The 54007-nt window shown below is 43.6% G+C and carries 55 protein-coding genes, 10 tRNA genes and 1 rRNA gene; 12 read left to right on the top strand and 54 right to left on the bottom strand.

Annotated elements, in window-relative coordinates; genetic code table 11:
- From H532_RS0108255 to H532_RS0108200, 12 genes are all read right to left on the bottom strand, one after another.
- Nucleotides 1-249: ribosomal RNA gene (locus H532_RS0108255) — 16S ribosomal RNA — on the bottom strand; the annotation flags it as partial.
- 244 nt (nt 250-493) lie between these two features.
- Nucleotides 494-570: transfer RNA gene (locus H532_RS0108250), tRNA-Ile, on the bottom strand.
- An 11-nt stretch (nt 571-581) separates the two neighbouring features.
- Nucleotides 582-655 (bottom strand) — tRNA-Gly (locus tag H532_RS0108245).
- Nucleotides 656-669: 14 nt separating this feature from the next.
- Nucleotides 670-746: transfer RNA gene (locus tag H532_RS0108240), tRNA-Arg, on the bottom strand.
- A 3-nt stretch (nt 747-749) separates the two neighbouring features.
- Nucleotides 750-835 (bottom strand) — tRNA-Leu (locus tag H532_RS0108235).
- 27 nt (nt 836-862) lie between these two features.
- Nucleotides 863-938 (bottom strand) — tRNA-Lys (locus H532_RS0108230).
- A gap of 225 nt (nt 939-1163) precedes the next feature.
- Nucleotides 1164-1238, bottom strand: a tRNA-Gln gene (locus H532_RS0108225).
- A gap of 5 nt (nt 1239-1243) precedes the next feature.
- A tRNA-Asp gene (locus H532_RS0108220) sits at nt 1244-1319 on the bottom strand.
- 4 nt (nt 1320-1323) lie between these two features.
- A tRNA-Glu gene (locus H532_RS0108215) sits at nt 1324-1398 on the bottom strand.
- Nucleotides 1399-1423: 25 nt separating this feature from the next.
- A tRNA-Ser gene (locus tag H532_RS0108210) sits at nt 1424-1516 on the bottom strand.
- Nucleotides 1517-1522: 6 nt separating this feature from the next.
- A tRNA-Asn gene (locus H532_RS0108205) sits at nt 1523-1597 on the bottom strand.
- Between the two features lie 406 nt (nt 1598-2003).
- Nucleotides 2004-2474: a SprT family protein gene (locus H532_RS0108200; RefSeq protein ID WP_027725090.1), complete on the bottom strand. Its 471-nt coding sequence runs from the start codon at nt 2472-2474 to the stop codon at nt 2004-2006.
- 116 nt (nt 2475-2590) lie between these two features.
- On the opposite strand from H532_RS0108200, the gene cmpA reads away from it, so the two are divergent.
- Complete coding sequence (gene cmpA, locus H532_RS20300) at nt 2591-2713, top strand: cortex morphogenetic protein CmpA (protein WP_155995011.1); 123 nt, start codon at nt 2591-2593, stop codon at nt 2711-2713.
- A gap of 380 nt (nt 2714-3093) precedes the next feature.
- Here cmpA and H532_RS0108190 read toward each other — a convergent pair whose 3' ends face one another.
- From H532_RS0108190 to acpS, 6 genes are all read right to left on the bottom strand, one after another.
- Nucleotides 3094-5283, bottom strand: a complete 2190-nt coding sequence (locus H532_RS0108190) for a Tex family protein (RefSeq protein WP_038111857.1) — start codon at nt 5281-5283, stop codon at nt 3094-3096.
- A gap of 187 nt (nt 5284-5470) precedes the next feature.
- Nucleotides 5471-5821, bottom strand: coding sequence for a type II toxin-antitoxin system PemK/MazF family toxin (locus tag H532_RS0108185; protein WP_027725088.1), 351 nt, complete (start codon nt 5819-5821; stop codon nt 5471-5473).
- Between the two features lie 4 nt (nt 5822-5825).
- On the bottom strand, nt 5826-6104 hold the full coding sequence (locus tag H532_RS0108180; RefSeq protein WP_027725087.1) for a CopG family ribbon-helix-helix protein: 279 nt from the start codon (nt 6102-6104) through the stop codon (nt 5826-5828).
- Nucleotides 6105-6193: 89 nt separating this feature from the next.
- Nucleotides 6194-7363, bottom strand: a complete 1170-nt coding sequence (gene alr, locus H532_RS0108175) for an alanine racemase (RefSeq protein WP_027725086.1) — start codon at nt 7361-7363, stop codon at nt 6194-6196.
- A gap of 134 nt (nt 7364-7497) precedes the next feature.
- Nucleotides 7498-8511, bottom strand: coding sequence for a LolA family protein (locus H532_RS0108170; RefSeq protein WP_027725085.1), 1014 nt, complete (start codon nt 8509-8511; stop codon nt 7498-7500).
- A 368-nt stretch (nt 8512-8879) separates the two neighbouring features.
- Nucleotides 8880-9245 carry a holo-ACP synthase gene (gene acpS / locus H532_RS0108165; protein ID WP_027725084.1) on the bottom strand — a complete coding sequence of 122 codons (366 nt, stop codon included), beginning with the start codon at nt 9243-9245 and terminating at the stop codon, nt 8880-8882.
- 79 nt (nt 9246-9324) lie between these two features.
- Between acpS and H532_RS0108160 the strand changes: the two genes are divergently transcribed.
- Nucleotides 9325-9954, top strand: coding sequence for a rhomboid family intramembrane serine protease (locus H532_RS0108160; RefSeq protein WP_027725083.1), 630 nt, complete (start codon nt 9325-9327; stop codon nt 9952-9954).
- 104 nt (nt 9955-10058) lie between these two features.
- On the opposite strand, the gene H532_RS0108155 is transcribed toward H532_RS0108160, so the two are convergent.
- A complete protein-coding gene (locus H532_RS0108155; protein ID WP_027725082.1) occupies nt 10059-11147 on the bottom strand; it encodes a citrate synthase/methylcitrate synthase in 1089 nt (362 codons plus the stop codon).
- Between the two features lie 174 nt (nt 11148-11321).
- On the opposite strand from H532_RS0108155, the gene H532_RS0108150 reads away from it, so the two are divergent.
- The gene (locus H532_RS0108150; RefSeq protein ID WP_027725081.1) at nt 11322-12197 is read left to right on the top strand and encodes a LysR family transcriptional regulator; all 876 of its coding nucleotides are present in this window, start codon (nt 11322-11324) and stop codon (nt 12195-12197) included.
- 14 nt (nt 12198-12211) lie between these two features.
- On the opposite strand, the gene H532_RS0108145 is transcribed toward H532_RS0108150, so the two are convergent.
- The 3 genes from H532_RS0108145 to H532_RS0108135 all read right to left on the bottom strand — a co-directional run bounded on the left by H532_RS0108145 (nt 12212) and on the right by H532_RS0108135 (nt 15062).
- On the bottom strand, nt 12212-12781 hold the full coding sequence (locus H532_RS0108145; RefSeq protein ID WP_027725080.1) for an isoprenylcysteine carboxyl methyltransferase family protein: 570 nt from the start codon (nt 12779-12781) through the stop codon (nt 12212-12214).
- Nucleotides 12778-13875: a type III polyketide synthase gene (locus H532_RS0108140; protein WP_027725079.1), complete on the bottom strand. Its 1098-nt coding sequence runs from the start codon at nt 13873-13875 to the stop codon at nt 12778-12780. Before H532_RS0108140 ends, H532_RS0108145 begins: the two co-directional genes overlap by 4 nt.
- Nucleotides 13876-14123: 248 nt before the next feature.
- Nucleotides 14124-15062, bottom strand: coding sequence for a hypothetical protein (locus H532_RS0108135; protein ID WP_027725078.1), 939 nt, complete (start codon nt 15060-15062; stop codon nt 14124-14126).
- Nucleotides 15063-15356: 294 nt separating this feature from the next.
- Between H532_RS0108135 and H532_RS0108130 the strand changes: the two genes are divergently transcribed.
- Entirely contained in the window at nt 15357-16631 is a 1275-nt protein-coding gene (locus H532_RS0108130; protein WP_027725077.1) for a helix-turn-helix transcriptional regulator, read from the top strand.
- Nucleotides 16632-16854: 223 nt separating this feature from the next.
- Nucleotides 16855-17088: a ferredoxin family protein gene (locus H532_RS0108125; RefSeq protein ID WP_027725076.1), complete on the top strand. Its 234-nt coding sequence runs from the start codon at nt 16855-16857 to the stop codon at nt 17086-17088.
- A gap of 196 nt (nt 17089-17284) precedes the next feature.
- Here H532_RS0108125 and H532_RS0108120 read toward each other — a convergent pair whose 3' ends face one another.
- From H532_RS0108120 to H532_RS0108085, 8 genes are all read right to left on the bottom strand, one after another.
- Nucleotides 17285-17515, bottom strand: a complete 231-nt coding sequence (locus tag H532_RS0108120) for a hypothetical protein (protein WP_027725075.1) — start codon at nt 17513-17515, stop codon at nt 17285-17287.
- Nucleotides 17516-17564: 49 nt separating this feature from the next.
- Nucleotides 17565-17888 (bottom strand): ArsR/SmtB family transcription factor, encoded by a 324-nt coding sequence (locus H532_RS0108115; protein ID WP_027725074.1) that lies wholly within the window; start codon nt 17886-17888, stop codon nt 17565-17567.
- A 290-nt stretch (nt 17889-18178) separates the two neighbouring features.
- Nucleotides 18179-18667 carry a helical membrane plugin domain-containing protein gene (locus H532_RS0108110; protein ID WP_027725073.1) on the bottom strand — a complete coding sequence of 163 codons (489 nt, stop codon included), beginning with the start codon at nt 18665-18667 and terminating at the stop codon, nt 18179-18181.
- Complete coding sequence (gene fdhF / locus H532_RS0108105; protein WP_027725072.1) at nt 18660-21623, bottom strand: formate dehydrogenase subunit alpha; 2964 nt, start codon at nt 21621-21623, stop codon at nt 18660-18662. The genes H532_RS0108110 and fdhF overlap by 8 nt, the downstream gene beginning before the upstream one ends.
- 206 nt (nt 21624-21829) lie before the next feature.
- On the bottom strand, nt 21830-23005 hold the full coding sequence (locus tag H532_RS0108100; RefSeq protein ID WP_027725071.1) for a site-2 protease family protein: 1176 nt from the start codon (nt 23003-23005) through the stop codon (nt 21830-21832).
- A gap of 528 nt (nt 23006-23533) precedes the next feature.
- Nucleotides 23534-24427 (bottom strand): peptidoglycan-binding protein, encoded by an 894-nt coding sequence (locus tag H532_RS0108095; RefSeq protein ID WP_027725070.1) that lies wholly within the window; start codon nt 24425-24427, stop codon nt 23534-23536.
- A 163-nt stretch (nt 24428-24590) separates the two neighbouring features.
- Entirely contained in the window at nt 24591-25529 is a 939-nt protein-coding gene (locus tag H532_RS0108090; protein ID WP_027725069.1) for a glycosyltransferase, read from the bottom strand.
- Between the two features lie 193 nt (nt 25530-25722).
- Complete coding sequence (locus H532_RS0108085; protein WP_027725068.1) at nt 25723-26010, bottom strand: hypothetical protein; 288 nt, start codon at nt 26008-26010, stop codon at nt 25723-25725.
- Nucleotides 26011-26211: 201 nt separating this feature from the next.
- Here H532_RS0108085 and H532_RS0108080 point away from each other — a divergent pair, with 201 nt between their 5' ends.
- Nucleotides 26212-27555 (top strand): TrkH family potassium uptake protein, encoded by a 1344-nt coding sequence (locus tag H532_RS0108080; RefSeq protein WP_027725067.1) that lies wholly within the window; start codon nt 26212-26214, stop codon nt 27553-27555.
- Nucleotides 27556-27663: 108 nt separating this feature from the next.
- A complete protein-coding gene (locus H532_RS0108075; protein ID WP_027725066.1) occupies nt 27664-28383 on the top strand; it encodes a DsbA family protein in 720 nt (239 codons plus the stop codon).
- 60 nt (nt 28384-28443) lie between these two features.
- On the opposite strand, the gene H532_RS0108070 is transcribed toward H532_RS0108075, so the two are convergent.
- The 3 genes from H532_RS0108070 to H532_RS0108060 are packed head-to-tail and all read right to left on the bottom strand — an operon-like array spanning nt 28444 to nt 30209.
- On the bottom strand, nt 28444-29037 hold the full coding sequence (locus H532_RS0108070) for a hypothetical protein (protein ID WP_027725065.1): 594 nt from the start codon (nt 29035-29037) through the stop codon (nt 28444-28446).
- Between the two features lies 1 nt (nt 29038).
- A complete protein-coding gene (locus tag H532_RS0108065; protein WP_027725064.1) occupies nt 29039-29449 on the bottom strand; it encodes a disulfide oxidoreductase in 411 nt (136 codons plus the stop codon).
- Complete coding sequence (locus tag H532_RS0108060; RefSeq protein WP_027725063.1) at nt 29439-30209, bottom strand: DsbA family protein; 771 nt, start codon at nt 30207-30209, stop codon at nt 29439-29441. The genes H532_RS0108065 and H532_RS0108060 overlap by 11 nt, the downstream gene beginning before the upstream one ends.
- A gap of 117 nt (nt 30210-30326) precedes the next feature.
- Between H532_RS0108060 and H532_RS18285 the strand changes: the two genes are divergently transcribed.
- Nucleotides 30327-31235: a DMT family transporter gene (locus H532_RS18285; RefSeq protein WP_211231960.1), complete on the top strand. Its 909-nt coding sequence runs from the start codon at nt 30327-30329 to the stop codon at nt 31233-31235.
- Here H532_RS18285 and H532_RS18280 read toward each other — a convergent pair.
- Nucleotides 31230-31976: a polysaccharide deacetylase family protein gene (locus H532_RS18280; RefSeq protein WP_038111854.1), complete on the bottom strand. Its 747-nt coding sequence runs from the start codon at nt 31974-31976 to the stop codon at nt 31230-31232. The two genes, H532_RS18285 and H532_RS18280, sit on opposite strands and share 6 nt — an antisense overlap.
- Before the next feature lie 145 nt (nt 31977-32121).
- Here H532_RS18280 and H532_RS0108045 point away from each other — a divergent pair, with 145 nt between their 5' ends.
- The gene (locus tag H532_RS0108045; protein WP_038111851.1) at nt 32122-32724 is read left to right on the top strand and encodes a DedA family protein; all 603 of its coding nucleotides are present in this window, start codon (nt 32122-32124) and stop codon (nt 32722-32724) included.
- 56 nt (nt 32725-32780) lie between these two features.
- Here H532_RS0108045 and H532_RS18275 read toward each other — a convergent pair whose 3' ends face one another.
- On the bottom strand, nt 32781-33992 hold the full coding sequence (locus H532_RS18275) for an MGDG synthase family glycosyltransferase (RefSeq protein ID WP_081412388.1): 1212 nt from the start codon (nt 33990-33992) through the stop codon (nt 32781-32783).
- Nucleotides 33993-34444: 452 nt separating this feature from the next.
- On the opposite strand from H532_RS18275, the gene H532_RS0108035 reads away from it, so the two are divergent.
- Entirely contained in the window at nt 34445-36331 is a 1887-nt protein-coding gene (locus H532_RS0108035) for an LTA synthase family protein (RefSeq protein ID WP_027725061.1), read from the top strand.
- Nucleotides 36332-36364: 33 nt separating this feature from the next.
- Here H532_RS0108035 and H532_RS19885 read toward each other — a convergent pair whose 3' ends face one another.
- From H532_RS19885 to H532_RS0107985, 10 genes are all read right to left on the bottom strand, one after another.
- The gene (locus H532_RS19885; RefSeq protein ID WP_081412387.1) at nt 36365-36517 is read right to left on the bottom strand and encodes a DUF1540 domain-containing protein; all 153 of its coding nucleotides are present in this window, start codon (nt 36515-36517) and stop codon (nt 36365-36367) included.
- Nucleotides 36518-36782: 265 nt separating this feature from the next.
- Entirely contained in the window at nt 36783-36956 is a 174-nt protein-coding gene (locus tag H532_RS19880; RefSeq protein WP_162142919.1) for an aspartyl-phosphate phosphatase Spo0E family protein, read from the bottom strand.
- Between the two features lie 477 nt (nt 36957-37433).
- Nucleotides 37434-37673 carry a small acid-soluble spore protein Tlp gene (tlp, locus tag H532_RS0108020; protein WP_027725060.1) on the bottom strand — a complete coding sequence of 80 codons (240 nt, stop codon included), beginning with the start codon at nt 37671-37673 and terminating at the stop codon, nt 37434-37436.
- A gap of 73 nt (nt 37674-37746) precedes the next feature.
- Nucleotides 37747-38871, bottom strand: coding sequence for a dTDP-4-amino-4,6-dideoxygalactose transaminase (rffA, locus tag H532_RS0108015; protein WP_027725059.1), 1125 nt, complete (start codon nt 38869-38871; stop codon nt 37747-37749).
- Between the two features lie 12 nt (nt 38872-38883).
- A complete protein-coding gene (locus tag H532_RS0108010) occupies nt 38884-39279 on the bottom strand; it encodes an EamA family transporter (protein ID WP_245566435.1) in 396 nt (131 codons plus the stop codon).
- Entirely contained in the window at nt 39263-39937 is a 675-nt protein-coding gene (locus tag H532_RS0108005; protein WP_027725057.1) for a GNAT family N-acetyltransferase, read from the bottom strand. The genes H532_RS0108010 and H532_RS0108005 overlap by 17 nt, the downstream gene beginning before the upstream one ends.
- A 4-nt stretch (nt 39938-39941) precedes the next feature.
- Nucleotides 39942-40967: a glycosyltransferase family 2 protein gene (locus H532_RS18270; RefSeq protein WP_081412384.1), complete on the bottom strand. Its 1026-nt coding sequence runs from the start codon at nt 40965-40967 to the stop codon at nt 39942-39944.
- A gap of 23 nt (nt 40968-40990) precedes the next feature.
- Nucleotides 40991-42034 carry a dTDP-glucose 4,6-dehydratase gene (gene rfbB, locus H532_RS18265; RefSeq protein ID WP_051263218.1) on the bottom strand — a complete coding sequence of 348 codons (1044 nt, stop codon included), beginning with the start codon at nt 42032-42034 and terminating at the stop codon, nt 40991-40993.
- Nucleotides 42024-42956, bottom strand: coding sequence for a glucose-1-phosphate thymidylyltransferase RfbA (rfbA, locus tag H532_RS0107990; RefSeq protein WP_027725056.1), 933 nt, complete (start codon nt 42954-42956; stop codon nt 42024-42026). The genes rfbB and rfbA overlap by 11 nt, the downstream gene beginning before the upstream one ends.
- A 334-nt stretch (nt 42957-43290) precedes the next feature.
- Nucleotides 43291-44589 carry a VTT domain-containing protein gene (locus tag H532_RS0107985; RefSeq protein WP_027725055.1) on the bottom strand — a complete coding sequence of 433 codons (1299 nt, stop codon included), beginning with the start codon at nt 44587-44589 and terminating at the stop codon, nt 43291-43293.
- A gap of 159 nt (nt 44590-44748) precedes the next feature.
- Here H532_RS0107985 and H532_RS0107980 point away from each other — a divergent pair, with 159 nt between their 5' ends.
- Nucleotides 44749-45528 (top strand): undecaprenyl-diphosphate phosphatase, encoded by a 780-nt coding sequence (locus H532_RS0107980; protein WP_027725054.1) that lies wholly within the window; start codon nt 44749-44751, stop codon nt 45526-45528.
- 43 nt (nt 45529-45571) lie between these two features.
- On the top strand, nt 45572-46615 hold the full coding sequence (locus H532_RS0107975; RefSeq protein WP_027725053.1) for a YkvI family membrane protein: 1044 nt from the start codon (nt 45572-45574) through the stop codon (nt 46613-46615).
- A 25-nt stretch (nt 46616-46640) separates the two neighbouring features.
- On the opposite strand, the gene H532_RS0107970 is transcribed toward H532_RS0107975, so the two are convergent.
- The 9 genes from H532_RS0107970 to H532_RS0107930 all read right to left on the bottom strand — a co-directional run bounded on the left by H532_RS0107970 (nt 46641) and on the right by H532_RS0107930 (nt 53306).
- Nucleotides 46641-48122, bottom strand: a complete 1482-nt coding sequence (locus H532_RS0107970) for an aldehyde dehydrogenase family protein (protein ID WP_027725052.1) — start codon at nt 48120-48122, stop codon at nt 46641-46643.
- Nucleotides 48123-48459: 337 nt separating this feature from the next.
- Nucleotides 48460-48984, bottom strand: a complete 525-nt coding sequence (gene resA, locus H532_RS0107965; protein ID WP_027725051.1) for a thiol-disulfide oxidoreductase ResA — start codon at nt 48982-48984, stop codon at nt 48460-48462.
- Nucleotides 48985-49209: 225 nt separating this feature from the next.
- Nucleotides 49210-49335 (bottom strand): hypothetical protein, encoded by a 126-nt coding sequence (locus tag H532_RS20955; RefSeq protein WP_281169034.1) that lies wholly within the window; start codon nt 49333-49335, stop codon nt 49210-49212.
- Nucleotides 49336-49658: 323 nt separating this feature from the next.
- On the bottom strand, nt 49659-50372 hold the full coding sequence (locus H532_RS0107955) for a cytochrome c biogenesis CcdA family protein (protein ID WP_027725050.1): 714 nt from the start codon (nt 50370-50372) through the stop codon (nt 49659-49661).
- Between the two features lie 13 nt (nt 50373-50385).
- Nucleotides 50386-50925, bottom strand: a complete 540-nt coding sequence (gene resA, locus H532_RS0107950) for a thiol-disulfide oxidoreductase ResA (RefSeq protein ID WP_038111850.1) — start codon at nt 50923-50925, stop codon at nt 50386-50388.
- Nucleotides 50926-51042: 117 nt separating this feature from the next.
- The gene (locus H532_RS0107945) at nt 51043-51981 is read right to left on the bottom strand and encodes an alpha/beta hydrolase (RefSeq protein WP_027725048.1); all 939 of its coding nucleotides are present in this window, start codon (nt 51979-51981) and stop codon (nt 51043-51045) included.
- A gap of 88 nt (nt 51982-52069) precedes the next feature.
- Nucleotides 52070-52453: a VOC family protein gene (locus H532_RS0107940; protein ID WP_027725047.1), complete on the bottom strand. Its 384-nt coding sequence runs from the start codon at nt 52451-52453 to the stop codon at nt 52070-52072.
- Nucleotides 52454-52520: 67 nt separating this feature from the next.
- Nucleotides 52521-52883, bottom strand: coding sequence for an ArsR/SmtB family transcription factor (locus H532_RS18260; protein WP_051263217.1), 363 nt, complete (start codon nt 52881-52883; stop codon nt 52521-52523).
- Complete coding sequence (locus H532_RS0107930) at nt 52884-53306, bottom strand: SRPBCC family protein (RefSeq protein WP_027725046.1); 423 nt, start codon at nt 53304-53306, stop codon at nt 52884-52886.
- Nucleotides 53307-54007: the final 701 nt, after the last annotated feature.

The following is a 54007-nucleotide window of genomic DNA, read 5'->3' as shown; positions in this document are numbered from 1 at the left end:
CATCCGTAAGTGATGCCAGAAGCACCTTTCCCTTTCGCACCATGCGGTGCGAAAGCCTATCCGGTATTAGCTTCGGTTTCCCGAAGTTATCCCAGTCTTACGGGCAGGTTGCCCACGTGTTACTCACCCGTCCGCCGCTCGATCCATCCGCATCACTCCGAAGAGATCCACGAATTTCACGCGCTCGACTTGCATGTATTAGGCACGCCGCCAGCGTTCGTCCTGAGCCAGGATCAAACTCTCCGTAAAAGTAATGTTTATCAAAAGCTGAAAACTTAAAGATCTTACGTTTGTTTAAATCCTTGGCGTCTTGTAAAAGGTTGCCCTTTTTACAGTTTGCGCTTGGCTTTTGTTCAGTTTTCAAGGAGCAATACATCTTGAGATCGCTACGACTTGCGAGAAACATCCTTTTGATTAAAGATGTTTAAGCAAGATTTCAAAGCGACTCTATTATATTACTACATAGAGTCTAGCAAAATCAATTGGTAAATTATGGTGGGCCTGAGTGGACTCGAACCACCGACCTCACGCTTATCAGGCGTGCGCTCTAACCGGCTGAGCTACAGGCCCATTAAATACAATGGAGCGGGTGATGGGAATCGAACCCACGACCAGAGCTTGGAAGGCTCTTGTTTTACCACTAAACTACACCCGCAACAGGTATTTAAATGGCGCGCCCTAGAGGATTCGAACCCCTAACCTTCTGATCCGTAGTCAGACGATCTATCCAGTTGATCTAAGGGCGCAAATGGTGCGGTCGAGAGGACTCGAACCTCCACGGGAGAACTCCCACTAGCCCCTCAAGCTAGCGCGTCTGCCATTCCGCCACGACCGCATGTTATTTTATTGTAAGAGGTCAAAATGGTGAGCCATGAAGGACTCGAACCTTCGACCCTCTGATTAAAAGTCAGATGCTCTACCAACTGAGCTAATGGCTCATGCTTGATTATTTTGTGCATTCGCTTGGTATTTGAATGAAGCTTACTCAGAGATTCGGAACACTTGATTACGGTGTGTTCCTCAGCGCCGCTCACTCAAGATGCGTAGGCTAGAGTGCTCTACCAACTGAGCTAATGGCTCATGCTTGATTATTTTGTGCATTCGCTTATTAGTTGAACGAAGCTTATTCAAAGCCAATTCCGTAAAAGAAAATGTTTTAAAAGTGGCTGGCCCACCAGGATTCGAACCTGGGCATCGCGGAACCAAAATCCGCTGCCTTACCGCTTGGCTATGGGCCAAAGAATGGCGGATCCGACCGGGATCGAACCGGCGATCTCCTGCGTGACAGGCAGGCATGTTAACCGCTACACCACGGATCCAAAATGGTGACCCCTACGGGATTCGAACCCGTGTTACCACCGTGAAAGGGTGGTGTCTTAACCACTTGACCAAGGGGCCAATAGAGATTGATTTAATTTTTCGATGGCGGAGAAGGAGGGATTCGAACCCTCGCGCCGGTTTACCCGACCTACACCCTTAGCAGGGGCGCCCCTTCAGCCAACTTGGGTACTTCTCCATCGCTTGGCTCCGCAGGCCGGATTCGAACCAGCGACCGATCGGTTAACAGCCGATTGCTCTACCACTGAGCTACTGCGGAATGATTTGTTTTACAGTATCATTCTCGATCATTGGCACTCAGTGCAATTATTCGGAATGCCTTCGCATTCCTCAGCGCCGCTTACTCACGATGCAGACGCTAGAGTGCTCTGCCACTGAGCTACTGCGGAATGATTTAATATATTGATCATTCTCGATTTTCAAATCTCAGTGCAATCCAGCTGGAATGCCTTCGCATTCCTCAGCGCCGCTTGCACATGTTGTTCACGCTAACGACGACATCCAATATAATATCTCATTTACAAACAGAAGTCAACAGTTATTTTTATTTTTTTATCATGAGTCATTGAACGGATTAAGTAGACAAGAACAATCGCTTTATAAATTTAGCATAGAACAGGTGGGTTCGTCAATACCAGAAAAGAGGGTTTCATCACGTACGCCTTTTATCTAGGTTTAACTAATTTGGATGTTAATGAAAGGCGGCCGTGGCATATTCCGCACACATATTTTTTTATATCCACTTTTCTTTTACGCTGATATTCCCTTCCGCAATCTTTGCATGTGTATAAATAGATTGTTCGAGTGCGGTTACTTAAACCAGGGATGGATTGACAAAATCTTGTTCCGCCCGTCGTTTTTAAAAGCTCTTTGAAATCCCGATCACCGTGACGATAGCCTTTGCCTTCCAAATGTAGATGATAATGACAGAGTTCATGAATAATGATTCTTTTGAATTCCTCTAGACCATATGTGGTGAGTTGCAAAGGATTAAATTCGAGATGATGTGTCTTCAACATATACCTGCCGCCGGTCGTTCGCAACCGATGATTGAAGGTGGCCTTATGCCGGAAAGCTTTACCGAATTTTTCAAGAGATATAGCTTCCACTAATGCCTGAAGTTCTTGTTGATCCAACGCTTTCTCCCCCATATCGTGGGCACCTACCCAAGCCGCCGTGCATAAGTATATAAAAAGCTATCGCAGTTATGCACTGTTAATCCATTCTACGGCATTAAGGAGGTTTGCTGCTAATGCCCGCTTGGTTTAAAAAACAACTTAGGAGTGCTTATCTTAACAAAGACCGTTATCAAATTAAACTGCTGAATCAATGTTGGTTCTTTTATAAAAATCGATATGAAAGGGCCGAACCATAATAAGGAAAACTAAGTTCTGCTAAAAACTCGACTCTGCTAAAGGAAACTTGGCTCTGCCAAGCCCTCTAGATGAAGGCAGAGCCTTAGTTGATCTTATGCTGGACTCGTTAACTAGCCAGTGCAAGCCTTTTATGCGAAGGCAGAGTCTTAGATGATCTTTAACCACCTGGTTAATAAGCCGGTGCATGCTATTATAGCGAAGGTGTAGCCTTAGTTCTCTTTATTACGGCCTGAATGATGAGATCCTTTCTGACCTGCATGAAAAAGGCGGGTGCCTCTCTACAGGCACACTCGCCACTAATCATCTGGCATACATCGAAAATATAGCCGATCCATTAAAAAGTGTGTAAAAATGCTGCTTTTCCACAGCCGAATAGCATTTATTCTGAAGTCGTTTTGGGAGGGATCATGGACAGGGAAATCCTTCCCTTTTGAACATCAACGCCTTCCACCCATACTTTGACGATCTGCCCTGTATGAACGACATCCAGAGGGTGTTTGACGTAGCCTTCTTTTAACTTGGAGATATGGACGAGGCCGTCCTGTTTCACACCAATATCGACAAAAGCGCCAAAATCGACCACATTTCTGACTGTACCTTCCAAAACCATGCCGACTTTTAGGTCTTGGATGTCTAAAACATCTGTTCTAAGGAGCGGTTTCGGCAGTTCATCACGCGGATCTCGGCCTGGTCTGAGCAGCGCATCAATGATATCCCGAAGCGTTGGTTCGCCGATATTGATCTCTCGCGCCATATGGGAAACGCGGACCGATCGTAGCTTTTCCTTTAAGGTTTCGGTGCCAATGTCATCAAGAGAGGCGCCAATATGTTCTAAAAGCGCGACAGCTGCTGGATAGCTTTCGGGATGAATCGGCGTGCGGTCTAATATGTTTTCGCTATCGGGGACTTGCAAAAACCCGGCGCATTGTTGGTACGACTTCTCTCCAAGTCGGGGCACGCTTTTCAGTTCCTCACGGCTTTGATACGGGCCAAGTTCCTCACGGCGTTTAACAATATTTTTTGCCGTTGTTTTGGTTAAGCCAGCAACGTATTGCAATAACGCAACGGATGCGGTATTGACATTCACGCCGACCCGGTTGACGACGGTTTCCACGACAAACCTCAGCGATTCGCCTAAAGCTTTTTGAGAGACATCATGTTGATATTGCCCGACGCCAACAGATTTTGGATCGATTTTGACGAGTTCGGCCAGCGGGTCTTGCAGTCTCCTCGCGATCGAAACGGCACTTCTTTCTTCAGTTTGTAAATCGGGAAATTCCTCACGGGCAAGTTCTGACGCGGAATAGACGCTTGCGCCTGCTTCATTGACGATGAGGTAATAGACGTTTCGGTCCTTCACTTCCTTGATGGTTTCCGCAATAAATTGTTCTGTTTCCCGGGAAGCTGTGCCATTGCCGATCGCAATCATTTCAATATGATATTGGTCAATTAACGATAAAACGGTTTTACGGCTACCTTCAATATCTGATTTTGGCGGAGTCGGATAAATGACCCCTATGTGCAAGACTTTTCCTGTAGCATCCACGACGGCCAGTTTACAACCGGTGCGGTAGGCTGGGTCGACACCTAAGACGATTTTGTTCTTGATCGGCGGCTGCATCAGCAACTGCCTAAGGTTTTCCGAAAAAACATGAATGGCTTGTGTTTCAGCTGCCTCCGTTAAGCTTTGGCGTATTTCCCTTTCAATGGCCGGAGCCACGAGACGCTTATAGGCATCCTTAGCCGCTGCCGATAATTCCGCACGTGCCGTCGTCTCGGTCTTTCCTTGTAACAATCTCCGTTCGATCCAAGCAATGATGTCTTCTTCTGGCGCAGCAATAGCTACTTTCAAAACCTCTTCTTTTTCACCGCGGTTAATGGCCAAAACTCGATGAGGAACGATTTGGTTAACCTTTTCTTCATAGTCATAATACATTTCATAAACGAAGCGCGGGTCCTCAGCCTTTTTCTTTTTCTCCGTCTTGATGATGCCTTTTCTGAAGGTGATGTCGCGGACATATTTGCGCACATCAGCATCGTCGGAAATTTTCTCGGCGATGATATCCCGCGCGCCTTCAAGCGCATCCTCGATCGTTTTAACCCCTAATTCGTCCGAAAGATACTTGGCCGCTTCAGCTTCGACCGACGTCTCCGGCTTAGTCAACAGCCATTCAGAGAGCGGTTCCAGACCTTTTTCTTTAGCGATGGTCGCTCGCGTCCGTCGCTTCTGCTTGTACGGTAAATAAAGGTCTTCCACCTCCTGCAATTTTTCAGCGGCTTCAATCTCTGCTCGAAGCGCATCGGTCAATTTGCCCTGTTCGTCAATGAGGCGGATGATTTCTTCTTTCCGCTGCTGTAGATGAAGGGCGTATTGCCATTTTTCGTGAATGGCATTAATTTCGACTTCATTTAAGCCACCTGTTAATTCCTTTCGGTAACGGGCAATAAAAGGAATGGTATTATCCTCGGCTAATAAACGAATGACTTGTTGAACTTGCTTCGTTTTTAAACCGAGGTCTTTTCCAATTTGCGTTAAAATACGGTCTTGCTCTTCCTGTCTTAAAGTCATCTTCAGCCTCCCGATTGATCAAACATCTCTTATTATCTTAACGCACAAAAAGAAGCAGCACCAAATCTTATTTACGGAGCGATTGATTCAAACAACTTCTTGGCCAACCGTCCATTGCCCCTCATGCAACGAATATGCAAGCTAAAAAATAAAAAAGTTGTCTCAATTCTCTCGAGACAACTTTTAATTAAAAATCCACGAGTCCTAAACTGATTTGGATCGCCTCATTAACGCTATTCATCATATCTTCATCCAAATGAGTGATTTTATCCGTTAAACGCTGCTTATCAATCGTTCGAATTTGCTCCAACAGGATTACCGAATCACGGTCAAAACCATATTTCTTGGCATCAATCTCAACGTGGGTAGGCAGTTTCGCTTTTTGGATTTGAGCCGTGATCGCTGCAACCACGACTGTCGGACTGAAACGATTGCCGATATCGTTTTGAATTATCAATACCGGTCTTACACCGCCTTGTTCGGAGCCGACCACTGGCGACAGGTCGGCAAAATAAACGTCGCCGCGTTTTACAATCACTCTTTTACACCCCGCTGACCAAGCGCCCTAAGGTGTTTTCTGCCTCCTCTTCCGCCATAAATGCCTCGGAAGCGATATTCAGATTGATTTTGGCCATTTCCATATACCCTTGACGCATCGTTTCACGAATGTGCTTTTTATTACGCTCACGCAAATACAAGCTGACGGCACGATGTAAAAATTCGCTTCGATTAATGTTATCCATTCGGGCGATGCCGTCCATTTCTTGAACTAGATGTTGCGGCAACGAAACGACGATCTCCTTGGAATTTGACTCAGGCATGGTACACCTCCGCAAAGACTACGTTCAATTATAGTTCCAACAAACATCTTACCATTTTCTCGGGCGCTTTGTAAAACACTAATAAATATTTAAAGTTGGCCTAACACAGGATTACTGGTATGGATGATTTCTCCATTTTTTAAGTATAACCTCGGAACCCGTTTGCTAATCATACAGGTGACTTCATAATTTATTGTATTAAGGTACCCTGCGATTTCATCACAAGAAATGTGTGCGTTTTGATCGCGACCAATTAATGTGACCTTCTCACCAGGAGAATAACAGCGGTCAAGACGGACCATCATTTGATCCATACAAATCCTTCCGATGACCGGAAAACGTTTGCCCTGTATCAACACGGAATCTTTCCCGCTTAATGCTCTAAGCCATCCGTCTGCATAGCCGATGGGGATCGTTCCAACCCAAGTCGCCTCTTCAGCTGTATAGGTTGCCCCATAGCCGACGGATTCCGCCGCTTCAATTTGTTTGACATGGATTAAGCGGCTGTATAATGAAAAGGCTTCTTTCAGCGGAAAGGGCAGTTGCGGTTTCATTTCAGTGGATGGGCTCAGCCCGTACATCGCAATGCCAAAACGAATCATATTAAACATTTTATCGGGATATTTTAACGATGCCGCACTGTTACCGCAATGCACAAGATTCGGATTGACGTTTTGAGTTTGCAAAAAATCGACCATTTCCGTGAAGCGTTGATATTGGCGTTGGAAATAGGTGGGATCATTTTCATCCGCTGTAGCAAAGTGAGTGAAAACACCCTCTGCGCGCATTCTTCTATCCGTTTCAAGCGCTTTGACTAAATCGGCCAACTCTTCTTTTGTTCTTACGCCAATGCGCCCCATACCCGTATCAATTTTAAGATGAAGGAAAATAGGGGCTTCTCCTTTATACATTTCCGAAGCTCGCTCAATCCATTCCGGCTGATAGACCGTTAAAGAAATATGTTTTTCCGCAGCGATCCAAGCGTCCTCAGGCCGGGTATAACCCAACACAAGAATCGGCGCCATTATACCAGACTTTCGCAACGCTAACGCTTCATCAAGCAGTGCAACACCGAGCCATGTGGCTCCAGAGCGAAGCGCGACTTCGGCTGTCTGTACTGCCCCATGCCCGTAACCATCTGCCTTAACAACGGCCATGATTTGCGTGTCTTTTGGAACATGTTGACGCATATTGCGGACATTCTCTTCAATGGCGTCTAAATTAACCTCAACCCATGTATCACGATAAAATTCAGTCATGATGATGTCCCTCTCCATGTTCTTTTAACACCATATTGAACCGTGACAAGACGCTTGTCAAACGGAAAAGCATTTATCAATTAAAACGCGAAAAAAATGGCCCAGACCACTGCATTTCTGAGCCGCTGATGTTTTTATTTGTTCACCTTGCCGACCACAGACTGAGCGACCTCTTTCATCTCGTCTTTGGAGAGTTTCTCGGACACGAGATAAAAATCCATGCCATTTTCTGACCATGATAAAGAGTGATCAGTTAAAATACCTACCGTAAATCCTAAATCAACGAGATCGGCATCATTCATGGACAGAGCCAGCGTTTCTTTAGCTTCTCCGTTTTTGGATTCGATCAGTGTAAAAGCTTTATCCCCTGTGTATTTTAAAATAAATTTTTGCTTACCGTCTTCTTTAAGATCCTGCGTATAAGCCAACTCCGTATTCTTAAATTGTACGGTCGGCTTTAAAATTTCAAAGGGTTGTTTTTTCGAAGCCATCGCAGGCAAATCCATGTCGAGTTTCATGCTCAACTCATTTTTGTCGACATCAAACGCATCACTGTCAAACTTTGGTTTGAAGTTAAAATCTTTAAAGACAACGTCAATGATGACATTCATATCCCGATCCATGACTTTTACGCCCAAAGGTGCCAAGCTCCCCTTTTTAAAGGAAATTTTTTGGTAGGCCAGCATTTTCGTCGGGTAATGGGTTTTTGTCGTAAATTCATAGTTGTCATCGTCTGCTTTAAATTTCGCCGTGCTATCATTGACGATGTCTTTCACTAAAGATTGATACAAGTAATATTGACTCCGGTTATGGGGCCAGTCGCTTTCAAAATGATACTTTTTATTCAAAGCTGGTGTTAATAAAAAGACCCCGTCTTTGTTACGAATGATCATCTGCGGGTTTTGCCCGTTTTCATCCCTAAGAACAACCTTGTAATAATTTGGTTTTTTATACCAAATTTCAGCTTGATATTTCTGTTGCTTGTCGCCGTGTTTAAAGCTCATCATCGCTTTGGTCGTATAACCATTAAGATGGTCCACCTTTTTCGACAACTTTTCAATGATGTCATCACGGGACTGGCCGCAGGCGGTTAATGCGAAAAGTAACAGGACGCTTAACATGATGAAAGATAAACGCTTTTTAAACATCGATCCAACCCCTTTGTCTCAGGTTCAGTGACAAAGGAGGGATTCTATTCTAACAATTCGCATCGCTTCCCTTTACTCGGGAAAATAGGATGAGCCACAACACTGGCTTTAACAGGCGATGAGCCTTCCTTGTGTTGTGCATGCTTTCTCCGTTCGAGGCCCCCCTAATTATAGCGGTCCCGCCTAGGCTAGCGGTTTTCGCCATGTTTATTTCAGTCGTCCGTCATCCTGCCATTTTTGATTCTCACCCCTTACTTTCCCTTGATTCCGAGCCGGATTTCCCTACCTCGGATAAGTCGGATGCGATTGTCTCATAGTCCCTCCCAACGCACTAAAAATATATGAGACAACTTCGGCAGATATGCGTACTAGCCTGACAAGCCTTCAATAATCACAAATGCAGCAGCATAGTTTTTCGTATGGGTAATGCTCAGATGAACTTTATGGGGCTTATCGAAAGGGTAAACCAAAATGGGTTGTCCTAAAGACTGATTAAGCACCGAAATATCCTGCCAGGAAAGGCGGGATCCAATCCCTGAGCCAAGAGCCTTTGAAAAAGCTTCTTTAGCGGCAAATCGTCCTGCCAGGTATTCCGTCTGTCTTCGTAGGTTTGTCATCTTATAAAATGCCTTTCGTTCTTCCGGTGTCAAAATGCGGTCAATAAATTTTTGGTTATGGACCAATGGGCGGATTCTTTCCATTTCTACTAAATCAATTCCCGTACCGACGATCAATGTGAATCCCTCTTTTTCCTTTCTGCGTCATATAAGTTATATTATCATTAGTATACTTGTACTAAAAGGAGGCGGTCGCTTGTTTCTGCGTACAGAAAACTTTCGAACGTTTATTAAGTTATATCCGGTTGTCACTTTTATACTTGCGATAAATATAGCGGTCTATCTCATTTACCTCATCGGTTTTGTCCTGTTAAAAATCACCCCCATCGGGCAGCTTTTTGCCTACGGGTACGGTTGGAATGCCGCCGTCGTATACGGGGGAGAGTGGTGGCGGTTAATCACACCGCTGTTCATTCATTTTCAATTTCAGCACATTCTATTTAACTGTTTTTCAATTTTTCTTTTTGCGCCCGCATTAGAGGTATTATTAGGAAAATGGAAGTTTACGATCGCATATTTCGTATCGGGGATTCTTAGCAATGTATTAACCTTGTATTTCGGTCCAACGGATTTGCGTTACCTTGGAAGTTCCGGTGCGATTTTCGGGCTTTTCGGGATTTTCCTGTTTATTATCTTTTTGCGGCGTCATTTAATCGACCGCCAAAGTTCGCAAGTCATCATGATCATCTTAATCGCTAACCTTGTCTGGATGTTTTTCTTCCCCACAGGCATTCATGTCCTTGGCCATTTATTCGGCTTATTAGCCGGATTCGTCTTGGGACCGATTTTATTATTCAGAACACAGTCGAATTGGTATAGACGATGAGTGCAAATCCACCCATAGACAGATAACACTCAAAAAAAGCTCCGATCATCAAAAACGATCATCGGAGCTTTTTTCATTAACTTGGGTACTTTCTTATGGGTACACTAAACCTCATTGGGAACCGGACCAATGTAGCGCGCACTTGGACGAATAATCCGATTGTCTGCGGCTTGTTCCAACGCATGGGCACACCATCCAGCGATCCGACTTGTCGCAAAAGTGGCTGTATATAGGGTTTCAGGCAAGCCAATCGCTTTGAACACCGCCGCGGCATAAAACTCGACATTGGTCTTTAACGGACGATGCGGTTTATATTCGGCAAGCAATTGCTGGGCCACTCTTTCAACTTCCAAGGCCATAGAAAACCAACCGCCATTTTTGGCGAGCGGCCCCGCCATTTGACGAAGGACATTGGCGCGGGGATCTACTGTACGATAAACCCGGTGCCCAAAGCCCATGATCCGCTCTTTCTTTTCGAGTTTCTCCCTTAACCAAGTTTCGGCATTTTCTGCCGTACCTATCTCTTCCAACATGGCAATGACCTCTTTCGGTGCTCCGCCATGAAGAGGACCTTTTAAGGCTCCCATCGCTCCGACAATCGCCGAGATGAGGTCAGATTGAGTGGACGTAATGACTCGGGCCGTGAAGGTCGAAGCATTCAGACCGTGTTCCATTGTTAATGTAAAATACGTATCTAACGCCTTGGCCGCTTCCTTCGAAGGGATTTCTCCTGTGATGAGATATAAATAATTGCCTGCAAACCCTAAGTCTTTTTTCGGCTGAACAGGCTCTCGATGGCTTCGCCGGCTTTGTAAATAACCGAGAATGGCAGGTGTTTTTCCAAGTATTTGTGCGGCCTGTTTTTCATCTGGCGGCCAAGTATAGCCCTTTCGATGAAGACCAGACAGCGCGGTCATCAAGTAAGCCATTGTCTCCAAATCCGTCGGGATCCCATTCAAAAAAGAGAAATCATCTGGCTCCAAAGTCATTTCAGCCAACAACTTTTCTTTTAAAGCCTGTAACTCATCTTCATTAGGAAAACGCCCCGTCCACAAAAAATAAACCGCTTCTTCAAACGTTTTTTCACCGGCAAGCTGTTCAATGGGAATGCCCCTGATAATTAATTGCCCTTTGTCCCCATTGATATCCGATAAAACCGTTTCGGCCGCTACGACATTTTCCAACCCGCTCATCCAAAGCGGTGTGCATAAGGTTTTTGCTCATCCCTTATGACACCTATCCCCCTTTCCATATATTTAAATCAAAACGTATTTGTAATTACAGTTTATACTAAGCAAATAATAAATAATATTTAATTTAATTTAACTGATTGATAAAATATATTTATTGGAAAGGAGGCAATCCTCATGCAATTCGACTGGATCAAGACCTTTCTTTTAGCAGCCGAATGTCAAAACTTCAGGGAAACCGCTGAAAAATTATTTATTACTCAACCTGCGGTCACATTCCAAATCCGTCAATTAGAAAAAGAAGTTGGGGCAAAGCTGTTTGAAAGAAAAGGGCGTCATATTGAGTTAACTTCTGAAGGAAATCTTTTTCTTAAACATGCAGAAAAACTATTAAACGATTATCATACGGCTCTCCAGGACATTGAAAACCATAAAAAAGGGGTTCAGCGGACGTTAACGATTGCCGCCTCACCCCTAGTGTCATCGACCCAACTTACTTACATATTAAAACGATATATGAAGGTCAATCCAGACGTCGACGTGATCATACAGGTGATGGAATCCAATATGATTGAAACAGCTGTTTTAAATGAGCAAGTGGATGTTGGGCTTTCCCGGCAAATGGCCATCCATCCTCAAACAGAACAAGCTGTGATTTCTGAGGATCCTGTTGTGCTCGTCGTCCCTTCAAGTCATTCTGTCAGTGATGAAGCACCGATAAATGATCTTGAGGATATTTTTAAGCAGTATACGCTCATTACGCATAATCATCCCGAATATTGGGATTCACTGCTTCGTGAACTCAACGCACAATATACGTTTAAAACGATGGTGGCAACTCATGTCAGCACGACAAAGCATTTTATTGAAGAAGGGCTCGGTTTTTCCTTTTTGCCACACATTTCTGTAAGGAGGGAAGCAGCTGAGGGCAGAATACACATCGTCGAAGAACACCCTTTAGTTTTACCGATTACGAGAACTTATTTAATCAAATACCGCCCAAATCAAATCGCTCGGGAATTTGAACGGTTTGTTCTAACTTTAATGAGGTAATCTAAAACCTTGGTTTACGACCGTTGCGGCGGACGGGGAAGAAAACGACGATGTTTGCCGAGTTTTTCTTTATAATTGGTTGCTGAAAGGAGCGCTTTTTCCTCATCGGGTATGCGCATGCCAAGGATAATGGCAGTATTTAAAAGGCTAAAGGTCAAAGCCGTGAAATAGGCTTGAAAAATCAATGGCAGTGTCAAAAATTCCGTCGCAACGATTAAATAATTCGGATGGCGCAAGTATCGGTAAGGTCCTTTAGCCACCACTTCCGCACCAGGCAAAACAATAATTTTGGTGTTCCAAAAAACACCGAGGGAACGGATCGCCCAAACCCTTACAACCTGTGCCGCAATGAAAAACACAAAAGGCAGCCAAAACCACGAGGCAGGCCGTTTATCAAATAAGGTAACCTCTGCATACAAAACAATAAAAAACAATGTATGCAGAAGAACAATCCATTTGTAATGAGCTTCGCCGACTTCGTAGGCGCCTTTCTCTCTCAATAGGCGCTCATTGCGTTTAGCGATCGCAAGCTCCACGATTCTTTGTAGGATGACCAATGCAAAAAGTAAATAAAAGAAAATCATGTGCCTAGCCCCCATTCCATAAGAAGGAGTTCAGCCGAAAACCCCGGCCCAAGGGATACGGCCATCCCCTTCTCACCTTGCCGCTTTTCTTTTTTCATCACTCTATCCAATACAAACAAGACCGTAGGAGACGACATGTTCCCATACTTTCGCAAAATTTCCGTGGCATCCTCTAAAATCTTTCCATGTAGATTCAATGCATCCCGATAAGCCTCCAGCACTTTCCGACCACCGGGATGGGCGATAAAATATTGAAGTTCAGTGACACTCATCTTGTAGGTATTCAGGAAACGTTCTAACACAGGTTTCAGCCAAAAACCGACGATCGCTGGGATGCTTTTTGCAAAAATAACAAAAAGGCCGTCATTGCGAATATCCCAACCCATTACGTCTTCTGAATTCGGCATGAGCACCGAATCCTGCGCCAAAACACGCGGCAAAAAAGGCATGCGAGATCGTTTTAATAGCGGTGACTCATCCCCGCAGACTAACACACAAGCGGCCCCGTCCGCAAATAGCGACGTACCGACAAGATTGCTTTTGGATTTATCGCCGATTTGAAAAGTTAAACTGCATAACTCCACAGAAACCACAAGCACCGCATGGGTCGGATAAGCCTGGCAATAATCGTCAGCGCGGGAAAGTCCGGCCGTCCCACCTGCACAGCCCAACCCCCATAAGGGCATGCGCTTCGTATGGGGATGAAAAGCTAACCGATTCATGACCGTGACCTCAATGCTCGGCGTTGAAAGGCCAGTGCTTGAAATAAAAATAATGGCATGAATAAGGTCCGGGGGAATTTTCTCGTTTAGATAGGCGGGATTTCCCAAGCACCGCTCAATGGCTTGGACACTCGCTTCCACCGCGAGTTGTTTATACAGCTGATTTTTTTCTTCAAAACTATGGGACTGACGAAACCAACTTAAAGGCTGCGAAAAATACCTTTCTTCAATTTCTCCATTTTGAAACACGCGCAAAAGCCGGTCGATTTGGTCGAAATCTTGACGGAACAATTCTCGAGCGAACGCCATCACATCTTTTTGTTTGACTTGATATGGGGGATTCCATGTACCGACGGATAAAATACGTGTCATCTTTTCCGCACCGCTTCCGTAACGTTTACCATATAGCTTCCAGCAAAACCGCCAAAAATATGCATGAGCATTTCCGTTAACTTTTTTACGGAATCTCTTGACTATGACAAACCACCACAATGCCTGACAACAAAACCTTGCATTGCTAAAGAATAAATTAGCCCTGCCAGGCCTTTTGGGCGAAAGCAGAGCCTTAGTTGTCCTTATATTGACTTGCGAAATTCTACCAATAAATAAAATCCGGCCCTTTATAAGGACCGGTATGTCATGGCGTCAAATTCTTTTTTCATTGCGGGCATATGGAGGACGCGAATGATTTTCCTTTTTTCATGACTCCAATAAATAATGGACTGTTTCTCCCGGTTATGTAGTAAAATATGTTTACCATGCGGGCGAAGGTCCGAAGCCTTTGGTATTTTATAGATTTGCCGCTCCCCAGTCTGCACATTGTAATAGACGAGTTGGTTGGCGGAACCTTTTGCCATATCCAATCCATGCAGGATGATATGCCCGTCATATAAAAACATTTGCCGCGGTGCAATATCTAGCGGACTTTCTTCAAGCAAATGACCTTCCCAATCTAATTTAATGAGCTTTCCTTTACAACCTGTCTGTATATCGCTAAATGAGATATATAAAGCTTTTCCGCAACATGTGATCCCTGTGGGGAATAAGCCCGTCCCTAGATCCAGAGCCTTTTTACGATTCCTGTCAACAATATATAAAACCGCTTCGTTAATATCTGTCAGATAGCTGGTGATAAAGAGGGCTTCACCGGCACCATCTAAATCCCATAAAAATCCGTCGACGGTCCATTGATCTTCTAAACTCAGAGTTTGTTTGGAAAATTTATAAATATGAGATGACGCTTCAATTCCTTCACAGGCAATGATGACCCATCGCTCGAATTCGTATAATACTGGTTTACCTTGTACTACGAGCTTTTTTAGAATAGCACCTTTTGCGTCAAAGATGAAAATTTGTGTCGTCTCTTTCCCGTCCACTGCCTTTTCCGAAAACCAATATCGCCCTTCACTGTCGATCAAAAATTGTTCAAATGTCAACTGACCGTAAGCGGCATATGGTATGTGGCGGCTTAAATCATAGATGAAACGAACCGGCCACTTAATTTGCCCTGCCTCACGGTTCTTGTCTGACTCCAGTAAAATACTCATTCTCTTTTCCATGCTCGGCTGTCCTCCTCTGGTTAAATTTTTCTCGGGGATCGGTTTTTTCCGATAAACAATAAATGATTAACGAGTACTTTTTCTAAAATTGGGGAACGATTCTCTCTAAAAAGTTTCTATTAACATTCACAATGTTCTGTTTTACAATGAAAATAAAGGAAGATTTTTTTTGCTCCTTCATAGTTTAATGATAACAGATTCGTGGGTCTCTTTTATTGGGAAAATAGTATGACTGGGTACTCGCTGAGTGGGAAAAATAACGGCCATTTTTCCCAACACGAAGGAAGGGATATCATGATCGGAACCCGCATTCGCTATTACCGAAAATTAAGCGGCTATACGCTTGAAACATTATCTGAAGGCATTTGCTCGGTGTCCTATCTCAGTAAAATTGAGAATGGCGGCAACTCGAGCGATGACATCATCATTCATCTTTGCAAACGCCTAGGCATTTCCTACTCTGCCATCAACGAAAGCGCTATAGTCGAGAAATTGAAAACAGAGATGGATGAATGGTATCGGGTTCTCGTAAGCTATGAAGAGCCTGAGTCATTGGAGAAAAGACGAGCGTCCATTGAGGAGGAAATTACAAATTCGGGCGTTGAGGAACCTTTAATCCATTTACGGTTTCATTTGTTTACGCTTCGTTATCGTCTTTACCAGAATGATTTAACCGAATCTGAAAAGTTAATCAAACATTTAAGTTCATTTAAAGAAATTTTTGATTCGGAACTCGAATACTATTATTATCATTTCTGCGGCATATATTATAATATTTTAAATAACTATAGCAAGGCACTCCAATTCCTGAAACAAGCCGAAGAAATGTTAAAAATGCTTTCCCATACGGAAACCGAAGAAGCGCATCTTCATTATCAATTTGCCAATTTGTATGCCAAATTTTTTCGCATATCCGATAGTATGAATTATGCAGAGAAGGCCTTAGCGATTTTCAATAAAGATTATAATGTGACGCGCATCTCCGATTGCCAAACGATTCTCGGTCTTTGTAATAGCGAAATTAAAAACTATATGAAAGCGGAATATCACTACGGACAGGCATTAAAATTCGCCAAACTGCTCAATGATCCAATCAGGCTCGGCGTCATCTATCATAATCTCGGATTTGTTAAAAATGGCACCGGACAATCCGAGGAGGCAATAAGTTATTATAAACAAGCCTTGGATTATAAAGGGCGTCTAAAAAACTACGACGCATCTAAAGTTAAAACAATGTATCTTTTGGCAAAAGAATATATGAGTATAAATCAAAAAGAAGATTGCCTCGAAACGATCCATCAAGGCCTTGAGTTAGCTGAGCCTCTGGACGATAAAGAGTATTATTTCCAACTAAAACTATTGGAATATGAGATTAAAAAAATAAAAGACGCTGCTTTTGAAAACCTAATTGCCAATGAAGCTATCCCGTATTTCAGGAAAATGGAAAGATGGGATCGCGTTGCCGATCTTGCGGAAAACCTCGCCGATTATTACTTTCAAATGAAATATTATAAGCGAGCCAGTGAAATGTACCGCATTGCCAATAACGCCCGCAAACGACTAAGTTAAAAGGAGGACCGGAGAAGACATGTGCCGATTCATTCAAGTAAAAAGGCGCTTACAAAAAAGTGATGGCGAAGTGCCACCTGCCGGTTTACCCAATACATACTGAAGCTCGCGTCCTTGCCAAGGAGCCCCTGTTATGATATAAAATCAATAGTATTTATTGGTTTTTTATTAACCGCATGAGGGTTCACGAGATCTATGTGCGATGACAGAAAGGAGATTGACCATGGCCTTTGTCATTACTTCGCCCTGCCGTAATGAAAAAGCAGCCGAATGCGTGGAAACATGCCCGGTTGACTGCATTCACGAAGGGGAAGACCAATATTATATCGACCCGGATGTTTGCATCGATTGCGGTGCCTGCGAAGCCGTCTGTCCGGTCGAAGCCATTTATCCGGAAGAAGAAGTCCCAGAAGAAGAACAAATTTACATTCAGCTCAATCGGGATTTCTTTAAATAAAAGAGAAAATGATGTTTTTTTGAATCACAAAAGTAAAAAAGATAAAAAGCATGATCATCCGCATATGGGAAAGATCATGCTTTTACATTTTTTATAGAATATTTTTGGTATAGTAGGCGATTTGTTTTAATCTCTAACAATGGGCATCCTGCCTCTGTCAGCGTTGTCATCTCTTTCTTTGGTGTATGAATGAGAGCTAATCCACCTCTTGTAATGTTTTTTCAATATTTTTTAAGCGTTGATTAATTTCTTGGATCTGTTGTTGTAACAAAGTGGCATTTTCCTTTTCTATTTTGAGCCGTTCGTCTGAGCGTTTTTCCATCCTGCGAATGAGCCCTACTAAGAAAATAAAAATAACAATAAAGATGAAAACAGGAATCATTGGTATGACAAAAGTTGTGATGATGAGCATGATACTACCCAACATTATTCCACTCCTTTACTAATCATTCTTTTTTTACAATAGAAAGTATGGTTTACTCCTTTCTGCCTTTAATGGTCAAATTACTGACTGCTTGAGCAATGAAATCCCCATTCAACTTAATACAAAAGGGGTTGAGTTCATAATACTTCATGGCTTTCCCACTATTAGAAATCTCAAGATGCCCATTTATTAATTTGGCATCCTCCAATTTTTGCAAGTGCAAATAAAGTAGTGGCCGACTGATCCCCAACTCCCTTGCAAGTTGACTCACATATTCCTTTTTCTTATGAAGAATAGCAATAATTTTAAGGCGATAAGGATTTGACAACGCCTCCAACATTTTCAACAGGTCATCACCAGATAATATGTTCTTCATATGTAATAATTTTATTACACGTGTTATGAAAATACAACTGTCATACTTGTTTTTTGATCGGTTTCGTCTTCAAAAAGTCATTAATATCCACCCTAGCTACGCTTGAGGATGGCGTCTTCCGACTTTGAATGATAAAGTAACTTAGCTCTGCTAAAGGAAACTTGGCTCTGCCCAAGCCTATTAGGCGAAGGCGGAGCCTTAGTTGCTCTTATGCTGGCTTGATAAATGATATACTTTCCTACCAGTATAAAAAGACAGGCGCCCCGTTTGGGTGAACGCCTGTTTTTTTATTAGCTTTCTTCTTTTGTATCACAACTGCCAACGCCTTTTAAAAATCCAAATAACGCCGATAAGACTCGGTTAACGTCTGGATCTTTGAACAACCTTAACAAGTCATAGAACGTCATCATGTGATCGCTTTCCGCTGCTGTGATGGCCTTTTCGATCCCTCTATTCACGCGCTCGGCTAATCCTTCCAGTTTCTCAGCTTCAATACGGCTGATCAATGTTCCAAGACTTAAAAGGTGGGAAAGAGCCGCGCTTGTACTTGGTTTGTTTAATTCATGCATAACGACGCCAAGAATTTCGTCGCCTTTGCCGACAAGGCCGTTTAATAACGCCAAGATCCCGCGCTCATCCAACTTTTCAACGAGTTCAATCAGCGCTTCCAATGAGGCTTTTCTCTCCAACAGTAAATCCAATAATTCATTTTTACCGGTCTCTCGAGCCATTTCCAGATCGACCGGCTTTCGCTCAATGACATTGGTTGGTTTAGCCACGGCCCATCAGCTCCTTCTTGTGCATGACCAATTCTCCTGGGAAGATATAATCTGGACGCGCCCATTTTCGCTCTACTTCAACACCTGCTTGCGGTGTCCGTTTCCCGTTCCGATGGTTGTTAGCAGGTAAGGGGCTTTCCCCTTCAACGGATAACACTTCCATGCGCACGGCTGTATCTTTATAGGCGGGGGTATCCGTATCCTTATCAACTTCCCCCGATGTCAAACGGTTAATGGCCGCCTCACCGTTATCATTCATCGGGATATAAATTTCATTGCCGCGCACGCGGTCTGTGACGACCACTTTTCCTTTGGCAGCGCCATAGGCAGAGACAAGCCGAACCGTAGACCCTGTTTTAATTCCGCGTTCTTCTGCAAGTTCAGGGGAAACTTCGAAGAAAACGCTTGGGGTTTTTCGGGTGATCCCTTCTGATTTATACGTTAAATTCCCTTCATGGAAGTGTTCCAATATCCTTCCGTTATTGACGTGCAGATCATAAACCTCACTCGTTCCCGTCGGTTCCGTCCAATCCACGGGGTAGAGTCGAGCGAAGCCGTCCGGAAAATTAAAACGTTCGGTATAGAGGAGCGGCTCATCACGACCATCGGCATGAACCGGCCAGTGCAAGCTTTGGTACCCTTCCAGCCGTTCATAAGTCACCCCGGCAAACATCGGTGTCAAGCTGGCCGCTTCCGCCATAATTTCAGAAGGATGCGTGTAATGCCAGTCAGCACCTAACCGATTCGCTACGAGCTGAAGGATTTCCCAGTCAGGTTTGGCTTCACCCAATGGCGGGAGCACTTGATACAATCTTTGAATGCGCCGTTCGGTATTTGTAAAAGTGCCTTCTTTCTCCAAACTTGGGCAAGCCGGTAAAACGACATCGGCATACTGCGCCGTTTTTGTTAAAAAGAGATCCTGAACAACAAAAAACTCCAACTTTTCATAGGCCGCCTGGACATAATTGATGTTCGAGTCGACGACGCCCATATCTTCACCAATTAAAAATAAAGCCTTCAAGCGTCCAAGATGAATGGCATCAACCATTTGGTGGTTATTTAAACCCGGCTCAGCTGGTAAGGTTTTCCCCCAAGCCGCTTCAAATTTGGCACGAATTTCTGGGTCACTGACCGACTGATACCCCGGAAAATTATTCGGCATGCTGCCAAAATCGCTGCAACCTTGAACGTTGTTATGGCCGCGCAATGGATAGGCGCCTGTTCCCCGCCGCATGTAGTTTCCCGTCACAAGCAAGAGGTTCGATATGGCTGTTGAAGTATCATTTCCTCCTTTTTGTTGCGTGACGCCCATCGCCCAACAAATACAAACAGAACCGGCGCGATGAATTTCTTCTGCCACTTGAATAAGGGTTTCTTTGGATAGTCCGGTCATCTTTTCGGCATATTCCAATGTAAATTTATCCAAGCTTGCCTTATATGTTTCAACGTCTTTTACCCATTTATCCAAAAACTCGCGGTTCTCCCATCCTTGATCAAAAATGTACTTCGTCACAGCTGAAAGCCATACTAGGTCTGTTCCCGGCTTCGGACGAAGGAAGAGATCGGCGCGCTCAGCCATCTCGTGTTTCCTTAAATCCGCAACGATGAGCCGTTGTCCGCGCAATTTGTGGGCACGCTTAATTTTTGCCGCAAGAACTGGATGTGATTCGGCTGTATTGGAACCAATCGTGATGACTAAATCGGCTGCTTCCAAATCCGCCATCGTTCCTGAGTCACCGCCGTAGCCGACGGTTCGGAAAAGGCCGACGGTGGCTGGCGCCTGACAATATCGCGAGCAGTTGTCCACGTTATTGGTGCCGACGACGGCTCTCGCCAATTTCTGCATGAGGTACGATTCTTCATTTGTCGCTTTGGACGAAGAGATAAACCCAATGGCATCCGGCCCGTTTTTAGCGATAATGGCCTTTAATCGCTCCTCAATGACATCCAATGCTTCTTCCCATGAGGCCTCATGAAAAACATTCCCTCTGCGAATAAGCGGTTTTGTCAGGCGCTCTTCGCTGTTGACATAATCCCAGCCGAATTTACCTTTAACGCATGAGGCAATACCGTTTGCCGGTGATTCCAGACGCGGCTCGACTTTTAAAATTTTCCGCCCTTTCGTCCAGACATCAAAGGAACAACCTACCCCGCAATATGTGCAAACTGTTTTCGTTTTCTTAATGCGCTCTTCGCGCATCATGGCTTCGGCATTGGAAACGGCCATAATAGCGCCATAACCCTTTTCGACTTTTTTCGTTAGATCGATCATATTGCGTAACGTGGATGGTTGGATGCCGGTGAGATATCCGGCTTCTCCGAGCATCGACTTTTCCATTAATGCATTACATGGGCATACCGTGACGCATTGGCCGCAGTTCACACAGGACGATTGGTCAATGGAGGTTGCGCCATCCCACAGAACACGAGGCCGTTCAAGCGACCAGTCGATCGTTAACGTTTCATTAACTTGAACATTTTGGCAGGCCTCTACACAACGTCCACAGGCGATGCATTGGTCAGGGTCATAGCGGTAAAACGATCCCGAATAATCCGCTTCATATGGCTTCGGCTGAAACGGTTCATCTTGGTGGTCGATTTCCATTGATAATACGGTATTATGCACCGTGCAGTCGCCATTGTTGTTGTCGCAGACCGTACAATAAAGTTCATGATTGACCAAGATGCGGTTCATAGCGATCCTTTGTGCCTCTTGAGCTTGCTTCACATCGGTTAGAACGACCATGCCCGGTTCAACGCTCTTGCCGCAAGCGCGAACCAACTTCCCATCGACTTCTACAATGCACGTGTCACAAGTTTGTAGCGGGCCAAGACTTTCATGATAACAAATGGCTGGCACTTCATGACCGGCTGCTTTTAAAACTTTAAGCAGATTTTCTCCGGCTTTCGCTTTTAAAACGCTTCCATTAACGTTAATGATGACTTCTTTTGCCATGTTGTCCCTCCTCATCCCATTGTCATTCTTTCCGACTCCCATGCCGACGAGTTTCGCCTTTCCGCTGACATCTAATTTTACTTCATTATAACACTTGCAGGAATTTTCATAAAACGTCTTCCCAGCAATGTTTTTCGTATTTAAGAAGATCGCGGTGATAAAAAAATAAAAGGGATGCTTTTAGACCTTGTCCGGTCAACATCCCATTAAAAATTGTTGAGATACTGATTGTATTCATAATAGTGTTTTAATACATTTTCACCGTAAAAATAACAAACCCCAAGTACAACAGCGAGAAGGACGTAGGCTATAAAGACAATGAGTCGTGTTTTTGGTTTGGCGTCATAATATTTGTTTATATGTTCCATCCGGTTCTGGAGCTCTCGAATTTGCCTTTTTTCATCGTTAATCAGATAATCGAAATCGCTCGGTTCAGTGATTCGGTCCAGTTTCGATACCCAAGTTGACAGCTCACTGATCAAAATGGCGAGGCGCCTTTTTTCCAACTTTGCTTGATCTTCCACGAACGGGAAAAACCAAGATTTCATTTGAGCTTTTTTATCTTCAGCCTGCATCTTTCTTTGATTCAATTCGCGCTGAATATAAGCGCGCATGACTTCATTTACCGGTGGTGGTCCATCTTCTTCATCCTGAATGTAATACGTATAAAATAGATCTTCTCGATAGCCTTCGACCGTTTGCATTAACTCTTCCTTAATGGACATCTCCGCTTGAATGGTTTTGATATCCAAGTCTTCCCGAACGCGTCGCCACCATGAAAAAAAGCCGATGATGAGGATAAGAATGATGAGGGCGGACGGATAAAAATACGCAAAGACCACAAGACTGATTAACCCTAATAGCCACAGGTGCGGTGATAACACACCCACGATGCGGCCGCCGTCCAGAGGGGAAGCCGGCATCAAGTTAAAAAGATTAATCATAGCACCGAGCATGATGACTAAAGCCCAGAATGGTTGGTGCGTGCTAAAGAACAACAAAAAGGCGGGAATAATCGAAATTAATCCGGCAAGGGGGCCGCCGTAGGCGAGGTAGCTTTCCGTTGCCGCGTCCTTCGGTTGTTCTTTCATTGAAATCACAGCACCAAAGAACGGAATGAAAATGGCTGGAGAGGTTTTTATGCCTTTTTGCCGTGCCGCAACCAGATGTCCCATTTCATGGACAAAAATTAAATAAACGATGGCCACGGCGAATTTCCAGCCATACACCGCCGCCCAAAAGCCAAGAGAAATAATCAAGCTGATGAACGTTCCCCCGAATTTCGTAAATTTTAAAAGCGCTAAAACCCACTTCAGTTTTGATAAAATCAGAAGACCGAGCGCGACAATCACACCACCGGTTTTTCCTTTTTTTATTTTCATTGAATCAATCACAATCCTTTTGAAAGTGATGGTCTGTCTAAATATCCAAAAACGCTGTGCCTGACTGCGATTTTGACAATCACAGCTGAAACGGTAACCAACTATTTCGATCCATATAAATACAATATCCCATATCCATCTTATAAAAAAGTGTCTACTAGTCATTATATTAGCAAAAAACGGTAAGAGCAGTAAAAATATTATAAAAAAAGGCATGTTTACGTTAGGTCGGTGTGGGTGTCTTGCGCTCTCGCGTTCCAATTAGGAATTATGTTAACGGCAAAATGGGACGCCTCTTCAGTTTGCGTCCCATTTCTCACTTATATGGCCCCGGTTGCGGGAGGTAAGATGCTTTTCTCGAAAAAGGGGGTTGTTGTCTTGTTTTATGCGGTCCATCAAAATTGATCCATTTATTCCATAAGTCGCGATCATGTTGCAGCGTCCCAATAAGGCAACGTCCTGCCCTACATATTATAGTATGCTTTTTGTCCCCATCCCATGTTTTATGTGTCAGTTAAAACCGAACCATTAATTCAGTATTCTCACTTTGACGGTGCGGCGCCCCCAGTTTAAAGCATCATCGAGGTCTGCCATGAACAGATCGATCCGATTGCCTTTAATGGCACCACCAGTGTCACCAGCAACCGCGTACCCGTAACCTTCGATGTATAGTTTCGTCCCTAATGGAATGACATTCGGGTCAACCGCAACGACCTTGGCATCCGGATGCGCTCGAAGGTCAATGCCCGTTGCCGTTGTCCCGGAGCAGCCCGAACAGTAAGCCGTATAAGCCGTCGCACTCATATACAGTATTTTTGACGTTGTATTTTTTAATGGCTTTCGGCTTGATAATGTTTTTACTTTTACATTGGCTTCTGAACGGGGAGCAGCCTTCGGATTTCCATGTAGTGCTTGGAAGGTTTCGGGGCCGACAATGCCGTCAATGCGGAGATCATTGGTCTTTTGAAACCTTAATACGGCAAGTCGCGTCAGCGGTCCGAATATACCGTCCAAATCCCCCTTATAATACCCAAGATGCTTCAGATGATCTTGGACATCTTTTACCCTTTCACCTCGGTCCCCGTAACTTAATAATTCTCCGTCATATTTCACATAGTGATTGAGACTAGCTTTTGTCAGCGGCCCCACAATGCCATCTGGTTTAAGATTGTGATCGTTTTGAAATTGCTTGACGGCTTTTTCAGTCGCCGGTCCAAAATACCCCGTGGGCTTCGATAACTTATAATACCCCTCACGCTTCAAAACTTTTTGTAAGTTTTTGACGGACTCATCATGCTTTCCTTTGTATAGTAAGTCGTATCCAAAATGGGCACTGGCCAAAGCCGGAAGTGACATAAAAGTGCCTGTGATGGTCGTTGCGACTGTCGCCTTTTTCAAAATCGTCCGATGAACCGCCTGCATTGTTATTCCTCCCCTTGAACAACGCGTTCTATTTCTACTAATATGAAGCAGCGTCTATACGATGACTTACAGTTATATTACAAGAGGCGACCTGCTTCTATTGCAAAACACCAATCTTTCAAGAGAGATAAGGAAAAAAAGCCGTAATATTCTTGTAACATCATCACATCTTTTTTTCGCGCGTTACGATATTCCTAATATGCCGAACGAGTTCTTTCGCTCTTTGTGCCGTGGAATGACGGCGTCTGACCATCTCCATTCCCCGCCGGGCAATGGCCTCTCTCTCCTCCTCACACTTTAAATAGTACTCTGCCCGTTCCATAAAATTGTCTTGATTGACAGCGATGAACGTTTCCCCATCGATAAAACCCAAATCGAAAAGTTCCGAACTCTCACTTGCTAAGAGCAAAGCGCCGCAAGCAAGTGACTCAAAATATTTTAAAACAGGGAGCTTTTCCACGCTGTCACAAGTCAAAAAAATTTTGGCGCGATTGAGAAGCATAGCATAGGTTTTCCCGACAAAAACACCGGGCGTTTGTTCATCAACGTTTTTATAACCCGGGTGTTTAACATAGACAAAACCGCTATGATTTTTCAACCGTTCATACATACAGTGTCGCAACGGATAAATATGGGGATAAAGCGCGCCGGACATGAGCCAGTCAATATCCTTTTCAGAACCGTAATCTTTAAAAATCGTGGTGGGGATGTGATGCGGAAGCCAAATCATTCGTTCCAGAAATTCGGGATAATACCTGTAGAAAGCATCGCGATAAATAGAGAAAAGGTAATGGATTTTTTCCTGTACATAAAACCGTTTTCGCTGCGGAATCTTATAGTGCAAATCATGGACAATGGCACCGCACGGAACGGGTGACAGACGTAAGTTACGGATAAATGGGGTATAATCGGGTTTAAAATCATTCAGTAAAATAAAGTCAGGCGTTTCTTCTAATTGGCCTAAAATATCGCGAATATCCCCATGGTCGGACCACAACATTAGTTGAGTGAGCTTAGATAACTCCTGTTGAAGATAAAAACTGCTTTTTTCAACATGCTTCGAAAAATCCTTTGTAATAAGCAACAGTTTTAATGGCTTCATCTTCCAGCCCTCTTTTATAAACAATGTGCCAAGGATCGGTGGTTATGGATGGATGCTTTTCCCCTGAGGTATTCCCGATTAGACATGTCATAGGCTGATTCACCTTGTGGCATCTTTCACCTATACTCATTGGCGAAATATCTTTGTTTTTCGAATGGAAAAAGCCGACCCATACCATGAGTCAGCCTTAAGATTATAGATCGTAATGGGCGAAATGGTCGGTATCAAGGTAAACAATGTGACGCAAGGGGACGATGACATTGGAAATACCTGCGGAACCGGATTCATGAAAAACAGCATAATCGACTTCCACGTCTTTTACGTCAACCCCATACAGACTTTGGCCGTTGGATAAAGAAACCTCATTGATCATGACATGATGTTTTGCCAAATAGTTGAGTTTATTTCGGAGCGTCCGTCCATCGGTCGCTGGATAACTATGATGGGAAATTCTGTAGTCATTGGTAAATAAACTTCTCAAGGGTCCGACCTCCTCTAAGATCTTTATGATAGTATACCTTATTAAAAAAACAGGCAAATGGACGCGGGCAACCGACTACTCCCACTAAAATAGTTAAACACCTATAGCCTTCATTTCCTTTTAAACTGACATCCCTTGCCAAAATTCGATGTTACGTCTAAAATTGATTTATTATTTCTCCAAGTAGTCGTGGAGGGTATTATGAATCGGATCGAAATCAATTGGGTAAAGCGGAGGGTCATCCGTCTCAGCCCGCCACAAATGTTGGCATTAGGCTTTTTCGGCTTGATTATATTGGGCGGTATATTATTAAAATTACCGATCGCAACACATCACCCCATCAGCTGGCTCGATGCTTTTTTTACCTCTGCCTCGGCGACCACGGTGACTGGCCTTAGCACCGTCGATACAGGATCAACCTTTACATTATTTGGACAAATCGTCATTCTTTGTTTAATTCAAATTGGCGGCATCGGCTTTATGAGTCTTGCCGTTTTGGTCGTAATGACCTTAGGGAAAAAAATTGGATTGAAACAAAGGCTTCTTATTAAAGAAGCTCTGAATCAGACGTCTGTTGGCGGAGTTATTAAACTCGTAAAACGCATACTCCTACTTGTCTTCTCTATTGAAGGGGTGGCAGTTATTTTTTTGACGATGAGATGGACGCCCGAATATGGTTTTTTAAAAGGTTTTTATTATGGCATTTTCCACAGTATCGCTGCCTTTAACAATGCGGGTTATTCCTTATGGCCGGATAGTTTAACCCGTTATGTCGGGGACCCGGTCGTCAATCTCGTGATCGGCTTGTTAGTCATCATTGGCGGCATTGGCTTTCCTGTGTTATCGGATTTATGGACGGCGAAAGATTTTCAATCATTATCCCTGCATACGAAAATCATGCTGACGGGCACATTAGCTTTAATAATATTTGGGACTGTGATGGTCTTTTTACTTGAATACAACAATCCTAAGACACTCGGCGCATTAAGCGGACCCGATAAATTTTGGGCTGCCTTTTTTCAAGGGATCACGCCGAGAACAGCTGGTTTTAACACGATAGATTACAACGATATGAAAGAACCAACACTTCTTGTGACCATTTTCCTAATGTACATCGGCGCAGGCAGCGCTTCTGCTGGCGGCGGCATCAAAGTCACAACGTTTATCGTCATCCTTTTATCTGTTATAGCCTTTATTACCGGAAAAAGTGACCCCATCATATTCGGGCGGCGCATCAAAAGGGAAATCTTATCCAAAGCACTCGCCATCTTTGTCATCAGTCAAACGCTTATTTTTATCGCGGTCTTTATTTTAATGATTACAGAAAACGCGCCATTTCTTGAAGTGTTGTTCGAAGTCGTATCCGCATTCGGCACCACAGGTCTGACATTGGGGTTAACGTCACATCTCACCACCATTGGAAAACTTGTCATTATGATTGTTATGTATTGCGGCCTCATCGGGCCTTTGACGATCTTCTTCAGTTTGTCACAAAGACAGCCAAGTAAAATTCAGTACCCCAGTGGGGATATTCTCACAGGCTAAAAGGCACTTTGGGGAGCTTCGTAAAAGGCTACTGTCTTGACGGTTCTTTAATAGTTTTATAAACTGACTACAAAATGACAATTTTGGAGAGAGCAATGAGGTGACCTCATGAGTAAAAAGAGGACAAGGCAGCCATCTACCACCAAGAAAAAAGCGGGTAAACCCCCTATTCTTTTCTATACCATCCTTGCGATCGTGATTGTCTGTTTAATTGGCCTCGGCGTCTATGCCAAAACGGCACAAGAAAAAGCAACTGAACCGAAACCTGTAAAAATTGACACGGCAGGCCAGCCTTTTCTTGGAAAAGCATCGGCACCGGTCACGATCGTTGAATTCGGGGATTACAAATGTCCTTTTTGCAAACAATTTACAAAATCTTATGTTCCTAAGATTAAAAAGGATTTAGTTGATACGGGAAAAGCTAAGTTTTACTTCATTAACTTCCCGTTCATCTACGATGATTCCAAACGGTCTGCGGAGTTTGCGGAAACCATTTATCATGAACTAGGGACAGATGCTTATTGGAAATTCCACGAAGCCCTCTATGAGGCACAACCGGATGGCCAGCAATATGAGAAAAAAGATGTCTATACCGAAGACTTCTTGACGAATTTGCTTAAGAAAAATGCCAGTGATGACCAAGTAAAAAAAGTACTGGATGCTTTCCACAAACATCAATATTCAAATGAAGTGGATAAAGACATTGCCATTGCCGATAAGGCGGGGATCTTCCAAACGCCGTCCGTGTTTATCAACGGGAAACTTTTTGACATCAACGCCAACACTTACGATGACTTCAAAAAAGCCGTGGAAAAAGCGGCAAAATAAAGAGAGCCGGACAATGGCTCTCTTTTTTTGCATATCCATTCCTCTCAAAACTGGTTTTACCTATTTTTTCTTTTTATTTTTCTTTCGTTTGGCCTTTTGTGCTTGCATCAAGGCTTGGCCGTGCCGTTTTCGCCGTTTTATGGCGCGTAAAATCAAGATGATAAGTAGGATCAGGATGATCGCAGCCAACGCCGTAACCACCCAGACCCATGCCGGGGTATGGGCTTTCCCAACCTTCCAAGTCGTCTCCATCGTATCTGTGCCGTTTTTGCCGAGGGCGGGATCAGTAGCTAGCGCCATGAGATGGACCTTCCAGGTACCGGCTGTCGGTAATGTGATCGTACCTTCATACAAACCGTTTTTTGAAAGCGTAAGTGTTGTTTGACGGTTGTCCTTTTCTTTCGTAAAAAAGGCATACACCATCGCCTGATCTTCATCTTTCAAAGTTTGAGTGGGATTGTCGATTTCATCTCTTTGCACATGAACGCGTATTCTAATCGGTTTGCCAGCAATTTTTGGATCTAAGTTTTGAAAACTGGTTATGACGATTTCACTTTTCGGGTTCGCTTCTGCTGCAACATGCCTTGCAGGTTCAAGAACGGTAAAACCGATGACAATGAAAAAACCACAAATCACAGTCAGCCATTTCTGCATGTTACTCAACCTCATCATTCTTTCTCATATCGATGATAATGGCAACGGTGATCAGGATAAAAGCTGTAAGTGCCAACATTGGGATGGTGATAAAGCCAAACCAATTGATATATTGCCCGCTGCACGGCACGCCAACCGTACACATCCCTTTAAAAACCCCAAATTTTTGTTCTGAGATATGAAGAATGGAAATTAATCCGCCGACGATGGTGAATGGTAATACATATGCGGCTATTTTGCGCTCGTTTCGAAAGCAAGCGACGCCAAGAATGACTGTTAGCGGATACATACAAATTCTTTGGAACCAGCATAATTTGCAAGGTTCAAATCCCGCGATTTCACTAAAATAAAGACTGCCGAGCGTCGCTACAAGGGATACCACCCAAGCAAAATATAATCGTTTATTGATCATTGTTCTTCTCACCCATCGCTTGTTGAATCGCTTTCCTTAATTGACTGTAGTCAAAAGTATCTTGAGCCGACAGCATTTTTCCATTGATAAAAATGGTGGGTGTCCCATTCACCCCGGCGGCTTGTCCCATCTCGACATCCGTTTTGATATTATTGACATAAGTGCCTTGCTCAAGAGCGTCTTTAAATTGACTAACATCTAAATGGGAAACTGCTTCTTCGGCAAGCTTAAGGAGCAATTCATCCGTCACCCAAGATTCTGTTTCTGGACCTTGGTTTTTATAAAGCAGATGATGGAACGTCCAAAAACGATCCGGATACATAGCGAAAATGGCTTCTGCGGCATTGGCGGCCTTTACTGAATCCTGGGCAACAATGGTATAATTCATAAAATAATATTGGACTTTGCCCGTATCGATAAAATCTTTTTTAAGCTTCGGAAAGATCGTCATTTCGAATTGATGGCAATAAATACATTTATAATCGCCAAATTCTGCGATTTTCACGGGTGCTTCTTTCTTTCCCATCATTGGCTGCCCTGTATAGTTAATCCGGGAGACCGTATTTTCTTGCGACTTGCCGCCAGGAGCCATCTGCTCGGATTTTTTTTGATCGAGCTTGACTTCTTGGGATGGTGTGGCACTCTTATTTTGAAAAACAGCCCCCACAATGAGGGAGGCGATCAGGCACACCGCAATCGTTGCCGTCATCACCACCCATATTTGTCTCTTCTTTTTCTTCGGAAAGTGATTGTTTGACATGCACCCACTCCTCGGCCTTTTCTGTTAAAATCATTCTAGAAGTCTATCTTGTTTTTCCTTATTTTATCATATAGGTTTTTTAAAAGGGCGGCAATTTTGCAAAGGGGTTGTGTCAATTTGAAGCAAATCATGGGACCACTATTTCTATCACTTGCTGCAACTATTTGGGGTGGGATGTATGTCGCAAGCAAATTTGCCTTCTCCGCTGTCCCTCCCATGACCATGCTTTTTTTGCGCTATGTCATCGCTGGCATTATTTTAACTGGCGTTTGCTTTGGATGTGGACAACTAAAAATGACGTTAAAAGGATGGGGCTACCTCGCTCAAATTGGAGCCATCGGCTATTTTGCCTCTATCAGTGCCCAATTTATCGGTACCGATTTAGCCAATGCTCATCTCGGGTCGCTTGTCACCACTTTATCGCCGATGTTTCTCTCTCTATTTGCTGTCATGCTTTTGAAAGAAAAGATGACGAAAAAGCAACTTGTCATGTTCGCCATAGCCATCGTCGGCGTCATCATCATCATCGGGGCTCCGAAAGATGGAGAGTCACACATTCTCGGTATTTTTGTCTTGCTGTTAGCGGCGGTCACTTGGGGGTATTATTCCGTCGTCGTCAAACAAGCGGCGATATACTATACTCCGCTGCAAATGACAACGGCGGGAATATGGATCGCCTGCTTTTTATCGCTTCCCTTTGCTTGTGCCCAGTGGGACAAATGGCCGCATCACGTATTACTTGAACCTGCCATTTTCTTTAGCATCCTTTATATCAGCGTCATCTCAACAGCTTGCGCCTTTTTTGCCTGGAATATCGGCCTAAAACTCACACCTAGCCATCATGCCGGTTTATACTTTTTTCTACAACCGGTCGTCGGTTCATTTTTCGGATGGCTTTTTCTCGGAGAAAAACTCGGTATATCGTTTTTCATTGGGAGCTTACTCATTCTTCTCTCTGTCGGTATTAGCGAATATAAAAAAGAATCCCCAAACTTGGAGATTCCTTCTGAAAAAACTTCCTTATGACAACTGCATCGGCGGCAAGTGTCTTTCTTTCCCCCGGCTTTCATCATATAACGCGCTAACAGTGACAAATTGAAAGCGGTCGTAGACGTCTTTCAGCACTTCTTGCAAGGCATCGAGCATGATCTCAGGGGCGCCTTCATCGGCCCCCGGCGTTTGATCATTGTCATGTAGCACAATGATCGCACCATCTCGGATGCTTTGGCGGATGCGTGACTCAAGCCGCTTTCGTCCAACCTTTTTATTCCAGTCCCCTAAAATGTGCGTCCAGATCACAAGGACGTAAGGGCGGCGCGACCAGCTGCTGAACACATTTAAATGCCCCCAAGGCGGTCGGTAAAAACGGGGAGATTGGCCTGTGATTTTTTCGATTACCGCTGCTGTTTTCCTTACTTCGCGGCGGGAGGCAAATGGCGTCAAGAGCCAATTACTCGTATGTCTGTAATGGTGAATCCCTACTTCATGGCCTTCGGAAACCATCCGTTTCAACAGCTCGGGATGCGCTTCGGCGAAGGAACCTACGACGAAAAACGTCGCTTGCACATGATACTTTTTTAACAAATCTAAAAGTCTTGGTGTATAGAGCGGATGAGGACCATCGTCGAACGTTAAGGCGATTTTCCCATTCACGTCGCATCGATTAAAAACCCCGATCGATAACCCTCTCATAAAGACTGTTGGCAACAAACTATATAATATGAAAAAGATTGCAATCACACAGATAGCTATTAATAGTATCATCATCTTAAGCGCCTCATTTTTAGAAAGAATAGCTGCCCCTTTAGCAGGCAGGTTGGATCAATGCTTTTTTCGCTGAACATTCACCCATACTTCATCGTCTTTTTAATGAAAAAGATTTTTTAAATCTTACTGGAAATTGGGGAATCACATGTTACAACATTTTCAAGAATTTATAGCCACTTATGGTGATGCCGCGATTTTTGTCTTGGTTTTCTGCGGCATTGTCGGGATCCCGGCACCCGAAGAGTCGATGTTAGTCTTCGTCGGTCTCGCTGCTTCACAGGGCACCTTGAAATTATGGTCCGCATTGATTGCCGCCTTTTCAGGAAGCCTGACCGGGATGCTTACCGCGTACATCCTTGGGGCCGTATTGGGACACCGGATATTAGTGAAAATCGGCAAAATGATTGGTATTTCCGAAAAAAAGTGGGACAAAGCAACGACGGCCTTTAAAAAGCGAGCGTTATGGGCCGTTGCTTTCGGGTTTTTTATTCCCGGCATTCGCCAACTTAATCCGTATTTATCGGGTATCAGCCGTTTAAGGTTTCCATTATATTTCTTATCTTCGGCAGCCGGCGCCTTGTCATGGACAACAACCTTTTTATTAATAGGCTATTTTGTCGGGGACCGGTTTGTAAAGCTTTTAACCCTCACACCGCTTGCCATTGGCATAGGATGTTCCATCATACTAGCCGGCTTTGTTTTATTTGTGTTCATCCAAGTCCTTTTGTTGAGACGGCAAGCCGAATAATCATTCAGAAAAAAGGGATGACCGCCTGTTTGGTGGTCAGCCCTTTTTTATATCCATTACGCATTGCTTGAGATCGACATTTTCTTAGCATATTTCTTGATTTTGCTGACGAATCCCTTTTTCTTGTTCAACGTTTTCGTTTTACGATTGATTTCTTTACCTTCCATCAAATTGGTCATCAAAAAATTATATAATAAATTCGCCGAATCCATTTGGATTTCACTGAAATAGCGGTCAACAGCCCGCTCCCATTTCCGTCGTTCCAATTCATCGGACAAGACGCGTGAGAGTTGTTCTTCAAAATGTTCATTAGGATTCAAGCGGTAAACGAGATGGTTTTCCGTCAAATACTGCAGATTAATATCTTCTTGACCAGGCAGAGCCGAATGGATGAAAATTGGAATTCGTTTTCTCAGCGCTTCACTGACGGTAACCCCACCGGGTTTTGTAATGATTGCATCCACACGATTGTATAAATCATCCATAGCGTCCCTTGAAGCGATATAGGGAAGCGGTTCGATTTGCGGATGATTCAAGCTTTTTAACTCATTGTAAAGCTTTTCGTTTTTACCGCATAACACCGTATATTTAAAGCCATACTTAGGGTCGGTTTCCTTCACTAACCCAATGATATTCCCTAATCCGCTTGCACCGCCAGCTAATAAAATATTCTTCCCGGTCGTGCGCTCTTTCTTCGGGGAGGCGCCAAAGAAGATTTCATGAATCGGAATGCCAGTCACGAACACGCTTCTTTCACTAACCCCATATTTTTCAACCATTTGCTTTTTCGCACAACCATTTGGGACAAGGTGATAGTCTATCCCTTTTCTTCCCCAGATATCATTGATAAAAAAGTCCGTATACACATTAATGACAGGAATGTGTACGACGCCCTTCAGCTTTAAACGACTCATAAGTAATGAGGGAAAGCCGTGGGTGCAAATGACCATGTCCGGTCGTTCTTCTTCGAGCAATTTCTGTAGCTTTCTAAGAAAATAATGTTCTAGTCCTTTAAAAGAAGGTTGTTCGTGTTTTTTTGTGTAGGCAAAATGTTTATAGGCCCAGTCATAAGTTTCCGGTGTGTGACCGATCCACTTGAGATAGGTCCCCGATACCACTTTTTCCAATGCTTCATTGCTATAACTTAATAAATCCACTTTCACACATTCCACTTTATCCGTTCGATTTTGAATAATACCAATAAGTGCATCAGCCACTCGATGATGACCGGAAGGCATTTTAAAAAGCGGTAAGAATAAAATTTTCATTATGAATGGCTCCTTTGTTTGCCTTAGTTCATTTAGAAACATTCAATATTTGAACCGGTTAGGCAAATTAAACGTTGACTTATAAAAAGACGCCTGAATTCACCAATCGGTTCATTTTACATGTAGGTGGACCATTCCGGACAAAGCACTGATGTTGTGATTGTATGTAAGAAAGGCTTGTCTTAAATCTGTTTCTCATCTATTTTAACACGAATTCAGAGGGCAATCAAAGCATAAATTGACCATAAAATGGAAATTATCTGACCAATAACGATCTCAATATAAGACTATGTCATTTTTTTGACATATTGCCTTTCTTTTATCAATCGCAGTAAAATAGTTTTTAAGGCTTATATCTATTATCAATGTCATATGATTTAAAGAATCCTTTTTCCCTTTAATATCGTCTTTATAATATGGAATGGCTTTAAGGTAATGCAGGAGGATGTGTCATGGGTAAAATTTGGAGTAATTTGCGCCGTTTTTTAACAAGCCAATATGCGATCTTTTCTATTATTCTCACAACAAAAGCCGTGCTTATCCACCTGTTTTTGTTCCATGACTTCGACCTTATAAAAGCTTTTATTTTGGAAGGCTGCTATATCTTCTTATTAATGGGACTTATAGAATTTTTGCCTGCAAGATTTCGAAACATGGCTTATTTCCTCGGGGATGCAGTGCTTACGACCCTTTTTGGCGGAATTGTTTTGTATGTCGCCTATTTTAACACGGTGCCTACGTATTTTGCGTTGTTTCAGCTTGGGCAAGTTTCTGCTATCAGTGACAGCGTCTTTTCATTATTAAACCCATTGTATCTTTTAATGTATGTGGATATGCTGATTTTAATACTTTTACAGCGCTTTAAAAAACTTCCCATTTACACAATTAAAATCAACAAAAAATGGGTAAAGGCCGCTATTACGGTAGCCGTTGTGCTCGCACTCATGTCCTTTACTTATTACAAAGGGGTTGATATTGCAAACCCTGTATTGGCGGCTGAAAATAAAGGAATCCTCAACTACGAATTACTTAATTTATATAAAAACCCGCAAGCGAACATTAAACCATTGGATACCAGCTTGACTCCTGCGGAAATCAACGAAAAAATCCGTGATATAAAAGGCATTACCTATAAAAAGCCGCATAATCGAACATGGTATGGGGTTGCCAAGGGCAGAAATATTATTGTGATTCAAATGGAGTCCTTTCAGAATTTCCTTTTGAATACAAAGGTCAATGGTGAGGAAATAACGCCAAACTTAAATCGCCTGCTGAAGGAAAGCTTGTATTTTCCGAATGTCTTTCAACAAGTCGGACCTGGGAATACTTCCGATGCCGAATATATGATGAATACATCGCTTTTCCCGCAAGCCTACAGCGCGACATCGATCTCGGAGGGTGATCGCAAAACTCCAAGTCTTCCGCGGCTGTTAAACCACCTTGGCTATAACACGATGACCTTCCATGCCGATGAGCTCAAGTTTTGGAATCGCGACCAACTCTATCCGGCACTTGGTTTTAATCATTTTTATGAACAGCCATTATATGGGAATAAGGATATTGTCGGCCTCGGGCCTTCGGATGATGTCCTTTATAACAAAGGGGTGTCCATCTTAAAAAAGAGCCCGCAGCCTTTTTATGCGATGTTTGTATCGATGTCAAGCCATCATCCGTATAAAATCCCGGACGAGAAAAAAGGGTTGACCCTTCCTACCCAATATGACGGCTCCATCGTCGGTGATTATTTACAAGCGCAGCATTATACGGATGCCGCTATTGGCCGATTTATCGATCGTTTAAAAGCTGAAGGTTTATGGAACAACAGCGTGATCGTCTTTTATGGTGACCATTTTGGCCTAGATCGAAAAATGTTAAATAAAAATGACCTATCCCTTTTAAATGGGTTACTTGATCACCCGTACAGCTCGATCGACCGTTATAATATCCCGTTTATTGTCACGATTCCAGGCGTCACTCACGGGGAGGTCAACCGAATCATCGGCGGACAATTGGATTTTCTGCCGACCGTCGCCAATCTGATGGGGATTTCCATCGACAACCAGCTCGTTCATTTCGGTCAAGACCTTCTTAATACGACTCATAATACCATCGGCATGAGATACTATATGCCTGAAGGCTCTTTCATCAATGAAAAAATAATGTATCAGCCTAATAAAAATTTCGATGACGGCGAAGCCCTCGATCTTCGTACAAGAGAACCCGTTACGGAATTCCGTCATTATAAATCGGACTACGAAAGAGTCATTGAGTTGGAAAATCTCTCAGATGCCTATGTTTTATCCTTGCCAAAAATGGTGATCACGAATCCAAAACCATAAAGAAGAGGTTGGCCTCTGCCAACCTCTTCTTTCCTATATCGGCTCAAACGTTTTGCAATCCGTTTCCTCCGAATCACGGGCTTCATGGCCGACTTGACTGACGACATAGATGGACTCAGCGCTGCATTTATTTCCTTTTTCCCAATACCGACAGTTTTGGACTTCACATAAAACATCCTTGGCCACATGCCTCAACTCCTTTTGAAGAAATAGTATGTGGCCTTTTTATTATTACCCGCTCGATGTCTTTCATTCGAACTTTTAATGCATCGGGGGAATGTTGTATAAAAGGATATAACTACTGTAACCAATGGAAAGAAGGAAAAAAATACCGATAATAAAAGCGATCGCGGAATTTTTTAAAACGGGTCACCGCTTTGTCATTATAACTTTAACCTTCATTGTGAAAAGAAAAAGACGACTTGTCCACACAACGAAGGCGGCTTCCCGTTTAATTCATAAAATACTTTTGATAATATAGAATCAATATATCGAGTTCTTTGCTCGATTTAACTGTTTCTATATTACTAATTCCCCGTATGGAGGCAACCCGAAACATTTCCTTTCGCTTCTGATCGATGGAGCGCTTGAGGTCCTCCTCGCTTAAGCACTTTAATCCGTTCATCCCTAACCCCATCCTTTTATTCATGTGAAGTTTAAAAAAGCCCAAAAATTATTATCCAAAGGTACGGACTACTTTTCAATCGTTTTGACAAAACTTGTTAAAAGTCGACAAAACATGTCATGTTTAGTGGCCTTTAGATTATTCCTGACAAATATTAGACTGCCCCGTTTGACAAAAGTAGCCGAATAAAGTCTTTTTTTGGATTATTTTTTCAGCAACCATTCGCCAAAAAAGAAAAAATATTAAAAAATTCACTACTTCGTCACATTTTTAAATAAGGAAAACTTTACGGCCAAGTCTTTAAGGTGATGAGAGGGCCTTTGTGATCCTTATGCTGGCCTAAAAAGGTTATCCTTTTTTACCAGTACGTACTCCTTTCTTGCAAAGGCAGAGCCATGGCTGCCCCTATACTGCCCTAACTAACGACATACTTTTCCTAATAGCTTAAAAAGAGTGCTCTTTGAGAGCACCCTTTGGTTATTCCGTTCGGTTTTGTTGGTAACGGGCTTCATCTTTAATCTCTCTGCGCATGCCTTCAATGGCTTGTTCCCGCCGTTTATTTTTGGCAATGACCGCTTCTCGGTCTTTTCCGGAAAGACCGTCATCGCGCAATGTTTCTTCGGCTTCTTCCATGTTTTCAATGGTGTTTTGCACCATCTCTTGAAGCTTTTCTACATTATCACTGCGGTCATCAGGTTTTGGCGTTAAATCCGGCACGGATATCCCTCCTATACTCATCCCTTCATCGTTATTTTGTAACGAAAACCACGGTTTATACGGTAAAACGCTTTTAAAAAAATTCATGTAGACATTGGACTATATATTCGACATCTTCCGGCTCTAAGTCGAAATAAAGCGGCAGGCGAACGAGCCTTTCGCTTTCGCGGGTCGTGTAGCGGTCTTCCCCGGCAAACCGACCCCAACGGCGGCCTGCCTCAGAACGATGAAGGGGGATATAGTGGAAGCAAGCGGTTATCCCTTTCTCCTTCAAAAAGCGGATGAGCTCGTCCCGTTCGTCTCGATCCTTCACCTTTAAATAAAACATGTGTGCATTATGCGAGCAGTCCTCAGGAACCGTTGGAAGCACGACTTTCCCCTTTTTTTCTAAATCCTTCAAACCCTCATAATAAAAGTTCCAAATGGACAATCTCTTTTCCGTAATGCGTTCAGCGCGTTCCAGTTGAGCTAATAAATAAGCGGCATTTAATTCACTTGGCAAAAAAGATGAGCCGATATCGACCCACGTATACTTATCAACCTGGCCTAACAGAAATTGTTTGCGGTTTGTTCCTTTTTCCCGAATAATCTCTGCCCGGCCCATAAAAGCCTCATCATTGATTAAAAGCGCACCGCCTTCCCCGCTTGTAAAATTTTTCGTTTCGTGAAAGCTGTAGCAACCCAGATGGCCAATGGAACCGAGCGGCCGGCCTTTATAACGGCTCATGACCGCTTGGGCGGCATCTTCAACGACATATAAACCATAGCTGTCTGCAAGCCCCATGATCGCATCCATTTCGCAAGCCACACCGGCATAATGCACGACCACAATGGCTTTCGTTCGTTCCGTTATCGCTTTTTCAATGAGCGATTCATCGATATTCATCGTATCTGCCCGGAGGTCAACGAAGACAATTTTAGCTCCCCGCAATAGAAAGGCATTCGCCGTGGAGGAGAAGGTATACGAAGGCATAATTACTTCATCCCCCGGCTTGATCCCGATTAAGACCGCCGCCATTTCCAAAGCGTGCGTACAGGAAGGGGTTAAAAGCGCTTTTTTACAACCCGTGTGGAGCTCTAGCCATTCTTGACATTTTTTCGTGAACATCCCGTCCCCGCATAATTTTCGGGTTTCAATCGCTGCGCGTAAATAGTCCACTTCCTCACCTAGCAAGGCTGGACGATTAAATGGGATCATTCCAATCACCTCTTAATGGGATTGACTAGAAACAATCAGGCCCAAGATGACAAGAATTAGACCCGCCACTTTGGTCCAAGTGATCGTTTCATGAAAAAGGACGGCAGATAACAGAAAAACAAGAACAAACGACAAGCTCATAAAGGGATAGGCATAACTGAGCGGAAATTTCGACATGGCTAACATCCAAAAAAGCGAAGCGACAAACGCAGCCAATAGCCCTGATAAAATAAAAGGATCCGGCAAAGCTTTTAATAAATAAAGGAGTTTAGCCGTTGTATTTTCCGGCCAATTCGTCAGGCGGGCGATGCGCCATTTTAAAATAAGCTGGCCGTAAACCGTAAAACCGATCGTTCCGATTATGTAAATGTACCCCATTACCATCACCTTTTTACAGCTTGGGTGGATTGAATTTATGGTAAAGATCGACGGGATGGCGAAAAGAAAAGCCGATGGAACGATACAAATTCACAACAGCCAGATTCGCACTGGAAACCGAACTTCTCAGCTCCTCATAGCCTACATCAAACAAGGCCTGACAAGCGGCACTCCAAAAAAATTTCGCCAAACCCTTCCCTTGCCATGGATCGACCAAAGCATGAAGCAAAATCCGGTTTTCCTCACAGGCGAAGAAGCCGGCTGACTCGTCTTTAAACCATAACCCATAAATCACGCCTTTTTCGGCAATATCATCGATCCAGTAGATATAGCGGCGATCAGCCCGCTCATTCGGAATGTGAAAATCGCGATGAAAACGGTCATATTGAAAGACCCCTTGGCACATGCGTTTGGCGACCTCAGGTGCTAAGCCAGGGCGGGCTGTAATGTGTTCGTGAAAAACCGGTTTGAAAGACGTCCTTTTACAAAAGGGTTCAATCAACGTATCACAATAGTAAAACCCATACTCATGAAGCCACCGCTTGGAGGCCAGCGGAGGCACGCGGGCAGTAAAATGCCCTGGGACGCTTTCCGTGGCCATCAATGTTTCCAGGCTGATGTCGGTCAATTCGTAGGTTGATACCCCCAAGGCACGACTGTCCCAAGGCGTTTCGATCCATCCGTTCATGAAACTACTCCTTTTCGGTTCGGTGTTCGGACGGCTTTTCCTGATGATCGATGAAATATGGTCTAGACCTGCGTTCAATCAAAAATGGCTCGTACGAATCGAAACCGATCGCATCGCGGATGACATAAAGCGGTCGGTTTTTGACCTCATCAAAAATTTTCCCGATGTAAAGCCCCAAAATACCGAGATTTGCCATCAATAAGCCGCCCAAAAAGGCGAGAAACACCATCATGCTCGTCCAACCAGCAACGGGTTGAAACAAGAAAAAATATTTAAAAATCAAAAACAACCCATAAATCAATGAACCAAGAGCAACAATAAAACCAAACTTTATCGATAAACGAAGCGGTTTATTCGATTGTGAAACAATGCTGTCGGTCGCAAAACGGATTAACTTGGACCATGTATAACTGGATTTTCCGTCATAGCGCTCCGAATGATTAACATCAACTGTTGTCCAACGAAATCCGAGCCATTTAAGGAACAATGGATACGAGCGGCTCTTCTCACGCATGCGAATGACTTCGTTAATCACACGCCGATTGGCAATACTGAAGTTGGCGATCGCCGGATCAAAGTGACGATCAGTCAAGTAACCGTACACTTTGTAGAACATCTTTGATTGCCATTTCTTAAGCCTTGGATCCTTTCGCTCCGCGCGCCGGGCAAAAACGATGTCATACCCTTCGCTTGCTTTTTTATATAAACGGACGATCTCTTCCGGCTGATCCTGCAAGTCACAATCCATCACAACGACCCAATCACCAGCCGCTCGATCCAATCCGCAAGCAATCGCATAATGTTGACCGAAGTTTCGGGATAATTGCAGACCTTTCACCCTTGGATCCTTGACGGCCAATCGACAAATGATCTCCCACGACCTGTCGGGACTTGCATCATTGACAAAAATTACTTCAAATTGCCGTGAAATCTTTTCCAAAGCGGTTCTCAATCGGCCATAGAGTTCTTTTAAACACGTATCACATTGATAAACCGGTATTACGACAGAAATCATCGGACGATAGCGCATGCTCTCACCTTTCTTTTAGCGGTTCAACCGACATTTTCTTCAGGTCTAGCCGCTTTAAGGGAGGTATGTGCCATCCACTGAATCGTCTCCCTTAACCCGTCTTTTAAGTTTGTTCTCGGTTTAAATCCCAGCTCGTTCTCCAATTTGCTCGTATCTAAAGCGTAACGGCGATCGTGTCCGGGGCGGTCGGCTACATGCGTGATTAAATCCCGATAACGGCGAATCTTTCCGCTTTGAATCGGGAGCGGGCAAAAAACATCTAGCATATCACAAATCATCTCCGAAAGCGCCTGATTTTCTATCTCACAATGCCCGCCAATATTGTATTCTTCCCCCGCCATTCCGCGATGAAAAACAAGGTCAAGCGCTTCACAATGGTCGCGGACAAACAGCCAATCTCGGATTTGTCGTCCATCCCCGTAAATCGGGATTTCTTGAAGGGTGAAAGCTCGATGAATGATCGTTGGGATCAATTTTTCTTCGTGTTGTTTTGGACCGTAATTATTCGTGCAATGTGTGATGACCGTATTTAAACCATGCGTTTTATGGAAACTGCGAACGAGTAATGCCGCGCTCGCTTTGGAAGCGCTATAAGGATTATTGGGACGGTACGGTGATTGTTCCGTAAACGGAGCATCCCCGGGATTCAAAGTGCCGTAGACTTCATCGGTGGATATATGATGGAAGCGGTGGTTGTGCCGATCACGCTTCCAATGATTCAAAGCGGTCTTTAATAATTGATAAGTGCCTTGGATATTGGTCATTATAAAAGGGTCAGCATTCCGTATCGCCTGGTCAACATGGGATTCTGCCGCAAAGTGAATGATGTCTGTAATGTCATATTTCGTAAAAAGATGATCCAACAAATCGCCGTCACATATGTCTCCTTTAACGAACGTATAACCAGGACGCCCCTCCACCTCCGTTAAATGTTCTAAACGACCGGCATATGTCAATTTATCGAGGTTGATCACCTCATCATTGGGATGACGATCTAAATAGAATGAAATGAAATGGGAACCGATAAAGCCGGCCCCGCCAGTCACTAAGATGCGTTTACTCCGCATGTCTCATCCACCCCTCTAGATAGTGTTCATCAAATGGCTCCCAGTATTGCTGAATGTGTTTTCTCTTGGCGATATCGAGCAAATAATACCCGTAATCGTTCTTGTACTTTGCGGCATGGCGAAGCAACTGCTCTTTCGTGATCATTCCCGTGTAGTAGGCGATTTCTTCAAGGCAGGCTACTTTAAAGCCATGACGAACCTCAATCGTTTTCATAAATTCAGACGCTTCATGGAGGGATTCATGCGTACCAACATCCATCCAGACGAATCCGCGGCCGAGCAATTCCACAGATAACTTCCCTTTTTTCATGTAGATGCGATTTAAATCGGTGATCTCAAGCTCTCCGCGCGCAGATTTTTCTAGGCTTTTCACGTACTCCACCGCATGACAATCGTAAAAATACAAGCCGGTCACAGCAAAATCGGATTTCGGCTTTTTCGGCTTCTCCTCTAAGGAAAGCACCTTTTTACGTTCATCGAACTCAACAACGCCAAACCGTTCCGGATCCTTCACCCGGTAGCCAAAAACAGCTGCCCCATCCAAACGCTCGATTACCCGACGCAATAAACTCGTAAACCCTTGACCGTAAAAAATATTGTCTCCGAGTATTAAAGCGACTTGATCGCCGTTGATAAAGGATTCACCGATGAGAAGCGCTTCGGCAATCCCATTCGGCTCATTTTGAACTGCATAGCTCAAATTGAGTCCGATATCCGATCCGTCTCCGAGCAGTTTCTGAAAACGGCCGACATCTTCTGGAGTGGTGATTAACAGTATGTCCCGAATGCCTGCCAACATCAACACAGAGAGCGGATAATAGATCATTGGTTTTTGATAGACCGGTAACAAATGTTTATTATTAACCAAGGTCAACGGATATAAACGCGTCCCTTTTCCTCCTGCGAGTACAATCCCTTTCACTTTTACCGACTCCTTTATACGCGATTATTTAAATAGAATGTGCGATTTAAATGAAAAATATCCATCTCAAAAGGCATTAGCGAAGCATCTCCGTTTTTAAACCTGGATGAAGCATTCAAACTACAAAGAAACTTTTGGCGTTGGAAAGAAGAGTTTTCATAGGATGCTACTAAAGGCATAGAAAATGGTTGGTAACTTATAAAACAAAAAATACCTCGCCGAACACGGTGAGGTATTTTTTCATACTGGTAAGAAACTAGATGACATTTTTCAGGCCAACGATGGTTCTATCTTTTCCCATAAGACTTGCTTGAGCCAAGTATCTTTATGTTATTTAATTCCTGCGACGAACATTCCAGCGGATCAGTCTCCATATTTCTAAGATAAGGACCATAAAGCTTAGCCAGACGGCTCCGAACATATAGCCAGCGATGATGCCACTCGGCGGTTGAATACTGAAGAAAATGCCGCTAAGGCCGAGCACGCACAAAATCCATAATACGAGAATCAACATGAATAGTTTAAATAGGTGTCCTGCGACATGGCGGGAGATGATAAAGGCGCAAAACCCATAGACAATCACCGCCAAAATCAGTTCATCGTTCGGAAACGCCGGCACACCCGTAATCGTCCAATGAAATTCGCTACCGATCCAAGCGAATAGTTTTCGCATGCCTTCAATATAGGTAATTCCCCCAACGACAAGTATTGCGGAAATCCATATTTCCAAATCGCGATCAGCGCTTTTTAAACTGATAAAGATCAAAGTGCCCGCCATGACGGTCATAAGGGCATAAGGCGAAGCTAACATCAGCACATCATCCATGTAAAGCGCGTCGTTTTTGCTGAAAATCTTCCAGAAGACGAGAAGGAAGATCCGATTGAAATCACCGAAATCATGAGCAAAGTAATCTTGGATCAGCCCAACGGACACAGAGACGAAAACAATAAATAATACGACAACACTGGTAATTAACAGCTTTTGGCGAAACCGGATCTTATAACTTGAGTAAATCATTTTGGCCGACTTCACAATAAACCATTTGATGCTCTCTAAATGCCTTTTTACCAGATAAACGGCAACAGCTACCAGAACGATCAACGCAACGATGAGCACCATGTATTTTTTAATTGAACGTTCAATTAAATCATATTGTGGTCCAAGGAGATGGCCTAGCCCAATGAAGGAACCGGTCCAAATGAGGACGCCTATCCCGGAAAAAATGGAAAATCTGCGATATGTCATTCGTGAAATACCGGCAAAATAGCCAGAAAGATGACGAACTCCTGGAATAAAACAGGTAATGAGCAAAAATTGCGAGCCGTATCGGTGAAAAAGCCCTTCCATCCTCTTCAATCGCTCCGGCCCCATATGTATTTTTGCACCGTGTTTATTAAAAAACGGATAGCCCAACTTAAACCCAATCCAATAGGCAACGGACATGCCACAGAAACTGCCGAAGGCAGCACTTAAAACCGAAAGAATGACATTCATTTGATGTTGATAGGTTAAAAAACCGACATAACTCATCAACGGCTCCGTCGGAATGGGTAAGGCGATCAATTCGAGCATTAATGACAAAAACAAAATGACATAGCCATATTGATCCAACAGATGAATAATGTCGTCCATATGACACCTACTTTATGAAAGCCTTTGTCATTTTCATTATACCTTAATTTTCCTCCATAAATCGTTCCATCCCAAAAAAATCGGTCAAGCTTTAATAAGTGCCCAGGTAATGAAATATATATAGGACGAGGCATCTTATTGGGAGCGGAGGAAACGGACATGAACGGAATCGAATCATTTATACTCGGATTGTTGCAAGGAATCACTGAATTCTTGCCCATTTCCAGCAGCGGCCACCTTTACCTCGGCCGCCATCTCTTTGGCCTTGATGAGGCTGGTCTCTTTTTAGATACCATGCTGCACCTGGGCACTTTGATTGCGATCCTCACTTTCTATAAAAATGAACTGACATCCCTTCTTCGCCGACCGTTTAGCCGCCTGAGCGCGTTACTAGTTGTCGGTACAATTCCCGCCGTGGTTTTTGGTTTTTTGTTTAATGACTTTTTTGAAAAGATTGCTAAAACCGGCGTGACCGTCGGTTGGGAATTTTTATTCACTGGCTTACTTCTTTGGTTTAGCGAACATGTGAAAAACGGTCATAAAAAATTAGAACAAATCAGCTTGGGCGATGCCTTCTTTATTGGCTGTTTTCAGGCTTTGGCCATTTTCCCTGCGATCTCAAGGTCCGGGGCGACCATTGCTGCGAGTTTAATGAGGAAAATTAGCCCTGATACTGCCGCCTATTTTTCATTCCTGTTATCAGCACCTGCCGTGGCTGGCGCGGTCGTCTTACAAGGGGCGGACCTCATCCACGGAACAACGGAACAGGTGAGTTTCGTTCCCCTTCTGATCGCCACATTATCCGCTGCCCTTTTCGGTTACTTAGCCATTCAGTGGATGATCGATTTCGTGAAAAGGCGTTCGCTCAAACTTTTCGCCATCTATGTTTGGATTCTCGGTGGTCTCATTCTTATTTTGCAATGGACGGGAACTTTCTGATTTTGGTAGAAAATACTTTGGAATGGGAGAAGGTGGAACGGGGATGACACAAGCCACTCGGCAATCGTTACAAATTGCCGCTACCTTCGTCGGAACGGTCGTAGGTGCGGGGTTTGCGACGGGAAAGGAAATCGTGCAATTTTTTACCCAATACGGCGCTTGGGGGACGATTGGCATCTTCTTCAGCGGTCTCCTTTTTATATGGGCGGGAACAAAAATGATGCTGCTTGCGGCTAAAATCAAAGCCGGCTCATATAAGGATTTAAATGTCTATTTATTCGGTGAGACGGTCGGCCGTCTCTTTAACGGTTTTATCCTTATCGTCCTTATTGGTGTGACAGCCGTTATGTTGTCGGGCGCAGGAGCCGTCTTCCAGGAACAGCTCGGTTTTCCGCTGCAAGCCGGTTTGTTTTTAACCATCCTGCTTTGCTACGGCGCACTTAAAAACGGATTAAAAGGATTGATGGCCGTTAATGCCATGGTTGTTCCGCTCATGATTCTCTTTACTATGGGGGTCTGCATTTTACGTTTTCCGTTTATTCACTGGTCGATCTTGTTCCCGACTTACCCAATCGATCACCTTCCCTATCATTGGCTGATCAGCGCGTTTACTTACGTCTCCTTCAACCTCCTCACAGCTCAAGCCGTCCTTGTGCCTTTAGGCGGCGATCTTCGCCAAACCGTCGTCATCAAGCGGGGGGGACTACTCGGCGGAGTTCTCCTTGCCATTTTGCTTCTTTTCAGTCATACCGCCTTAGCCGGAGCTCCTTTTACCTTGAGCGTCCAAATTCCGATGGCCGAATTGATTAAAGCTTTGGGCACAGTCGTTCACTTGCTTTATATTTTAGTAATTTTCGGGGAAATCTTTACCACCTTTATTGGCAACATTTTCGGGCTTAAGCGCCATCTTGGACAGCTTTTTCACATAAAAGAGGCGATACTTATGGCGGGGTTACTCGGGGGGGTTTATGTCATCAGTCAAATCGGCTATGGCCCGCTCATCACCCATCTGTATCCTTTATTCGGCTATCTTGGCCTATTGTTCATGTTTTTCGTCATGATTAAAGGGACGAGAATTCTCTCCTAGGAATTCCCGTCCCCTTTTAGTTTGTTTAGCCTAAATTGATCCAAACACTCTTAACTTCAGTATAGTTATTCAGCGCGTAAGACCCCATTTCGCGACCGATTCCGGACGCTTTATAACCGCCGAAGGGACTTGCTGCGTCAAAGACGTTATAACAGTTTACCCAGACCGTTCCGGCTTTTAATTTGCTCGCTACATAGTGGGCATTTTTCACATTTTCTGTCCAAAGTCCAGCGGCCAAGCCATATTCGGAGTTATTCGCGCGGGCGATGACTTCATCTAAGTCTTCAAACGGCATCGCACAAACAACGGGACCGAAAATTTCCTCTTTGGCAATGGTCATGTCATCACTGACATCGGCAAAAACGGTCGGTTCCACAAAATAGCCTCTTTCGGAATACGTGCCACCCGTCAGAAGCTCGGCCCCTTCGGATTTGCCTTTCTCGATATAATTGACGACACGGTCTTGTTGTTCTTTGGATACAAGCGGACCCATTTCCGTTTCCGGATTCAAGCCTTCACCTTGTTTAATTTTTTTGGAGTAGGTGACTAAATCCGAGACGACATTGTCGAACGCCTTTTTCTGAACAAAGAGGCGGCTTCCTGCGCAGCACACTTGCCCTTGGTTAAACATGATGCCAGAGACCGCTCCCGGAATGGCTCGGGACATATCCGCATCAGGCAATATAATGTTTGGTGACTTGCCGCCAAGTTCGAGCGTCACCCGTTTTAAGGTGCGGCTTGCTTGTTCCATGATTTGTTTACCGACTTCGGTCGAACCAGTAAATGCGATTTTATCGACTTTCGGATGTCTGACAAGCGGGGCTCCTGCCGTTTCGCCAAAACCTGGAATGACATTAATGACACCTTCAGGGAACCCGGCCTCTTCAGCAAGACCTGCAAGGTACAAGGCTGAAAGCGGCGTTTGCTCGGCCGGTTTCAGAACGACGGTGCATCCCATTGCTAGGGCAGCCCCTAACTTCCATGCCGCCATGAGTAATGGGAAATTCCATGGAATGATTTGCCCCACCACGCCGACTGGCTCATGACGCGTATAGTTAAAATACTTACCGGCTACAGGAATCGTCTGCCCGGTGACCTTGGTCGCCCAACCAGCATAATAGCGGAAGTGCTCAATGGCCAGAGGCACGTCGGCATGCCTCGATTCACGAATCGGCTTGCCGTTATCGAGACTTTCCAATTGTGCTAACTCTTCACTATGGGCTTCCATCAGGTCAGCCAATTTGTAAATCAATCGGCTTCTTGAGGCAGCGCTCATTTTGGACCACGGGCCTTCGTCAAAAGCTTTGCGGGCTGCTTCTACTGCGCGGTTGACATCCTCTTCCCCAGCTTCGTAAACGGTTGCCAACACTTCACCGGTTGCCGGGTTTAACGTATCAAACGTTTTTCCGGATGCTGATTCCACCCATTTTCCGCCAATATAGAGCTTTTTCGTCCCAACCAAAAAGTCCGCAAGACGACGACTGATCTCAAGCGTGTTTTGTTCCAAGAAAATCCCTCCTCAATATAAATTTATTAAAGACTTCGCTCCTTCTTTATGAAAACCCTTTCATTTCTAAGGAAAATCTTCCGACAAAAATTGAGCCTGCTTTCTAAAAAGCAGGTTGATAGAAGCAAAGAATATGAGGTAAGGGATTTTTCGCATATGGACCCTAAAAAGGGATTCTATGACGTTGTACAAGGGTCTTCCCGTTGATTTGATTCACGTTTTCCGTTTGCGTGGCTTTACCTTTTAACACGGCTCGATATGTAACGTCCTTCGCTTTTTGGCGTGCTCTGCCCCGCCCTCCTTTTTTCAAAACAAATTGGGTGGTACTTTTTCGTTTTTAGGGTTGGATAAGCTTCATATTGTCTAATACTTCATCAACGCTTGCCATTGGACGCGTCAGAATTTTGACGATCTTACCGTTTTTATCAATTAAAAAAGTTGTTGGGATCGGCACAACTTTATAATTGTCCGTGACAAAACCATTAGTATCAAGTAAAACGGGAAAGGACAATTGGTTATGATCGACAAAATTTTGGACGACAAGCTTCGTTTCGCGAATATTAACAGCGAGAACCTCCACACCATCCACTTTTTTCTTATAAGCCTCATTTATAAACGGCATTTCTTCCTTGCAAGGATCACACCAGGAACCCCAGAAGTTCAACATAACGCCTTTGCCGCGGAGATCTTTCAAATGAACCGTCCGGCCTTGCAGATCTTTTAAGGCAAAATCCGGCGCCGTATCACCTTCGGCCAAAGCATCCTTGGAATGAAGCACCTGGAACAGCGTATACCCGACAGCAGCAATGATCATTATCAAAATAACAGTACGCACAACCAAGCGTAATTTGCGGTTTTTCATAACTGTCCACCACCTCAATGAGCACTACCCTCATTATACAAGGACATTCCCCTTTTTGTACAAGTGCTTTATTTCAAACAATTATCATTTCATATTGCCTATCGAAACGAATGATTGAAAACTTGTCCCGAATTTTATTTATACAATTTTGAATAGTCTCTGCCCTGCGGTAAATTAGTCATTCCATATAAGGAAAAAAGCGGCATAACGCCGCTTAGGATTCCTTTAATATTCAATTTCTTCATAATCCTTGGGTTGTGCCGGGGGATGCTGCGGGCGACCTAAAGTTTTATCAAAATGCCGGTCATTGTTCTTGGGCTTGTCGTCATTTCGCTTATTGTTATCATCCATCTTTTAACCCTCCTTATTGGTAGGGTGTGATGGATCAGAGATTTTTATGTACCGATCATTTTTATACAACCAATTTATTGATTTTTTAGAAAAATATTTTACAATTGTAGTAAAAAGCAAAAGGAGGGGACGAAAATAGATAAATTATTTTCTTTTCTAGAGATTTTTTTAATAAATTTCTTGCCTGGTTTTATTTTGAGTTATTGAATATTTGACGTTTTAACAAATTGGCATCATCTTTTTGTTGAACTTTCTTCCCTTGCATTTGTTTTCGCAATGACTAAAGCAGTCTTAAAAACATTCTTTCGCAAGAGATTCAACAATTAAAAACCGGTAAACCCGCCGAACACTTTGTTAACCAGAAAAGATGTCAAAAGCGTCATCCAATCAAAGAAAAGCATCACACCCATGATAATCATAACGATACCGCCGATTTTCATCATCCATTCATTGTGACGACGAATCCAACTTAATTTGCCAATGAAAAAGCCTAAAATAACAAACGGCAACGCAAAACCAAGGATATAGGCGATCATATAAAACAAGCCCTGTCCCGGGGCAGTGACGCTTAAGGCGATGACTGAGGCTAAGATAGGCCCCGTGCATGGCATCCAACCCGCAGCATAACCCAACCCGATGACAAATGAGCCGATATAGCCTGTAGGCCGGTTTCGCAAAGTGATGCGCCTTTCTTTCATAAGAAATCCCGGTTTAAAAATGCCTAAGACGACACAGCCGAAAAAAACGATGAGAATGGCGCCGATGCGTCTTAAAAGATCATTGTATTCGGTAAACCATTCCCCTATGATTGAGGCACTAAAACCCAATGAAATAAAGATGATCGAAAAGCCAAGCAAGAAAAAAACGGTATGGAGCATCGCTCGCCGGCTGAGCATGGCGTTTTGCTCTTTGAATTCATCAACGGAAATGCCTGTTATATATGATAAAAATCCGGGATATACGGGTAACGTGCAGGGTGATAGAAATGAAAGCAGTCCAGCCGCAAACGCTAAAAATAAATTCACATTCGATACCAAGCCATCCCCTCCTTTAAGGTGTAACCAGTGTTAAATTTTTTATCACATCATCCACGGAAGTCATCGGGCCTTTAATGGTTTTGACGACGATGCCGTTTTGATCAATTAAAAAAGTTGAAGGAATGTTATCGACATGGTAAGCATCGGTCACTTTGCCGTTTCTGTCCAATACCGTCGTTAAACCGATATGATAGCGCTTGTAAAAATTCCGGACATCGCGAGGCGTATCCCTTATATCTACGGCAATGATCTTGACGCCTTTTATTTTTTTCAGATCTGCCGCGTTGATCGCGGGCATTTCTTTTTTACAAGGGTCGCACCATGTGCCCCAAAAGTTCAATAGGACACCTTGTCCGCGGTAATCCGACAATTTCAGCACTTGTCCATCCAAAGTTTTCAGTGTAAAATCGGGAGCTTTTTCACCGACACTTATCGTCGTTTTATCTTGTATCACTTTATAAATCGTAAAAATGAGAGCAGCAAGTAAAACGAACACAACTATGATTTTAATAAATAACTTTAACCGTCGCGAACTGATATACTGTTCATTCATCAAGGTAACCTCCGAGCGGACATCTCCTTTCATTATATACGACTTTTTACGAGTTTTTTATGTGTTTCATACGAAAAGAAAAAATAGTTATAAAAATTTATCTCAAAAAGTGGACGCTCAAGACAAAGTTTTATTGATATGTTCATCGATCCATTGCACGATATCGCGCATGACTTCCATACGGTTCGTTTCGTTCAGCAGCTCATGGCGCCCTCCTTCATAAAGCTTGCAGGTAACATCCGTCATTCCGACCTTTTTAAAGTTTCGATACACCTGCTTCACCCCCCTGCCATTGGCACCGACCGGATCCTGATCGCCTGAGATAAACAAAACCGGCAAATCCTTCGGCATCCGGTTTAACCATTCAGGACGGTCAAGTTCCTTTAGTCCTTTAATTAAATCTGCATAAAAAGTCGTGGACGCTAGAAAACCGCAATCGGGGTCTTGAATGTATTGGTCCACTTCACTTGGATCTCGGCTCAGCCAATCAAAAGGTGTACGAGCCGGCTTAAAGGCTTTGTTGTATCTGCCAAATATTAACTTATTCATTAGGTTGCTCTTTGCCCGTTTCCCTTTTTTACGAATCTCCCGCTTAGCCACTAGTAACCCAAGTGAACCCGCAAATCCCGGATTTCCACCCGTTCCCGATAAAATCAAGGCAGAGATACTGTTGCCGTACAGTTGAGCATAACGCCTTGAAAGAAAGGATCCGAGACTGTGTCCAAACAAAATGGTCGGGAGTTTCGGAAGGCGGCTTCTTATGACATCATTCAATTGTTTCATGTCGCCGATTGCGATATCCCAGCCGTTTTGATCCGCAAAATGTCCCCTTTCATCCTTCGATTTGGCTGTTTTTCCGTGTCCGCGGTGGTCATTGGCAAACACCGCTAATCCTTCCTTTGTTAGCGCTTCGGCAAACCGTTGATAACGAAGTCCATGTTCAACCATTCCGTGCGCTATTTGTACCACGCCCCATGGGTCTTTTTCCGGCAGCCACTCATAGACATGAACTTCCACTCCATCCGGTGCCTGCATGGTCCACTGTTCCGAACGCAAGTCACCCACCCCCCTATTCCGCTTTTTTTCATTTCAATCCTAAGTTTTTTTATTACTACTTAACTAACCTGTCCTCTAACACGTTTAATTAATTTTCCTTTTTACAAACTATATGAATGGGATTGCCATCTGGGTCTTGGACGTAACCAGCTCTTAAATTCAAAAAATCGTGAGGCTGTGACACCACCGTTACACCATTTTCAGAAAGATATTTTATCGCAAGATCCGCATCCTCTGTCCAAAGAACTATTTCACAACCTTCATTTTTACCCGGATTTAAGCCATGAACCTTTCTAGCCGAATCCTTGGTTGCTATACCTAAAACAAAACCATCCAGTACAAGTTCGTGATGTGTTGCCTCACCATCAATTTCTGCAGTAAACTTTAGTTTAAAGCCAAGTTTTTCGTAAAACTTTCTTGATTCATCCAAATTCTCCACATAAAGATTAATTTGTGGTGTCATAAATTTCATAAACATGCCTCCCAAAAAAATTCTTATTCAAACTTTTGTAAAGTAAGTCATGCCATTTCATTTCAAATCATTCTGTGTGATTTTGCTTCGTTTGTTCTGCGGCTTGTTTCAACCGAATAAGATTCTTACTCCAATATTTTTCATACTTTTTTATCCATGGCTCTAGGACACTCCAAATCACTTCCGGATTCAAACTGTAAAATTGTTCTCTTCCGCGTTTTTTTGAATACACGAGTTTTAATTTACGTAATTGCATCAAGTGTTTTGAAATACCTGAGCGGACCAAGTTAGGAAAGTGTTCACTTATTTGAGTGACTGTCAATTCGCCATGTTCCGCCAAGAGATCCAAAATAGCGCGACGTGTGTTGTCTCCGATAGTTTGGAAAAAGGCTTTTTCATCTAGTTTGTAGGATTTGTCATGTGGGTCCAACTAACCTTCAGCTCTTTCTTTCAAATTCTCAAGTAAATGGTGACGTGTCCACCCTTTCTGATACTCATTATAAGTCCTCTCCCAATCACTTTTTCCGATCATTTCGAACCCAGTATGAGAGACATGAACCTTAACGCCATCGGAAATTTCTTCAAGCATAAACGTTACTTTCGTTGGATTAACCCAATCGGACCCTAATTCAAACCACGAAAGAGAAAGTAATTTCATTGGTATCATTTCTATTACCTCTCCACAGATCACCTGATTCTCATCTGGATCCTGTACGCGATACTTTCCACCCACCCGTGTGTCAATCTCCATATTGGAATGGATCCATTGACGCATGCCTTCCTGTGTCGAGATGAGTTTCCATACTTCTGATAAACTCGCTTTGATTTCAATCGAGCGTTCAACTTTTTTCATAAATCCCTCCAAGTGTTACTTTATTATTTGTGTTACTTGCCAGTAACATATCAGAAAAATTATAAATTATCAAGCCATTCAAATGAATTTTTTAAAGAATCCCTTAAGAGACAATGTTTTTATAATAAGGAATCGGTATTTCCCACCCGTAACGTCGCTTGGTTGGTTCGGAACACCTCTTCACTTGCGTGTTCCTCAGTGCCGTCTACTCGACGATGTCTTGCTTGAGTGCTCTACCAAGCTGAGTTCGTTCAGTTCCCTTCAAGGAACGAGGAAAAACCGGGCACCCACCCAGTTTTTTTAAGAAATGGCCGAGACCAATGGAAGAAGTGGAAGTCCATTATATTTTTTCTCGGTATGTCTTATCTAACGGTATTTTCGCCAACCGTAAGCTAAAATGTTCGATCGACTTGCCATTAACGACTTTTTGGAGCTATATTTCTATACGAAACAGGCGATTGAAGGCCGTTTTCGTCAAAAGCATAACATTTTGACCTTTTCGATCGGCCGTTTTGATACGCAATCGGAAAAAGCATATCATTTCCGCGCACAAACAGCCTTGAAATGATATGCAATCCGCTGAATTGGAATTTTTTAGTCGGCGTTTTTACCCCTTTTCGCCAAAAGCGTATCATTTTGACCTTTTCGATCGGCTGTTTTGATAAGCAATCGGAAAAAGCATATTATTTCCGTACACGAAC

The sequence above is a fragment of the Tuberibacillus calidus DSM 17572 genome (genome assembly GCF_000430685.1).
GTDB classification, from domain to species: Bacteria; Bacillota; Bacilli; order Bacillales; family Sporolactobacillaceae; genus Tuberibacillus; species Tuberibacillus calidus.
This window is presented reverse-complemented; position numbering and strand designations above follow the sequence as displayed.

Excerpts from the sequence above, each read along its gene's own strand:
- cmpA (WP_155995011.1), top strand. The coding sequence starts at position 2,591 with ATGCCCGCTTGGTTTAAAAAACAACTTAGGAGTGCTTATCTTAACAAA.
- H532_RS0108190 (WP_038111857.1), bottom strand. The coding sequence starts at position 5,283 with ATGACTTTAAGACAGGAAGAGCAAGACCGTATTTTAACGCAAATTGGA.
- H532_RS0108180 (WP_027725087.1), bottom strand. The coding sequence starts at position 6,104 with ATGCCTGAGTCAAATTCCAAGGAGATCGTCGTTTCGTTGCCGCAACAT.
- alr (WP_027725086.1), bottom strand. The coding sequence starts at position 7,363 with ATGACTGAATTTTATCGTGATACATGGGTTGAGGTTAATTTAGACGCC.
- H532_RS0108170 (WP_027725085.1), bottom strand. The coding sequence starts at position 8,511 with ATGTTTAAAAAGCGTTTATCTTTCATCATGTTAAGCGTCCTGTTACTT.
- H532_RS0108155 (WP_027725082.1), bottom strand. The coding sequence starts at position 11,147 with ATGAGCGGGTTGGAAAATGTCGTAGCGGCCGAAACGGTTTTATCGGAT.
- H532_RS0108150 (WP_027725081.1), top strand. The coding sequence starts at position 11,322 with ATGCAATTCGACTGGATCAAGACCTTTCTTTTAGCAGCCGAATGTCAA.
- H532_RS0108145 (WP_027725080.1), bottom strand. The coding sequence starts at position 12,781 with ATGATTTTCTTTTATTTACTTTTTGCATTGGTCATCCTACAAAGAATC.
- H532_RS0108140 (WP_027725079.1), bottom strand. The coding sequence starts at position 13,875 with ATGACACGTATTTTATCCGTCGGTACATGGAATCCCCCATATCAAGTC.
- H532_RS0108135 (WP_027725078.1), bottom strand. The coding sequence starts at position 15,062 with ATGGAAAAGAGAATGAGTATTTTACTGGAGTCAGACAAGAACCGTGAG.
- H532_RS0108130 (WP_027725077.1), top strand. The coding sequence starts at position 15,357 with ATGATCGGAACCCGCATTCGCTATTACCGAAAATTAAGCGGCTATACG.
- H532_RS0108125 (WP_027725076.1), top strand. The coding sequence starts at position 16,855 with ATGGCCTTTGTCATTACTTCGCCCTGCCGTAATGAAAAAGCAGCCGAA.
- H532_RS0108120 (WP_027725075.1), bottom strand. The coding sequence starts at position 17,515 with ATGTTGGGTAGTATCATGCTCATCATCACAACTTTTGTCATACCAATG.
- H532_RS0108115 (WP_027725074.1), bottom strand. The coding sequence starts at position 17,888 with ATGAAGAACATATTATCTGGTGATGACCTGTTGAAAATGTTGGAGGCG.
- fdhF (WP_027725072.1), bottom strand. The coding sequence starts at position 21,623 with ATGGCAAAAGAAGTCATCATTAACGTTAATGGAAGCGTTTTAAAAGCG.
- H532_RS0108100 (WP_027725071.1), bottom strand. The coding sequence starts at position 23,005 with ATGAAAATAAAAAAAGGAAAAACCGGTGGTGTGATTGTCGCGCTCGGT.
- H532_RS0108095 (WP_027725070.1), bottom strand. The coding sequence starts at position 24,427 with ATGCAGGCGGTTCATCGGACGATTTTGAAAAAGGCGACAGTCGCAACG.
- H532_RS0108090 (WP_027725069.1), bottom strand. The coding sequence starts at position 25,529 with ATGAAGCCATTAAAACTGTTGCTTATTACAAAGGATTTTTCGAAGCAT.
- H532_RS0108080 (WP_027725067.1), top strand. The coding sequence starts at position 26,212 with ATGAATCGGATCGAAATCAATTGGGTAAAGCGGAGGGTCATCCGTCTC.
- H532_RS0108075 (WP_027725066.1), top strand. The coding sequence starts at position 27,664 with ATGAGTAAAAAGAGGACAAGGCAGCCATCTACCACCAAGAAAAAAGCG.
- H532_RS0108070 (WP_027725065.1), bottom strand. The coding sequence starts at position 29,037 with ATGCAGAAATGGCTGACTGTGATTTGTGGTTTTTTCATTGTCATCGGT.
- H532_RS0108065 (WP_027725064.1), bottom strand. The coding sequence starts at position 29,449 with ATGATCAATAAACGATTATATTTTGCTTGGGTGGTATCCCTTGTAGCG.
- H532_RS0108060 (WP_027725063.1), bottom strand. The coding sequence starts at position 30,209 with ATGTCAAACAATCACTTTCCGAAGAAAAAGAAGAGACAAATATGGGTG.
- H532_RS18280 (WP_038111854.1), bottom strand. The coding sequence starts at position 31,976 with ATGATGATACTATTAATAGCTATCTGTGTGATTGCAATCTTTTTCATA.
- H532_RS0108045 (WP_038111851.1), top strand. The coding sequence starts at position 32,122 with ATGTTACAACATTTTCAAGAATTTATAGCCACTTATGGTGATGCCGCG.
- H532_RS18275 (WP_081412388.1), bottom strand. The coding sequence starts at position 33,992 with ATGAAAATTTTATTCTTACCGCTTTTTAAAATGCCTTCCGGTCATCAT.
- H532_RS0108035 (WP_027725061.1), top strand. The coding sequence starts at position 34,445 with ATGGGTAAAATTTGGAGTAATTTGCGCCGTTTTTTAACAAGCCAATAT.
- H532_RS19880 (WP_162142919.1), bottom strand. The coding sequence starts at position 36,956 with ATGAACGGATTAAAGTGCTTAAGCGAGGAGGACCTCAAGCGCTCCATC.
- rffA (WP_027725059.1), bottom strand. The coding sequence starts at position 38,871 with ATGATCCCATTTAATCGTCCAGCCTTGCTAGGTGAGGAAGTGGACTAT.
- H532_RS0108005 (WP_027725057.1), bottom strand. The coding sequence starts at position 39,937 with ATGAACGGATGGATCGAAACGCCTTGGGACAGTCGTGCCTTGGGGGTA.
- H532_RS18270 (WP_081412384.1), bottom strand. The coding sequence starts at position 40,967 with ATGCGCTATCGTCCGATGATTTCTGTCGTAATACCGGTTTATCAATGT.
- rfbB (WP_051263218.1), bottom strand. The coding sequence starts at position 42,034 with ATGCGGAGTAAACGCATCTTAGTGACTGGCGGGGCCGGCTTTATCGGT.
- H532_RS0107985 (WP_027725055.1), bottom strand. The coding sequence starts at position 44,589 with ATGGACGACATTATTCATCTGTTGGATCAATATGGCTATGTCATTTTG.
- H532_RS0107980 (WP_027725054.1), top strand. The coding sequence starts at position 44,749 with ATGAACGGAATCGAATCATTTATACTCGGATTGTTGCAAGGAATCACT.
- H532_RS0107975 (WP_027725053.1), top strand. The coding sequence starts at position 45,572 with ATGACACAAGCCACTCGGCAATCGTTACAAATTGCCGCTACCTTCGTC.
- resA (WP_027725051.1), bottom strand. The coding sequence starts at position 48,984 with ATGAAAAACCGCAAATTACGCTTGGTTGTGCGTACTGTTATTTTGATA.
- H532_RS20955 (WP_281169034.1), bottom strand. The coding sequence starts at position 49,335 with ATGGATGATAACAATAAGCGAAATGACGACAAGCCCAAGAACAATGAC.
- resA (WP_038111850.1), bottom strand. The coding sequence starts at position 50,925 with ATGAATGAACAGTATATCAGTTCGCGACGGTTAAAGTTATTTATTAAA.
- H532_RS0107940 (WP_027725047.1), bottom strand. The coding sequence starts at position 52,453 with ATGAAATTTATGACACCACAAATTAATCTTTATGTGGAGAATTTGGAT.
- H532_RS0107930 (WP_027725046.1), bottom strand. The coding sequence starts at position 53,306 with ATGAAAAAAGTTGAACGCTCGATTGAAATCAAAGCGAGTTTATCAGAA.